The sequence below is a fragment of the Candidatus Enterococcus murrayae genome, assembly GCF_017315985.1.
GTDB classification, from domain to species: Bacteria; Bacillota; Bacilli; order Lactobacillales; family Enterococcaceae; genus Enterococcus_A; species Enterococcus_A murrayae.
In genome coordinates this window covers 115344-173014 of sequence record NZ_JAFLVR010000004.1, presented here as the reverse complement: position 1 = coordinate 173014, position 57671 = coordinate 115344, and the positions used below count along the sequence as shown (strand labels likewise).

The 57671-nt window shown below is 40.3% G+C and carries 58 protein-coding genes (2 of these 58 cut by a window edge); 41 read left to right on the top strand and 17 right to left on the bottom strand.

The genetic code is table 11. From position 1 onward, the window contains the following. From JZO85_RS02505 to JZO85_RS02480, 6 genes are all read left to right on the top strand, one after another. On the top strand, window positions 1–890 hold the 3' portion of the coding sequence (locus tag JZO85_RS02505; RefSeq protein WP_207106925.1) for a pectate lyase-like adhesive domain-containing protein. It extends 1219 nt beyond the left edge of the window; 890 of the gene's 2109 nt are visible here — the last part of the coding sequence; its start codon lies off the left edge, out of view; the stop codon is at window positions 888–890. Between the two features lie 6 nt (window positions 891–896). Further along, complete coding sequence (locus tag JZO85_RS02500; protein WP_207106924.1) at window positions 897–1415, top strand: hypothetical protein; 519 nt, start codon at window positions 897–899, stop codon at window positions 1413–1415. 42 nt (window positions 1416–1457) lie between these two features. Then, complete coding sequence (locus tag JZO85_RS02495; RefSeq protein ID WP_207106923.1) at window positions 1458–2078, top strand: hypothetical protein; 621 nt, start codon at window positions 1458–1460, stop codon at window positions 2076–2078. A 17-nt stretch (window positions 2079–2095) separates the two neighbouring features. Continuing rightward, entirely contained in the window at window positions 2096–2317 is a 222-nt protein-coding gene (locus JZO85_RS02490) for an LPXTG cell wall anchor domain-containing protein (protein WP_207106922.1), read from the top strand. A 103-nt stretch (window positions 2318–2420) separates the two neighbouring features. Then, window positions 2421–3395, top strand: coding sequence for a UDP-glucose 4-epimerase GalE (gene galE, locus JZO85_RS02485; RefSeq protein WP_207106921.1), 975 nt, complete (start codon window positions 2421–2423; stop codon window positions 3393–3395). A gap of 484 nt (window positions 3396–3879) precedes the next feature. Then, a complete protein-coding gene (locus JZO85_RS02480; RefSeq protein ID WP_207106920.1) occupies window positions 3880–5541 on the top strand; it encodes an immunoglobulin-like domain-containing protein in 1662 nt (553 codons plus the stop codon). A gap of 48 nt (window positions 5542–5589) precedes the next feature. On the opposite strand, the gene JZO85_RS02475 is transcribed toward JZO85_RS02480, so the two are convergent. Beyond that, the gene (locus JZO85_RS02475; protein WP_207106919.1) at window positions 5590–6318 is read right to left on the bottom strand and encodes a DNA alkylation repair protein; all 729 of its coding nucleotides are present in this window, start codon (window positions 6316–6318) and stop codon (window positions 5590–5592) included. 130 nt (window positions 6319–6448) lie between these two features. On the opposite strand from JZO85_RS02475, the gene JZO85_RS02470 reads away from it, so the two are divergent. From JZO85_RS02470 to JZO85_RS02450, 5 genes are all read left to right on the top strand, one after another. Continuing rightward, window positions 6449–7252, top strand: coding sequence for a helix-turn-helix domain-containing protein (locus JZO85_RS02470; protein WP_207106918.1), 804 nt, complete (start codon window positions 6449–6451; stop codon window positions 7250–7252). A gap of 1 nt (window position 7253) precedes the next feature. Then, on the top strand, window positions 7254–7676 hold the full coding sequence (locus tag JZO85_RS02465; protein ID WP_207106917.1) for a DUF2000 domain-containing protein: 423 nt from the start codon (window positions 7254–7256) through the stop codon (window positions 7674–7676). 96 nt (window positions 7677–7772) lie between these two features. Further along, complete coding sequence (locus JZO85_RS02460) at window positions 7773–8426, top strand: TerC family protein (protein WP_207106916.1); 654 nt, start codon at window positions 7773–7775, stop codon at window positions 8424–8426. Between the two features lie 466 nt (window positions 8427–8892). Further along, window positions 8893–10071 carry a double-cubane-cluster-containing anaerobic reductase gene (locus tag JZO85_RS02455; protein ID WP_207106915.1) on the top strand — a complete coding sequence of 393 codons (1179 nt, stop codon included), beginning with the start codon at window positions 8893–8895 and terminating at the stop codon, window positions 10069–10071. Further along, window positions 10059–10823, top strand: coding sequence for an acyl-CoA dehydratase activase (locus tag JZO85_RS02450; protein ID WP_207106914.1), 765 nt, complete (start codon window positions 10059–10061; stop codon window positions 10821–10823). The genes JZO85_RS02455 and JZO85_RS02450 overlap by 13 nt, the downstream gene beginning before the upstream one ends. A gap of 203 nt (window positions 10824–11026) precedes the next feature. Here the strand turns inward: JZO85_RS02450 and JZO85_RS02445 are convergent, their stop codons facing one another. Next, window positions 11027–11662 (bottom strand): DUF998 domain-containing protein, encoded by a 636-nt coding sequence (locus JZO85_RS02445; protein WP_207106913.1) that lies wholly within the window; start codon window positions 11660–11662, stop codon window positions 11027–11029. Between the two features lie 137 nt (window positions 11663–11799). After that, window positions 11800–12021 carry a hypothetical protein gene (locus JZO85_RS02440; protein ID WP_207106912.1) on the bottom strand — a complete coding sequence of 74 codons (222 nt, stop codon included), beginning with the start codon at window positions 12019–12021 and terminating at the stop codon, window positions 11800–11802. Window positions 12022–12236: 215 nt separating this feature from the next. Here JZO85_RS02440 and JZO85_RS02435 point away from each other — a divergent pair, with 215 nt between their 5' ends. The 15 genes from JZO85_RS02435 to JZO85_RS02365 all read left to right on the top strand — a co-directional run bounded on the left by JZO85_RS02435 (window position 12237) and on the right by JZO85_RS02365 (window position 25732). Further along, window positions 12237–12974 carry a GntR family transcriptional regulator gene (locus tag JZO85_RS02435; RefSeq protein WP_207106911.1) on the top strand — a complete coding sequence of 246 codons (738 nt, stop codon included), beginning with the start codon at window positions 12237–12239 and terminating at the stop codon, window positions 12972–12974. A gap of 150 nt (window positions 12975–13124) precedes the next feature. Next, window positions 13125–13613, top strand: coding sequence for a PTS sugar transporter subunit IIB (locus JZO85_RS02430; protein WP_207106910.1), 489 nt, complete (start codon window positions 13125–13127; stop codon window positions 13611–13613). Between the two features lie 18 nt (window positions 13614–13631). Beyond that, window positions 13632–14444, top strand: a complete 813-nt coding sequence (locus JZO85_RS02425) for a PTS mannose/fructose/sorbose/N-acetylgalactosamine transporter subunit IIC (protein ID WP_207106909.1) — start codon at window positions 13632–13634, stop codon at window positions 14442–14444. Continuing rightward, window positions 14444–15286: a PTS system mannose/fructose/sorbose family transporter subunit IID gene (locus JZO85_RS02420; RefSeq protein ID WP_207106908.1), complete on the top strand. Its 843-nt coding sequence runs from the start codon at window positions 14444–14446 to the stop codon at window positions 15284–15286. Before JZO85_RS02425 ends, JZO85_RS02420 begins: the two co-directional genes overlap by 1 nt. Before the next feature lie 25 nt (window positions 15287–15311). Next, the gene (locus tag JZO85_RS02415) at window positions 15312–15731 is read left to right on the top strand and encodes a PTS sugar transporter subunit IIA (RefSeq protein ID WP_207106907.1); all 420 of its coding nucleotides are present in this window, start codon (window positions 15312–15314) and stop codon (window positions 15729–15731) included. Window positions 15732–15766: 35 nt separating this feature from the next. Beyond that, window positions 15767–17500, top strand: a complete 1734-nt coding sequence (locus tag JZO85_RS02410) for a class I mannose-6-phosphate isomerase (RefSeq protein WP_207106906.1) — start codon at window positions 15767–15769, stop codon at window positions 17498–17500. A gap of 16 nt (window positions 17501–17516) precedes the next feature. Further along, complete coding sequence (locus tag JZO85_RS02405; protein ID WP_207106905.1) at window positions 17517–18296, top strand: glucose-6-phosphate isomerase family protein; 780 nt, start codon at window positions 17517–17519, stop codon at window positions 18294–18296. 25 nt (window positions 18297–18321) lie between these two features. Then, entirely contained in the window at window positions 18322–18882 is a 561-nt protein-coding gene (locus JZO85_RS02400) for a glucose-6-phosphate isomerase family protein (RefSeq protein WP_207106904.1), read from the top strand. A gap of 151 nt (window positions 18883–19033) precedes the next feature. Further along, on the top strand, window positions 19034–19681 hold the full coding sequence (locus tag JZO85_RS02395) for a hypothetical protein (RefSeq protein WP_207106903.1): 648 nt from the start codon (window positions 19034–19036) through the stop codon (window positions 19679–19681). A 208-nt stretch (window positions 19682–19889) separates the two neighbouring features. Further along, complete coding sequence (locus tag JZO85_RS02390; protein WP_207106902.1) at window positions 19890–20960, top strand: glycosyltransferase family 1 protein; 1071 nt, start codon at window positions 19890–19892, stop codon at window positions 20958–20960. 123 nt (window positions 20961–21083) lie between these two features. Then, the gene (gene dapB, locus JZO85_RS02385) at window positions 21084–21884 is read left to right on the top strand and encodes a 4-hydroxy-tetrahydrodipicolinate reductase (RefSeq protein WP_207106901.1); all 801 of its coding nucleotides are present in this window, start codon (window positions 21084–21086) and stop codon (window positions 21882–21884) included. A 454-nt stretch (window positions 21885–22338) separates the two neighbouring features. Beyond that, entirely contained in the window at window positions 22339–23499 is a 1161-nt protein-coding gene (locus tag JZO85_RS02380; RefSeq protein ID WP_207106900.1) for a cystathionine gamma-synthase, read from the top strand. A gap of 44 nt (window positions 23500–23543) precedes the next feature. Further along, the gene (locus tag JZO85_RS02375) at window positions 23544–24317 is read left to right on the top strand and encodes an amino acid ABC transporter substrate-binding protein (RefSeq protein WP_207106899.1); all 774 of its coding nucleotides are present in this window, start codon (window positions 23544–23546) and stop codon (window positions 24315–24317) included. Window positions 24318–24335: 18 nt separating this feature from the next. Then, entirely contained in the window at window positions 24336–24989 is a 654-nt protein-coding gene (locus JZO85_RS02370) for an amino acid ABC transporter permease (protein ID WP_207106898.1), read from the top strand. Between the two features lie 11 nt (window positions 24990–25000). After that, window positions 25001–25732, top strand: coding sequence for an amino acid ABC transporter ATP-binding protein (locus JZO85_RS02365; RefSeq protein WP_207106897.1), 732 nt, complete (start codon window positions 25001–25003; stop codon window positions 25730–25732). A 44-nt stretch (window positions 25733–25776) separates the two neighbouring features. Here the strand turns inward: JZO85_RS02365 and JZO85_RS02360 are convergent, their stop codons facing one another. The 4 genes from JZO85_RS02360 to JZO85_RS02345 form a co-directional block, all read right to left on the bottom strand. Further along, window positions 25777–28446, bottom strand: a complete 2670-nt coding sequence (locus tag JZO85_RS02360; protein WP_207106896.1) for a cation-translocating P-type ATPase — start codon at window positions 28444–28446, stop codon at window positions 25777–25779. Between the two features lie 397 nt (window positions 28447–28843). Further along, window positions 28844–29917 carry a glutamyl aminopeptidase gene (gene pepA / locus JZO85_RS02355; protein ID WP_207106895.1) on the bottom strand — a complete coding sequence of 358 codons (1074 nt, stop codon included), beginning with the start codon at window positions 29915–29917 and terminating at the stop codon, window positions 28844–28846. Window positions 29918–29936: 19 nt separating this feature from the next. Beyond that, the gene (locus JZO85_RS02350) at window positions 29937–30677 is read right to left on the bottom strand and encodes a methyltransferase domain-containing protein (protein WP_207106894.1); all 741 of its coding nucleotides are present in this window, start codon (window positions 30675–30677) and stop codon (window positions 29937–29939) included. 161 nt (window positions 30678–30838) lie between these two features. After that, the gene (locus JZO85_RS02345) at window positions 30839–32278 is read right to left on the bottom strand and encodes an amino acid permease (protein ID WP_207106893.1); all 1440 of its coding nucleotides are present in this window, start codon (window positions 32276–32278) and stop codon (window positions 30839–30841) included. Between the two features lie 310 nt (window positions 32279–32588). On the opposite strand from JZO85_RS02345, the gene JZO85_RS02340 reads away from it, so the two are divergent. Continuing rightward, complete coding sequence (locus JZO85_RS02340; protein ID WP_430732909.1) at window positions 32589–32981, top strand: GNAT family N-acetyltransferase; 393 nt, start codon at window positions 32589–32591, stop codon at window positions 32979–32981. Window positions 32982–33048: 67 nt separating this feature from the next. On the opposite strand, the gene JZO85_RS02335 is transcribed toward JZO85_RS02340, so the two are convergent. Both JZO85_RS02335 and JZO85_RS02330 read right to left on the bottom strand, forming a co-directional pair. Continuing rightward, the gene (locus JZO85_RS02335) at window positions 33049–33750 is read right to left on the bottom strand and encodes a DUF554 domain-containing protein (protein ID WP_207106891.1); all 702 of its coding nucleotides are present in this window, start codon (window positions 33748–33750) and stop codon (window positions 33049–33051) included. A 173-nt stretch (window positions 33751–33923) separates the two neighbouring features. Further along, window positions 33924–35357 carry an amino acid permease gene (locus JZO85_RS02330; RefSeq protein WP_207106890.1) on the bottom strand — a complete coding sequence of 478 codons (1434 nt, stop codon included), beginning with the start codon at window positions 35355–35357 and terminating at the stop codon, window positions 33924–33926. Between the two features lie 328 nt (window positions 35358–35685). Between JZO85_RS02330 and JZO85_RS02325 the strand changes: the two genes are divergently transcribed. Next, on the top strand, window positions 35686–36282 hold the full coding sequence (locus JZO85_RS02325; RefSeq protein ID WP_207106889.1) for an ATP-dependent Clp protease proteolytic subunit: 597 nt from the start codon (window positions 35686–35688) through the stop codon (window positions 36280–36282). Window positions 36283–36439: 157 nt separating this feature from the next. Continuing rightward, window positions 36440–37999: a PucR family transcriptional regulator gene (locus tag JZO85_RS02320; protein WP_207106888.1), complete on the top strand. Its 1560-nt coding sequence runs from the start codon at window positions 36440–36442 to the stop codon at window positions 37997–37999. Window positions 38000–38047: 48 nt separating this feature from the next. Here JZO85_RS02320 and JZO85_RS02315 read toward each other — a convergent pair whose 3' ends face one another. Both JZO85_RS02315 and JZO85_RS02310 read right to left on the bottom strand, forming a co-directional pair. Continuing rightward, the gene (locus JZO85_RS02315; RefSeq protein WP_207106887.1) at window positions 38048–39073 is read right to left on the bottom strand and encodes a threonine aldolase family protein; all 1026 of its coding nucleotides are present in this window, start codon (window positions 39071–39073) and stop codon (window positions 38048–38050) included. A 202-nt stretch (window positions 39074–39275) separates the two neighbouring features. Then, window positions 39276–39959, bottom strand: coding sequence for a metal-dependent hydrolase (locus JZO85_RS02310; RefSeq protein WP_207106886.1), 684 nt, complete (start codon window positions 39957–39959; stop codon window positions 39276–39278). Window positions 39960–40085: 126 nt separating this feature from the next. Between JZO85_RS02310 and JZO85_RS02305 the strand changes: the two genes are divergently transcribed. After that, on the top strand, window positions 40086–40736 hold the full coding sequence (locus JZO85_RS02305; protein ID WP_207106885.1) for a B3/B4 domain-containing protein: 651 nt from the start codon (window positions 40086–40088) through the stop codon (window positions 40734–40736). Between the two features lie 30 nt (window positions 40737–40766). Here the strand turns inward: JZO85_RS02305 and JZO85_RS02300 are convergent, their stop codons facing one another. Further along, window positions 40767–41243: a YbaK/EbsC family protein gene (locus JZO85_RS02300; protein ID WP_207106884.1), complete on the bottom strand. Its 477-nt coding sequence runs from the start codon at window positions 41241–41243 to the stop codon at window positions 40767–40769. Window positions 41244–41484: 241 nt separating this feature from the next. Between JZO85_RS02300 and JZO85_RS02295 the strand changes: the two genes are divergently transcribed. The 5 genes from JZO85_RS02295 to JZO85_RS02275 all read left to right on the top strand — a co-directional run bounded on the left by JZO85_RS02295 (window position 41485) and on the right by JZO85_RS02275 (window position 45688). Beyond that, the gene (locus tag JZO85_RS02295; RefSeq protein ID WP_207106883.1) at window positions 41485–42441 is read left to right on the top strand and encodes a sugar-binding transcriptional regulator; all 957 of its coding nucleotides are present in this window, start codon (window positions 41485–41487) and stop codon (window positions 42439–42441) included. A gap of 160 nt (window positions 42442–42601) precedes the next feature. Then, a complete protein-coding gene (locus tag JZO85_RS02290) occupies window positions 42602–43282 on the top strand; it encodes a fructose-6-phosphate aldolase (protein ID WP_207106882.1) in 681 nt (226 codons plus the stop codon). Between the two features lie 133 nt (window positions 43283–43415). Then, window positions 43416–43778 (top strand): DUF1722 domain-containing protein, encoded by a 363-nt coding sequence (locus tag JZO85_RS02285; protein ID WP_207106881.1) that lies wholly within the window; start codon window positions 43416–43418, stop codon window positions 43776–43778. Between the two features lie 63 nt (window positions 43779–43841). Then, on the top strand, window positions 43842–44780 hold the full coding sequence (locus JZO85_RS02280) for an NADP-dependent oxidoreductase (RefSeq protein WP_207106880.1): 939 nt from the start codon (window positions 43842–43844) through the stop codon (window positions 44778–44780). 164 nt (window positions 44781–44944) lie between these two features. Then, on the top strand, window positions 44945–45688 hold the full coding sequence (locus JZO85_RS02275) for a cyclase family protein (protein ID WP_207106879.1): 744 nt from the start codon (window positions 44945–44947) through the stop codon (window positions 45686–45688). Window positions 45689–45706: 18 nt separating this feature from the next. Here JZO85_RS02275 and JZO85_RS02270 read toward each other — a convergent pair whose 3' ends face one another. After that, window positions 45707–46438, bottom strand: a complete 732-nt coding sequence (locus tag JZO85_RS02270) for an NADPH-dependent oxidoreductase (RefSeq protein ID WP_207106878.1) — start codon at window positions 46436–46438, stop codon at window positions 45707–45709. A 361-nt stretch (window positions 46439–46799) separates the two neighbouring features. On the opposite strand from JZO85_RS02270, the gene JZO85_RS02265 reads away from it, so the two are divergent. The 6 genes from JZO85_RS02265 (at window position 46800) to JZO85_RS02240 (ending at window position 55926) form a co-directional block, all read left to right on the top strand. Beyond that, the gene (locus tag JZO85_RS02265) at window positions 46800–47069 is read left to right on the top strand and encodes an ACT domain-containing protein (protein WP_207106877.1); all 270 of its coding nucleotides are present in this window, start codon (window positions 46800–46802) and stop codon (window positions 47067–47069) included. A 12-nt stretch (window positions 47070–47081) separates the two neighbouring features. Then, on the top strand, window positions 47082–48425 hold the full coding sequence (locus JZO85_RS02260; protein ID WP_207106876.1) for a PFL family protein: 1344 nt from the start codon (window positions 47082–47084) through the stop codon (window positions 48423–48425). A 140-nt stretch (window positions 48426–48565) separates the two neighbouring features. Next, window positions 48566–51247, top strand: a complete 2682-nt coding sequence (locus tag JZO85_RS02255; RefSeq protein ID WP_207106875.1) for an FtsX-like permease family protein — start codon at window positions 48566–48568, stop codon at window positions 51245–51247. Between the two features lie 378 nt (window positions 51248–51625). Further along, the gene (thrS, locus tag JZO85_RS02250; RefSeq protein ID WP_207106874.1) at window positions 51626–53533 is read left to right on the top strand and encodes a threonine--tRNA ligase; all 1908 of its coding nucleotides are present in this window, start codon (window positions 51626–51628) and stop codon (window positions 53531–53533) included. Window positions 53534–53848: 315 nt separating this feature from the next. Next, window positions 53849–54853 (top strand): nucleoid-associated protein, encoded by a 1005-nt coding sequence (locus JZO85_RS02245; protein WP_207106873.1) that lies wholly within the window; start codon window positions 53849–53851, stop codon window positions 54851–54853. Between the two features lie 122 nt (window positions 54854–54975). Next, window positions 54976–55926 (top strand): P1 family peptidase, encoded by a 951-nt coding sequence (locus tag JZO85_RS02240; RefSeq protein WP_207106872.1) that lies wholly within the window; start codon window positions 54976–54978, stop codon window positions 55924–55926. Window positions 55927–56020: 94 nt separating this feature from the next. On the opposite strand, the gene JZO85_RS02235 is transcribed toward JZO85_RS02240, so the two are convergent. From JZO85_RS02235 to JZO85_RS02220, 4 genes are all read right to left on the bottom strand, one after another. Then, window positions 56021–56557, bottom strand: a complete 537-nt coding sequence (locus JZO85_RS02235; RefSeq protein WP_207106871.1) for an Asp23/Gls24 family envelope stress response protein — start codon at window positions 56555–56557, stop codon at window positions 56021–56023. 58 nt (window positions 56558–56615) lie between these two features. Next, window positions 56616–56804, bottom strand: coding sequence for a DUF2273 domain-containing protein (locus JZO85_RS02230; RefSeq protein ID WP_207106870.1), 189 nt, complete (start codon window positions 56802–56804; stop codon window positions 56616–56618). A gap of 11 nt (window positions 56805–56815) precedes the next feature. Next, window positions 56816–57391, bottom strand: a complete 576-nt coding sequence (gene amaP, locus JZO85_RS02225) for an alkaline shock response membrane anchor protein AmaP (protein WP_207106869.1) — start codon at window positions 57389–57391, stop codon at window positions 56816–56818. A 267-nt stretch (window positions 57392–57658) separates the two neighbouring features. Further along, window positions 57659–57671, bottom strand: partial view of an ABC1 kinase family protein gene (locus JZO85_RS02220; protein WP_207106868.1) — the 3' end only. 1730 nt of this gene lie beyond the right edge of the window; only the last 13 of its 1743 coding nucleotides appear in the window; its start codon lies beyond the right edge, outside the window; it ends in the stop codon at window positions 57659–57661.

The window sequence follows — 57671 nt, the reverse complement described above, 5'->3', positions numbered from 1 at the left end:
ACGGTGTAATGACAGAGGATACTTCGTTGACCTCACAGCTAGATGCTGGAACTTGGCATATTGCTTCTACTGATATCTCTCGATCTGTTCAGACGAATACGCCGGATTTTACAGCTGCTGAAAAAACAGCATTGAAAAATACTAACAGAATAAGTTTGACACGGTTAAATCCACCAGTAGAACTGCTGGATGTGAGTCAGGATATACAGGTCAATGAAGCAAGCTTTCAGCTAAAAGAGTATCAGTTGAACAACAATGATGAAATGGTTAGCGGTATGGAGTTTAAACTGTATTCAAAAAAAGTTGCTGATCCTGCGAATGACGAGACAGGACTGATCGAGCAGCAGTCGTTTTCCAATCTAACTGATAAAGGGACGTTTTCGAATCTTAAGGAAAGAACGGATTATTGGCTTTATGTTCGAATCGTTTGTGATCCGGATAGTCAATCAAGTGATTGGTTGGAGGTGCCGTTTAAAACACAGCAAGAAATGATCAATGTCAGCTTTCCAATTGAAGCAGCCTTTTACACTGAAAAGAAAGCTGGACAGCAGGCAGTCATTCCTGCAAATACGTATTCAATCGATAACCACAGCTCCTTTGCGGTGGCGATCCAAGCTACGGATATTCAAGAGCTGTCAAATCCGGCCGGCATTCGTTTATTACAGGAAGAGGATGAAACAAATCAAAAAGATTTATTTTTGAACCTGACAGAAGGAAACAGAAGTTTAGGGGCATTGACTGAGCAGCTCCATGAGTCTCCGTTGTCATTTGCTGAATTAGCAGGGAATGCTTCAACGACCATGGGCTTTTCGGGCAAGTACTATGGAGAAGTAAAAAAAGCCCAACAGGTTCAATATCGGTTGACATTGACTGCTGCAAGAAAGGAATAAAAATTGATGGAAGAAAAACAAAAAAACAAAAGAAAATGGCTAATAGTTTTATTACTATTATTGGCTTTAGGTGGAATAGGCGCCTATTTTCTTACTCGAGAAGCGCCAAAGCCCGTCTCTATGATCAGCGGTGATTTCTTACCAGATAATAAAGACGCTAAGGAAATCAGTGATGCTGAATTGAAAAAAATGGCTCAGCAAAAGGTCGACCACAGCAAATTCAATATGGTGATTGCACCGGAAGCTACGTTTGAAGCCGGTGATAAAGCAGGCGAACTGATCATTCAAAATCCAGCGCATAATGCCTATCCAGTCAATGTCGAGATCACACGAAACGATACTGGAGATTTAATTTATACTTCTGGAGCGATTCAACCAGGCTATGAAGTCAAAGAAGCAAAATTAGAGGAGAAATTATCGAAGGGAGACTATCCGGCGACGGCTAAGTTTTCTTTATATGATGATAAAACGAAAGAAAAGAAAGGTGAGGTTGCGGCTAAAATTACGATTCATGTCAAAAATTAATTGCAGTAATACAAAAACATACGAAAAGGGAGAAGAGAGAATATGAAGAAAATTTTAAGCGGATTATTGGTAGGAAGTGTTTTATTTGGAGGGGCAGCAAGCATTTATGCGGCTGAAGAGAATGTCAATGGAACGAATTCAGCTTCCATCACCGTTAATGGATCATTAGGACAAGACAACACAGATGAAAATGGACCGAATATTGATGAAGGATCAGAGGACTGGATCAATGTAACTGTAGATACAGCAAATATTTTTTATACTACAAAGGATACAGAGCATAAAACTATCACCTCTCCATATTATGCGATCACCAATAATTCTGGACGCGGGGTGAAAATCTCTGTTGCTGATTTTACTGTAGATTCTGGAAATTTAGATAATGTTGAGGCATTAGAAATCAGCGGAAAAGACTATTCTGCAATGGATAAAACAGTGGATTTGAAATCATTTGCGGCAGGAGAATTTTTAGTTTTAGCCAATAACCAAGGAAAATTGAACGTCGATACAGATCCTTCTGGTGGGTATACTAAAGATACGCTGTACAAATATTCAGGTACGACAAAGGATGAGTATTATAAGGGAAATGCTGAGCAAACATCACATACTTTGACTTTGGCATTTGAAGCATTAGGAAAAGATGGAAATCCAGTAACGCCTTAAATTAAGGAGGCGAATCTATGAAAAGCGAGATTCAAATTGAAGGAATGTTGGGCTCTTATCAGGAAACGACCACTAGTTCTTCAAGCAGTCCATCACCATCTAAGGAGCAAATCGTCAATGTACAGGTAGCCTCAGGGTATCCTAAAACAGGTGAAAGCCAAACCTATTATCTGTTTTTTTCAGGGCTCTGTTTATTGCTTATACTATTAGTTTTGAAAAGAAAGAAGACATCCGATTAGCGATGTCTTCTTTTTCGTATTGGCAGTAGTAAATGATAGTGCATAGCTTTAGACTGACCAAACGAACACTGATAAACTATAGGGAAAATCAAAGGAGGATATTATGACTGTTTTAATACTAGGCGGTGCGGGATATATTGGCTCGAATGCTGTCGATGGTTTAATTATGCGAGGTTATGAGGTAGCAGTTATTGATAATCTTTCTACAGGACACAAACGTGCGATCCATAAAGCAGCTCATTTTTATGAAGGAGATATCCGTGACAAAGAGCTCCTTCGTAAGGTATTTAAAGAAGAAAAAATAGACGCGGTAATGCATTTTGCAGCACTTTCATTAGGTCGAGAGTCCGTCGAGCAGCCGCTCAAATATTTTAGTAATAATGTTTACGGGACAGAGGTAGTTTTGGAGACTATGCAGGAGTTTGAAGTGAAGTCGATTGTCTTTTCGTCATCGGCAACAATTTATGGCAATACGAAACAATCTCTTGTCGATGAGACAACTGAGGCGGCTCCGATCAATCCTTATGGTGAAAGTAAACGAATGATGGAAACGATCATGACTTGGCAAAGCCAGGCATCAGAAATGAATTTCGTCGCTTTGCGCTATTTTAATGTTGCCGGAGCAAAGAAGGATGGAACCTTAGGAGAGGTTCGGCCACGGTTGATTCCTGTCATTTTGCAGGTGGCATCTGGTGAAAAGGATACGATGGTGATTTTTGGTGATGATTATCCGACCATTGATGGAACCTGTGTACGAGATTATATCCATGTATTGGATCTTGTCGAGGCCCATATCTTAGCTTTGGAATATTTACAAAGGGGCGGGGCTAGTCAGATTCTAAATGTAGGATCTGCAAAAGGGTATTCCAACCTTGAGGTCGTTAATGCTTGTAGAGAGGTTACTGGACGAAAGATTCCATTAGAGATCCGACCTGGTGCAAAGGGCGATGCTGCTAGTTTAGTTGCATCGAATGACAAAATAAAAGAGGTCTTGGGCTGGTCAGCAAAACACAGCGATATCAAAGAGATTATTTCTGATTCTTGGCGTTTTCAAAAAGACTATCCCAATGGCTATTGATACTATAAATAATTTTGCAGGAGAAGCGAGGGGCTCTCCTGTTTATTTTTGATTTCATCACTGCCCCTTTTGTAAATCGATCAAAAAAATTAGTTGGTAATAATCGTTATTAGTAAGCTTAACTTTAAAAGGATTCGATTTAATATTTAAATCTATTTTTCGGATTTGTTTATTTTAGCAAAAGAATAGTTAATAAACTGTCGGATAAAATTTATATATTGTTTTTTAAAATAATGGATTAATAAAATAAACATCATTATTTATCGGTTATAATTGCGTTGATTAAGCGATTCTTTTGTGTTATCTTCTAATGAGAAGTTGCTTTTTGTATGTACTTTGTTGTTATTTTTATGCATCTGGTTATTTGCTATGAACAGAGGCGTGGATGGTGTTCCAGACTAAAATGGCTACTAGTACCAATTTTGGTTTAGAAGCAGCTTAATAATGGAAGAGTACTGTATCAAATGTATGAAAAGGAGAAAAGATGAAAAGAAAACAATTAACATGTGCAGCGCTTGCAGGCTTGTTGGTACCTGCATTACTTGCTGCGCCAACAGCACTGGCAACAGAAGGACAGCCAGCAGTAATGAGTGAAACTGTCAAGAAGGCTGAGGAAACAACAAAAACACAACCAAGTGTTTCCGCACCAGTAAAAGATAAACCAACAGTTCCAAGCTCCACACCTAAAGTACCAAGCACTACAACAGGGAGCAGTCAGACAACTGAAAGCAAGGGAACTCAGGCGACAACTGAAAGCAGTACAGTGAAACCAGCTGAAGCACCAAAGACAGAAGTACCAGCAAAAAATGAGGCTGAAAAGACGACTTCTTCAACTGGGGAAAGTGCTAGCAAAGTGGAAGTAAAACCTTTAGATGTAGAAGAGTTTCCAGCAAATGAATCAACCGATACACATCCGGCAATCAATATCCTGCCAACTCAAAGTATTCGTAAAGGCAGCAGCTTTGATCCGATGAAAGGTGTTAGTGCCACAGATAAAAAGGATGGAGACATCACCGCAAAGGTTAAATGTTCAGGTACGGTTGACACGAACAAAGTTGGGGACTACTTATTGACGTATACAGTAGAAAATTCTCAAGGAAACACGGCTACACAAAGAGTGATCATCCGTGTTATTGAGGATGATATTGGCATGTATACGATCGAGATCGGTGATTTTAGCTTACCAAAGGGCAGTGATCATATTCAAGCGATCCGTGAACGTATTGTAATCAGAAAGCCAGATGGAACGATTGTGCCGACAGCGACAGCGAATATTATAGTAGCAGGCAATCATTCAACGGATCAACCAGGGACATTGGCGGTTGAAATTGCAGTTATTTCAGAATACTTCACTATCACGAAAAAAATCGTGAACATTACGATCGTTGATACGAAAGATACGATCAGAATGGATATTCAGCCTTCCCTGAGTCTTGAAGTAGGACAGGCATTTGATCCATATAGCTTTGCGCAAGCGTATGTGTTGAATCCTTCAGGAAAAGAAGAAAAGCTTGCAAAAGCAAGTGCGGCTGGCGGAGTCGGTGTTTGGGCAGAGTCAAATGTTGATACTGCAAAAGTTGGTGATTATAAGGTTACTTATACAGCATTGGCTTCAACAGGTGCAACAATCACCAAAACGATGGACGTAAAAGTAGTCGAAAAAGCTGAAAAACGTGCACCAAAAATTTTAGTCGACAATAAAGTAATGTATGTCGGTGATAAATTGAATGAAGACATGATTATGGCTTGGGCAAAAACAGAAAATCCTGACGATACGATTGATGGATTTAAAGTAACCAATGGCGATATCAAAGTAAAAGTGGCAGACAATACATTAGTGGAGACTGGTGAACACAACATTGAGTTTTACGCGTCTACTCCAGAAGGGGAAACCAGTACTAAGGCGATTACGTTAAGCGTAAAAACTCGAGCAAATGGTGATCCTGCCTCAAGTGGAGATACAAAGAATGTAGGGAATGCTGGCAATGGCACGACGAATAAGAGTATCACCCCAACACGTACAGCAACTCAAGGCAAGCAATTACCGAAAACCGGTGAAGAGTCGAGCAGTCTGTTCGTTACACTAATTGGCGGATTTATGGTTTTATTCGCTTTTGCTCTTAAACGCATGAAAAAAGTAAACTAAAGTTTAAAAGCTTCCTTCATTGAATAAAATGAAGGAAGCTTTTTTGTGCTAATGTTGGTTTCTACGCCCGTGTTTGATGATCCACTCCTGCGCTTTGCTTGAGGGTGTTTTTCGCCACTCTTCGATAAGAAAATCCGCTTTTTCTGGCGCCTCTTTATAAAGATCGTTCAGATTATTACCAACGCTTTTTTGAACGAATTTTTCCGGATCATCCTTTAGATTCGTCAAAATTTCTGCATACCGATCAAACTCCTCTAAGGCGACATCGATTTTTTCTGACCATGGCAAACGAATTCGTACGCCTTCGCAGGCTAGCCGGCGTACATGAACATTTTCATCTTTGCTCCACTGGATCAATTCATCCATAACCTCCTGCGGGTGTTCCCTTAATAAAGGGCGAATTGCATACTCGCCAGTAAAGCGTTTGGTCAATTCCTTTAAGAAGGCTAGTGAAACTTCCCAGTTTTCATTGCCATGACGTTCGACATAGCGGCCAATTGGCCATAACCACCAGCCAAAACTAAACATTCCGGTTGCTTGCTCTAGTTCTGGACCAAGCATTTGATAAAAGGTTTGGATGGTTTCATCATAGTCTCCGCTTAAATTTTTTTCTAACGCATCAACGATAAAATCAAAGCGTGCGAACAATTCCTTCTCTTCTAAGTTGCCGATTAACTCAGTAGAAAAATTTTCACTGTTAAAGTCAGGCTGTACATTAGATAATTTTTCTGACAGTTCTAAAATGTATTGATCATTATAATGGTCTTTGTGTTTCAACTGCATCCGCCTCCATCTGATTCTTTGTTTTGATGATACCATACATTTAAGTGAATTTTTAAATAGTCAATATCTTCCAAGCGGTGGAGAAAGAGCCTTGGTACAATAAGAAAAGAAAGGGGGCGAGACGTTGAATCAGAAAATTATTTGTTATGACAAGGACTTAGGGATCGAGGCGTATTCCTTTACGGGAGTGTCACAGAATTTTCCAAATCACTTCCATGATTATTATGTAATTGGCTTGATTGAAGAGGGAAAAAGAAATTTGGTGGTCAATAGTCAAGAGTACAAGCTTGTTCCTGGAGACTTGTTAACGTTCAACCCTTATGACAATCATAGCTGTGAAGGAATCGAAGGCGAGCGTTTGACGTATCTTTGTATCAATCTAAAAAAAGAAATATTTCAGCCTTTCACAGGAGCTGATTTGCCTAAATTTCTTGCACCGATGCAGGCCCAAACAAAAGTTGCGGAGGATTTTCGTCAGCTGCACCAACTGCTCATGAATGATGGCGATGTGGAAGAAAAGGAAACGCTGTTTATCTTACTTATTGAGGAACTGCTGCAGCAATATACTCAGACAGCACAGTCGATACTAACAGATGAGCAGGGAACGATCGCTGAGGTTTGCAGCTACTTAGAGACACATTATGATCAGAAAATTACTCTGGAGCAGCTTTGCAAGATTGTTCATTTAAATAAGCATTCTTTGGTTCGCCTATTTACGCGAGAAAAAGGAATTACGCCTTATCGCTATCTTGAAACATTTCGAATCGTTAAAGCAAAGGAATTACTGGAGCAAGGCTATAGCTTGACCGAGACGGCTGATCGAACAGGTTTTTATGATCAGAGTCATTTTACAAATTATTTCAGCCGGTTCATTGGCTTGACCCCAAATCAATATCGAACAATTTTTGAAAAAAGAAAAGAGGTATAAAATGTCAGCCGATGAGTTAAAATGTGTGATGGTAGTGGATGAATCCATGCCGTTAGGAATTATTGCAAATAGTACAGCTGTGATGGGGGTAACAATCGGAAAGCTTTTCCCTGAAGTTGTAGGCCAAGATGTCATTGATCAGAGTGGTTATCAACATCAAGGAATCATCGAGTTTCCGATCCCTATTTTAAAAGGCAATCGAGAGTTTCTGCGAAATATGCGGGAACGCCTATATGAACCAAATTTTGAAAAGCTGACGGTCGTCGATTTTTTCGATGTTGCACAAGGCTGTAAAACCTATAACGAATATATCGAAAAGATGAGAGAAGTCCCAGAGTCTGCGATCGATTATTTTGGAGTAACGCTTTTTGGTAATAAAAAACAAGTTAATAAATTAACTGGTAGTCTGCCATTGTTGCGTTGAGGAACATCCCTAACAAAATCATACGGTTATTTTCATGCTATTTTCAGCAAAAAGTGGTATTTTAGATGAGATGATTTTTTAGGGGGGAGTAGTGACATGAGTATTGAAATTATATCGAAGGTTCTTTCGATTATTGTATTAAATTTGGTATTAAGCGGTGATAATGCAGTGGTGATTGCATTGGCAACGCGAAAATTGCCTACAGCTTCACAAAATAAAGCGATCGTGATTGGGACAGCAGGCGCAGTCGTATTACGAATTCTTTTGATGCTGATCGCAGTCGAATTATTAACCGTTCCATATGTGAAAATCGTTGGAGCAGTCCTGCTGTTTTACATTGCCTATGATTTATTGCGATCCAATGGAGAAGAGGCAGCTGTTAAAAGTGAAACCACACTTCTATCTGCGGTTCGTACGATTATTATTGCTGATCTTGTGATGAGCTTGGATAATGTATTGGCGATTGCAGGTGTTGCAGATGGTCATTTCATGTTGGCAGTCTTAGGGCTGATCATCAGTATTCCGATCGTGATTTTCGGGAGTCAGGTCATTCTGAAGCTGATGGATCGTTTCCCTTGGCTGATTTGGATCGGCGCGCTGTTGATTGCTTATACCGCTGGATCGATGTTGGTGGAAGATAACTTTATTCATCATCTTATCCGTGGATTGAGCAACGGACATATTGTTTCTATCGCTTCATGCGTCTTGTTAGTAGGTATGTATTTCCTCTTTAATCGCAAAAAATCTTAGTCTCTTTTTTTAGAACTTGAAGAAAAACTGCCGCAAATCAGTTGCAGCAGTTTTTTTGTTGTCAAAAATTGCTGAAGCGTGTATAGAAGTGAGAACGATTCTCTTTTGGAAGTCTTGCGGGGGAAAAATCCCTTCGTTATACTTAGGGAGTAATTGTAAGTGTTTGCACAAACTTTAGGATGGGGTAAGACAACATCCATTGAAAATGTAAAGAAACACATCTGGAGGTGGAAATAATGTTTAAGCGATGACTATGAATGCCACAAAACTTAGAGGTTCTAAGCGCGTCGATCAATCATTTTTCCTCCTCGGATAAGTTAAAATAAAAATTATCCAGGAGCTGCCTTTTTTTGGTGTGCTCTTTTTCTATTTGAGGAAAAATGCTAATTTACAAGTGGATTATTATGCTTCATGGAAAATAGGCGATAAAAAAAGAAATCCTCAAAATGAGAAAGGAATGGATAGTGTGGAATTAAGAACAAGTTTACCAGAGATTTTTGATGAATTCGGCGAAGCGAGAAGACAAGGGTTTTTAACTGTTAAGGAAATCAAGGAAAAAGGCAAGCCGGTCGTTGGTGTGTATTGCACCTTCATGCCAGAGGAATTGGTGCTTGCTGGCGGTGCGATCCAAATCAGCTTGTGCTCAACTTCGGATGAGACGATTCCAGATGCTGAAGAAGATCTGCCGCGGAACCTTTGTCCATTGATCAAATCAAGTTATGGTTTTGGAAAAACGGATAAATGCCCGTATTTCTATTTTTCTGATTTAGTTGTAGGGGAAACGACCTGTGATGGCAAGAAGAAAATGTATGAATACATGGAAGAATTCAAAGATACTTATTTGATGCAGCTACCGCATATGCGCGATACGGAAGAAAGTAAAAAATTATGGTATAGCGAATTGGTTCGTTTCAAGGAAAAACTAGAGGATTTCTTAGATGTCAAAATTACTGATGAAAAAATTCGAGAAGCGATCGTGTTAAAAAATCGCGAACGCAAAGCGAAACAAGATTTTTACCGACTAGGCCAGTTGAACCCGCCGGCAATCACCGGTCAAGAGATTTTCCAAGTGATGTACGGCTCGCAATACAAATTCGACAAAGAAGAAGTTATCCAGATGCTAGAAGAAACGACTGCCAAAGTCAAAGAAAAATATGAAGCTGGCGAACGTTTGGATAAAAAACCACGGATTTTAGTGACGGGTTCACCGATGGGGGGAGTTACAGAAAAAGTGATTCGCGCGATCGAAGAAAACGGCGGATTAGTAGTAGCTTATGAAAATTGTACGGTCGCAAAAGCAGTGGAACGCTTAGTTGATGAAACAGAAGAAGATGTTTATCAAGCGTTGACGGACAAATATATCAATATCGGCTGTGCCTGCATGTCCAATAACCAACCCCGTAAAGAATTATTGAGTCAAATGATCGATGATTATCAAGTAGATGGCGTGATCGACATGGTGTTGCAGAACTGCATTCCGTTTTCGGTGGAATCATTGAAGATCAAACGTTTCTTGAATGAAGAAAAACAGATTCCCTATATGTATTTGGAGACTGATTATTCGACTTCAGACATCGAACAAATCAACACACGTGTAACCGCGTTTATCGAAATGTTAGAGGAAGAGGCTGTATGTACACAATAGGTTTAGATTCTGGCTCTACCACAACAAAAGGTGTGCTTTTCTCCAATGAGGAATTGATCGACAAGTATTTGATTCCAACTGCTGGGAATCCCAAGAAAGCCATGTCAGATGTGGTAGGCTATTTCAAACGAAAGTATGTATTAAATGATTTGAAATTAGTAACGACTGGCTATGGCAGAAAACTGCTGCCTGCAGATTTAGTCATTACAGAGATCACTTGTCATGGCAAAGGCGCCGATTATCTATCCCCTGGAGTGAAGCAAGTTATTGATATCGGTGGGCAGGACTGTAAAACGATTCAGTTGAACGGCAAAGGCAATGTTGTGGAATTCAGCATGAATGATCGGTGTGCCGCTGGAACCGGGCGTTTTGTGGAAGTGATGATGCGAACATTAGGAGAAGACATTACAGATTTGGATCAGTTTGTGCAGGATGCAGAACCTGTTACGATCAACAGTATGTGCACCGTTTTCGCTGAATCAGAAGTGATCAGCTTGATCTCAAAAGGTGAAGATCGAGAAGATATTGCGCTGGGAGTTCTCCATTCTATCGCGCAGCGGATCAGCAGCCAATATTCAAAGCTTAGACCCGCTCGAGGTGAAAAAGTACTATTCACTGGTGGCCTTTCCAAAAGTGCGACCTTTGCAAAAGTACTAGAACAATATGTTTCAGCACCAGTTAAATGCGACGAACTGTCTCAATATGCAGGAGCGATCGGAGCTGCGCAGATTGGGATTAAAAAATTAGGATAAGCAAAAAGGTAGGGCAGAAGGGTTTAGCTTCAAGGAATAAGGTCCAAACAATAACTGAGAGACAGAAAGTTTTCACTTTGATATTGAAGAGGTCCTACTCAGTTTTAGTGCCAAGACCAAATAGTATGGAACCTAAAAAAGGGCTGGACAAATGAATGTCTCAGTCCTTTTTTCGTTTGCGCCATTACAAAGTTCTCTTTTCTTCATTTACTTCCTAGCTGTCTAAAAGCGATACTAAGTGCTGGCAAGTATAAGAAAAATAGCGAAAGCCGCTGCCAAAATCCGCGAGTGGATGTCAGCAGAGGACCGATTATTGGCAAGTAGTAAGCGGCAAATAATAGCAGTGCTACAATCGATCCGAGTAGACAGACGGAATAGAAAAGCCAAACATTTTTTTGCTGTTTCAGCTTTGCCCGATAGGCTAGCAGCAACGGAACAAACATCATCGCTACCATGGATATTCCTGAGAATGCTGCGTGTAAAAAGTAAGCAGGGCTAAAGAAACTGGCTGAATCATTGATTTTTACTAATCCAGTTAAAATACAGTCGCCAAACCCATATAGTGCGATAGCGCCAGCTAATATCTGAGCCAAACGTTTTGATTTTGATTGAAAAAAGTCATAGACACCTGGAGTTGATAAGATAAACAGGCTGCCGGTAACGATGGAGCCATTATTGAAATAGACTTGTACAGGGCTAGTGGACTCACCCAGTTGACTGATGATCATCGTTATCTGATCGTATCCAGGATAGGAGAGGCCCAAATAATAGGGTAATGAAAAATCCCCAAAAACGGCGAGGGTCAGAAATAGCGGAGAAAGTTTTTTTAAAATAGTCATCGACGACTCCTTGAGAAAGTTTTCTTCATCATACTTTATTTTTTGTTCAAATTCGAGAAATATGAGGTGTCATTATTTCTATATTATAGAATCGTTCACATAATGAAAAACTGCGACCTCAACCAGGTCGCAGTTTTTCAGAGATCGCTTATAATCGTCATTAAGAACATGCCTTCTTCAGCTAGAGCACCAAAAAAGAGGATCAGACTATCGACAAAGAGTACGCTCATATTAGCACCGAACATAACAGCCAATCGTTCTAAGTTATCCACGATCTGCTTTTCTTTGAAATAAACGTAAAAAAGATAAAAATTGACCAGCACAAGTAGTGCAGCTGAGAGAAAAATAGCGATCTTCATGAGCGTACTCCTTCATTTGATTAAACGTAATCGTTTTTCTATTCTTCATTATACTACGCCATAAGTAGAAAAGAAGAAGAAAACACTAAAGATTAAAACCGTTTTTTAAAACTTAACTATTGATAATAGCTAAAAGAAACCGCCTTCTCAAAAGGTTGATATTTTAGTCAAAATAGATTATTGTTATAACAATAGAACTTTTAAGGGGTGATAGCTTGAACGAAAAATTAGCAAAAGGGAAAGGTGCAAGCCCTTTGTATAGTCAAATAGCAGATGATTTGCGTTTTAAGATCGTTTCAGGAGAGTGGGGAGATGGCGAAAAAATTCCACCAGAACTAGATTTGTGTGAGATCTATAATGTTAGCCGAATCACGATCAGAAAGGCGATCGATGAATTGGTTCGTGAAGGACACTTGTATCGTGAACGAGCAAAAGGAACCTTCGTTTTATCAATGGATCATTCAACTGAAAAGGAACACTACACAATGGTGCGAAGTTTTACTCGGGAAATGGAAGAGCTGGGGAAAACGGTTAGAACATTGCAAGCCCAAGTCAGCTTAATCGAGGCTTCTGAACGAATTTCTCAGCAATTAGGAATCGAAAAAGGCTCAAAAGTCCTTCAACTTAGAAGAACCCGAGGGGTGGATGACGGTAAAGCATTTGCCTATTTTGTTACGCATATTCCTTATACTGAAAAATTCTCACTAGACAGTAAAGATTACTACGGCTCATTGTACGATTATCTGAAAACATTTGACATCGTTATGAGTGAGAGCAAAGAATACGTGGAGGCGCTGATTGCGACACCAGAGATTCAAGCAGTATTGGATGTTCCCGAGAATACTCCGATTTTGAAAAGAGTTCGGATGGTCTCAAGATCTGACGGACAGTACAAAGAGATCAGTGATTGCTACTATATTGGCGACCAATATCGTTACTATGTTGAAATTTAGATATGGGTAAAAGTGCAAAATAATTTCGATTATCTTGCACTTTTTTTAAAAACTATAAAGAAAGCGTTGTCTTTTTAATTGAAATGACATATAATCAATTTGTGCTATTGTTATAACAAAATAACATAAAGAGAATAGGAGTGTAAAAAAATGGCAATATCGTTTATTCGAATTGATGACCGGATTATTCATGGACAGGTAGTGACGCGCTGGATGAGTGAAAGAGCATGTGATGGTGTCGTAGCAGTTGATGACCCTTCTGCAAATAATCCAACTCTATCAAAGGTGCTCAAAGGAGCTGTTCCAAAACCTCTGAAAGGCTTTGTTATGACGGTGGATCGTACAGCTTTGAAGTGGGAGGAGATTGTTGGGAGTAAGAAAAATTATTTTCTAATTGCTAAGACACCTGAGACCCTTGTGCGTTTGTATGAAGCCGGAGCCGATTTTATTGCATGCTATCCGATTTTAAATGTCGGACCAATGAGTGCTCGAGAAGGAGCAGAAAAAATCGGACCAAATGTAGCGATCACTGAAGGCGAAAGAGAAGCCTTTGAACGGTTGGATGCATTAGGAATGGATATTCAGTTTAAATTAGTACCGGATTCAAAAGGCTTTACTTGGAAAGATATCAAAAAATAAAGAACGGAGGAACTTATTATGCTCTTTTTCCAAGCTGTATTGATCTCATTACTTTGTTACTTGGGCGCTTTGGGCACTCCCTGGCTAATGGGATTGACTGGCGGATGGTACACTATCAGCCGACCGTTAGTATCGGGATTTTTGATTGGACTTATTTTAGGTGATGTGACACAAGGAATTATTATTGGTGTTGCTATTCAGGCAGTATACATCGCAATGGTGACGCCTGGTGGACAGATGCCAGCTGATTTGAACTTTGTAGCATATCCGGCAATTGCTCTGGCCATTTTATCTAATTCGTCGACCGAAGTCGCAGTGACTTTAGCAACAACGATCGGGGTTATTGGTACGATTGTATTTAACTTTTTCCAAGTGGCTAATTCGTTTTGGAATCATCGCGCACAAAAGGCAATTGAAGAAGGAAACGAAAAAGCATTTCACTTCAATACGATCGTTGGTCCGCAGCTGTTGAGTTTTGTTTTGCGCTTTTTCCCTTCCTTTTTAGTGATTTATTTTGGTTCAAGCTTTGCTAAAGAATTACTAGCGAGTATGCCGCAATACTTGATTGACGTAATGGGCATTTTGGGTGGTGCTTTACCGGCTATCGGGATCGTGATGCTGCTGACGGCAGTTGTTAAAGAAGACATTATGCTGATATTCTTCGTTTTTGGTTTCATCTGTGTTATCTTCTTGAAATTAAATATGATCGCTTTGGCAGTAGTGGCCGGTGTGATCGCGTATATTTACTTCCAAGCAAAGGTTAAACCAGCAGTGAAGATCGCGACAGAGGATGGTTCGTATGACGATTTCGACGAGGAGGAGGAATTTTAATGGAACAAAAAAGATCGTATCAGCTTTTAGATAAAAAGACGCTGAATAAATCCTATATTCGATGGATGATGTACAACTTAGTAGCGACTAGTTTTGAATTTTTAGAAGCTTTCGGGTTCGCTTTATCAATGGAACCGATTGCGAAACGGTTATACAAGGATGATCCTGAAGCACAAAAAGCGATGCTGAAAAGACATTCGGTCTTTTATAATACGGAACCGCAAATAGGATCGCTGATCAACGGTGTGGTAGTCGGGTTAGAGGAGCAGCGGGCGCTAGGGAAAGAAGAAATCGATGATGAGTTTGTTAACGGATTGAAGGTTGGATTGATGGGACCTTTAGCTGGGATCGGGGATTCTATGATTCCTGGGATGCTGATTCCGATTTTGCTTTCGATTGGGATGGGCCTATCCGAAAATGGAAGTATTTTAGGTCCGATTTTCTATATTGTTGCCTATAATACGATTATTATGTTAGGCTCTCGTTTCTTATTCTTCAAAGGCTATGAACTTGGGGCCGAATCAGTCGATACATTCGTTGGAGAAAAAGCACAGCAAATTACACAGGCTTTCTCTGTTTTGGGAATGATTGTCATCGGAGGAGTCGCCGCAAGTTATGTAAGCTTGAAGCTGCCGATCGTATTGAAATTCAGCAGTGCTAAAATCGATATCCAACAAATTTTAGATGGTATTTTCCCGAACCTATTGCCGTTAGTCTTGGTACTTGTCTCATGGTATCTGATGGCGAAAAAGGGTGTCTCCGCCTTAAAATTGATCGGCCTCTATTTTGTGACGGCCTTTGGTGGCGTGGGAATTGCTTATTTGATTCAAACGATGTTCTAAAAATAATGAATAAGGAGCAGCAACTATGATTGGAGTTTTATTGGTAAGCCACTCGAAATTGGCTCATGGCATGAAAAAAGCTGTAGAGTTCGTGGCTGGCGAACAGAAAAGTTTCTTTTCACTAGGACTAGAAGAAGCAGGGATAGCTAGCTATCGAGAAGAACTGGAAAAATTGGCTGACCATTTGCCTACAGAGATTAAGCAACTGCTGATTATTTGCGATATCCCAGCAGGTTCTCCTGGAGCGAATGCGTATGATGTCTTTTCGCAAACAAAGCTTGAAGTTGAAATGTTGTCGGGTATGAACCTAGCCATGCTATTGGATATGATTTTGATGCGCGATGGAAAAAATTTTCAGGATTTGATTACAGATGGGCTTAAGGCCGGTAAAGAAAGTATTGACCGAATGGATTTCTCAGATGGAGATGATGACGAGGAATTCTAATGTCATATCATTATGATTTTTAAAGAGGGGTAGAAATGACGTATAATTTGCGACCAGAAATCAAGATTAAACAGGATTCACAAACATGGACAAGCTATGATCAAATTGCTGAGGAATTAAATCAGCAATTTGTCGCTGGAAAGAAAAAGATTACATTGGAATGTTATCCAGGTGTAGATTTATCTGAACTGGAACAGCAGCTATTCAGTAAACTGACAGATGTACGATTAGTAAAGGCCGATGACTATGCTTATGATGCTGAAACCGTAACGAAAAAAATTGCGGCGAATTTAACTGAAGATCGTGTCTTTGGAATTTTGTCTCATGCGACTTTAGATGAATTTTATCCAGAATATGAAGTAAAGCAAATCCAACAGGAATTAGCAAAAGAGCAGAAGAATATTGTTGTATACGGGACAGGAGCTACAATCTTGCTGCCAAATCCAGATATTTTATGTTATGCCGATCTGACTCGATGGGAAATTCAAAAACGTCATCGAGCTGGGATGCCGAACTGGAAAGCAGCGAATGAGCATGAAGACAACCTTAAAAAAGTAAAACGCGGCTTTTTCTTTGAATGGCGTGTCGCTGATCGATTGAAACAGAAATTAACGGATCAAATGGATTATTTGATTGATACGAATGTTCCGAACCAAGTGAAAATGGTGGATGGCGAAAGTTATCGTACAGCATTGGATCAAATAGTAGCACAGCCATTCCGGCTGGTTCCTTATTTTGATGCCAGTGTTTGGGGTGGACAATGGATGAAGGAAGAGTTCAACTTGGATTCTGAGAAGGAAAACTATGGCTGGGCTTTTGATGGTGTACCAGAAGAAAATAGCTTATGTCTGAACTTCTCAGGAACAAAAATTGAGATTCCTGCTATCAATGTTGTGCACCAGCGTCCAATTTCTTTGCTTGGTAAAAAAGTCCATGCACGCTTTGGAAATGATTTTCCGATTCGATTTGATTATTTGGACACTGTAGGTGGCGGTAATTTAAGTTTGCAAGTGCATCCGCGGGTGGATTATATTCAAGAGAAATTTGGCATGCCCTATACACAAAATGAAAGTTATTATATTTTACAGGCTTCTGAAAAATCAACAATCTATTTAGGGGTAAAAGAAGGGACCGAAAAAGCAGAGTTATTTGACGAATTACACCGAGCAGAAAAAGGCGACTATCGTTTTCCTGATGAAAAATATATCAATTGTTTTCCTGTAAAAAAACATGATCATTATTCGATTCCTGCAGGTACGATTCATTGCGGCGGTCCGGATACCGTGGTATTAGAGATCAGCCAAACACCCTACATTTTTACTTTTAAATTATGGGATTGGGAACGCTTAGGTTTGGACGGAATTCCAAGACCCGTTCACTTAGTACATGGCGAAGCGAACGTAAATACGGACTATGACACGGCTTGGGTCCAAGATAATCTGATAAATCCTTTCGAAACACTTTATGAAGATAACGAAGGTCGTGTTGAAAAGACAGGCTTGCATGAGTTAGAATTTATTGAGACACACCGACATTGGTTTAAGAAGGAAGCGAAGGTAAAGGTTCATCAAAGCGTTAACATGTTGAATTTGGTGGAAGGGGAAGAAATCACGGTGGAAAGCTTGGATAATAGCTTTGCTCCATTTGAGATCCACTATGGTGAGACCTTTATTGTACCAGAAGCGGTTAAAGAATATAAATTGGTCAACCAAGGAGATCCGGCTAAAGAAGTCGCGGTAATACAAGCTTTTGTTAGAAATTTGGCATAATCCAAGGAGGAAGAAAATGTTTGAAACTGGGTTAGGAATAACCTTTGATGAAACCACTCATGAGTTTGTTTATCCTACTACTGTTTTTGGTCCTCCTCGGGCTGAGCAGCGCTATTTAAAGGATATTCTCCACAGTATGGCGGATCATGAGGCAAAAGGTCCTGAAATTGTTTATTCGATTGCGATGGATGTCGGGTTAAAAAAAGATCGTGTAGATTTAATGGCACGCGAGCTGCTTTTTGGAATTGTCGCATATGCCGATGGTTCGATCGGTGAAGAGCCGGTCAAAAGCCAAGGTCATATTCATGCGATTTCTAATTCCTGTCTGATGTCGACACCTGAAGTCTATGAAATCTGGTCAGGCGAAGCAATCATCTATATGCAGGAAAGAGCAACAGATAATCCTGGACGCTGCTATGCCATTCATGCAAAGGCTGGGGAAGTCGTGATCGTTCCGCCAGGATGGGCGCATTGTACGATTAATGCATCAAAGACGGAACGGATGATTTTCGGAGCATGGTGTGTACGAGATTTCGGTTTTGAGTACGCAGACGTTAGAGAACATAACGGTTTAGCCTTTTATCCAAAATTTGATGCTCAAGGCACGATTATTTGGGAACAGAATCCAAGTTATCAAGTAGAGAAGTTGATAGAAAAGAAGCCACGGGAGTATTCAGAGTTCTCAATTGATACAGAACGACCGATTTATCAACAATATGAGCAAGAAACAGCCAAATTTGATTTTGTTGTTCGACCAGATTTATACAAAAGTAAATGGTTGAATTATATTCCGTGATGAAAAATAAGGAGAAGAAGCTGGGATGATTAAAAAGAGTGATGTTATATACAATAACAAAACCTTCAAGTTAGAAGGCAGTGGTATCCAAGAGAAGAAAACACGAGCAAAAGATTTGGCGGGCTACTTTTCAGATTCAGCAGCTTATCAGGCGCTAGATCCGGAAACAGTAATGTATCGAGTAGAGTATCAGGATAATAATCTAACCGAAGGAACGCCTGGAGGACTATATTTTGGAATTACGCACTTGTATCCAGGAGTTGTAGGCAAAGAATATTATTTAACAAAAGGACACTTTCACGCAAAAAGAGAGACCGGTGAGTATTATTTTGGTTTGCAGGGTCGTGGACTATTAATGATGACTCAAAATAGTGAGACTCGTTTAGAAGAAGTCGTTTCTGGATCGGTTCATTATATTCCTGGAAATACAGCACATCGTCTGATCAATACAGGGACCGAAGTGTTATCGGTTTCTGCCTGTTGGCAAACAGAGTCAGGTCACGATTATGCGTCGCCAGAAGAAATGTTCCCGCAACGAGTAATTTGCGATGCAAAAGGGGAGCGTGTTATTACATCTAATGAATAAGGATGAGCTGAATCGATTTTATCGATTCAGCTTTTTTAAAGATAGTTTTAAGGTGAAGCAGCTTTTTTTGCGAATAATTTAAATAGACTGACATCTGTCTTCTGCTCCGCTATACTAAAAACTGAGAAGTTTATGAGGGGAGGACAAGTCGATGAATTTTGCTGCATCCGATTTTGAGTACTATGAACGGACCATCAGAATCATGTATCAGAATTATTATTGGAAACGTATTGTTATCTGCGGAGCTGCGTTAATTATCATCATGGCGTATAGTGGAATTTTTCAAGATAATTTGTTTTTGAATATTTTACTGATGCTGCTGATTGTTGGACTGGGAGTCTATCTTTTTTTAGAAAAGCAAAAATTTTCGGAGGTCTACCAAGCCTTTCTTGAAGAGAACCAGCCTGAGGTGCAAATCCATAAAATTCAAGAAGAAGAGTACAGTTACAATGTGGTAGATGATGACGAGAAGGTTCGGATCAATAAAAAAGGTGTGCGAAACTTGCCTTCTAATAGTAAGCAGTACACACTGATGGTTGGCTTTTCCAAAGCTTTCTTTTCTCGAGAGCCATTGCAGATTGTGTATTATGACATGCTTGATCTCACCTATGAAGAAAGCTTTCGATTGAAACGTAATGGCTATAACTCCATGCCGCGTTTCTTAAGACGCTTTACCTTGAGCAACCTTAAGGCCAGTGCAGGTAATGCATTCAGCTTTATTTTTGGAAATATTTTCCTCTTATTCATTTTGTTTCGCCTATTGCGTTACTTGTGGTCATTCTTAAAAATGTTCTTCTAATAGTCTTTAAAATCACTTGAGAGAAACATCTCAGGTGTTTTTTTATTTAACGATGAGTTGTAATTATTCATTTCGTAAAAAAATATGAATGATTTTGAGTTATTTTTTTAAGTCCGTATAGATAATTTTTACTTTTTTTGGAGTATCTTATTTTTGAAGCTATGAAGAAAGTAAAAAATACAAATTATATACGGAGAGGAAGAAATTAATGCAAACGAAAACATTAGGTCAACGACAAATTTTTGGAATGAAACGAGAATCTTTACAAGGGAAAGTACAGACTTTTTATCAGGATACACAAAATACAGCTGCGGTAGTGGAATATGCCATTGCGGTCATGATAAGAAATGCCTTCGTGATCGGAGATTTCTCACTGATTTTTGCAGAGCTGATACACGAAATATACCTTCATGCAGAGCTGATACACGAAATATACCTTCATGCAGAGCCGACAGATTTACTGCGCCGTTTCTGCCCATTCTTTGAAAATTACTTTGATCGTGGAGAGTGGAAACTGGTCAAAGCACGGATGTTTAAAAACGTCAAAGAATACCATAAGGTGGATACATCTCTTCGTTTATATAAAAATTATTTACAAGAAAAAACGACTCCTGTAGAAGAATTAAACGGTCAACAATATAAACTCATTTCGGTTTTTGAGGACGCAAATGGTAAATTGCACACTTGGAATTTAGGCGACGCTGATCCCAATATAGCGATAGAAAAGGCTGATGCGCTATTAGAGCTTTTGACGACATTGACGATTTTTAAAAAAGCCGGGGTTAGAAGGTTTGTAAAAGTAGAGAAATCGGATATTGTGAATTGCACACGCAAATCGCTTGTACAAAAGAAAAAGGTACAGGAGGAAGCGGCAGTAGATGAACACCCTTCAACAGAAAACAAAATAGTAAACAGCGACTCTCACTCGACAAATACTTCAAGTGAAGTCGAAAATGTTAGTCAAGCATTGGGGAAGAAAGCGAATTGTGAGCGGTTGCCTGAAAAGGTAGCAGAGGTCGGTGCGTTGTCTGAAAAAAATAGTAATTCAACAGCACTTATGACCGAAGAACAAGCAACTTCCAGTCCTAAAAAGCAAGTGACGGCATCTGCACCATCTCAGAAAACTGTTTATAAAAAACCGAAGAGTGAAAAGCAAAAGAAACGGGAATATAAGGATGAATTGATCAAAGAGACGAAGTATGGAAAAAAGAAAAAAAGTGAATCGCGAAAAAAGAAGAAAAATAAAAAGGAAGACAAGAAAAGAAAGAAGCGTAGATAATTTTTGTCCAATCCTGTTTTTTGGAAAGAGGGTTCTTTGTTGCGGTAATTTAATGATTATTTACTTCCTGCCCATGGTAAACTATTTTTGAAATCGTTTTACTAATTTGTAGGAGGAAAAAAATTGATCAAAACAATTATTATTGGACCGCGTGGAAAAATGGGACGCTTGATTACACAGATTGCAGCTGATAGTGAGGAATTAACACTGGTTGCCGGTGTTGGTCCAAAGGGGCGCGACTATATTGGACAAGATCTGGGTCAGGTGACAATGCTTGGGCGTGATCTTGGCGTGTCGGTGGTGGATGATTTAACGGAAGTCATTAAGGACTGTGATGTGATCATCGATTTTTCCACAAAGGAGATGGGTCTGGAAACTTTGCGTGTAGCAAAAGAATACAAGAAAGCTTTGGTCTGCGGGACAACTGGCTTTAGTCCCGAAGAAAAGGAGCTGTTTCGACAAGGCGGCAGGACGATTCCGATGCTATATGCCGCGAACACCTCTAAGTTGGTAAATGTTATGAATCGACTGCTGCAATTGGCAACTTCTGCAATAGGACAAGAAACAGATATCGAAATCATGGAGATGCATGATCGTTGGAAAAAAGATGCTCCTAGTGGTACGGCAAAAGAAATGGGAGAGCTGATCGCTCATGAATTGGACGCGAAACTTCCTGAACTAGCAGTTTATGGTCGGGAAGGAGCGGGAGAACGTAAACCGGGATCGATCGGATATCATTCCGTGCGCATGGGAGACACTCCTAGCAGTCATACTGTTTTTTTTGGCGGCTTTGGAGAGCGGTTGGAAATTAGTCATCATGCGACGGATTGGCGCGGTTTTGCCAAAGGCGCTTGTGATTGTGCGATTTTCTTAGCCAATCAGGAAGCCGGCTACTATTCTGTAGCAGATGTTTTAAAACTATAGAAGATTAACTGGTTTTTTTGAACTGCTTTTCAACTTAAAAAAGTTGATTTTGGAACCAGTCTTTTTGTGCTGTAAAAAAATAGAACTCAGTTATTTTAAAAAAAATTGTGAATGAATTGATTGACATCTTATTTTGTTAATGCTAAATTGAGTGCAATCAATTAAGGAGGTCAGGACTCATGGCAAACAGCATTGCAAAACGTAATCTTCAAACAGTTGAATCAGCATGTTGTTGTATGGTGCAAAAAAGCAGCATACGAATTTGTCATGCCTATTAACTGTTCTGAACTCGTTTGAAAAGAAGAAAAATTCTATTTTTTTGACGAATCTAAGAGGTGCAGCTTTAATAGCTTGCACCTCTTTTTTTATACACAAAATTTGAGATAGGGGGAGTTGTAATGTGTTGTTGCTTAACCGGTGAACGAAAAAAATAGAACTAACAGGAGGAAAAACGATGCAGTTATCAACTAAATTGATTCATGGAGGAATTAGTGAGGATCCGTTGACAGGAGCTGTCAGTGTACCAATCTACCAAACCTCGACTTACCGACAAAAGAAATTAGGTCAGCCAGGAGACTTCGAATATTCTCGATCCGGCAATCCCACACGTTTGGCATTAGAAGAATTGATCGCTGAACTAGAAGGTGGTGTGAAAGGTTTTGCGTTTAGCTCCGGCTTAGCTGCAATTCACGCAACGCTATCATTATTTCAACCAGGAGATCATCTAATTTTAGGCGACGATGTTTATGGTGGAACTTTCCGTTTATTGGAAAAAGTCTTCAAGCCGTTTGGCCTTAGTTACACGATGGTAGACAGTCGTGAGCTATCACAATTGGAGAATGCGTTAACGAACCATACCAAGGCACTTTATTTAGAGACTCCCAGCAATCCCTTATTAAAAATCATTGATTTGGAAAAAAGTGTGGTATGGGCAAGAGAACACGAATTAATAACAATCGTTGATAACACCTTTGCTACACCTTATTTGCAGCAACCATTGATACTAGGGGCGGACATTGTGCTTCACAGCGGTACTAAGTATTTAGGTGGTCATAGTGATTTGGTGGCAGGTTTTGCAACGACTAATAATGAGAGTCTTGCTGAGAAAATAGCATTCTATCAAAATTCGATAGGCGGTGTTTTAGGCCCACAGGATAGTTGGTTGCTGCAACGGGGAATCAAAACTCTAGCAGTTCGAATGGAGGCCCATCAAAGGAATGCTGGAATACTTGCTAGCTATTTAGCGGCTCATTCTGGTGTAGCTAAAGTCTACTATCCAGGTTTAGCTGATCACCCTGGTCATGAAGTCGCTGCAAGGCAAATGCGCGGCTTTGGCGGTATGGTAGCCTTTGAGTTAGTGGATGAAAGCAGGACAGCGGAATTTGTTGAGTCACTAAAAGTAATCACGCTAGCGGAAAGCTTAGGCGGTGTTGAAAGCTTGATCGAAGTTCCTGCAGTCATGACTCATGCTTCGATTCCGCAGGAGAAACGGGAAGCATCTGGAATCAAAGAAGGATTGATCCGCTTATCGGTCGGTATTGAAGACATTACAGATTTACAAACAGATTTGGAACAGGCTTTTGCGGCAGCTCTTCGTGAAGAGACAGCGGAATAAAGCTTTACTAAAAGTAAGAACAATTTTGAAGGGAAATGAAGACAATGAAAAAATCAATTATTGTAGTTGCCAGTATGTTAGTCATTGGGGTGCTATTTTTAGCCGGCTGCCAGTCAAAAAACAACAGTGAAGCTAGTTCAAAAAATATTTTACGTGTTGGCACAGAAGGAACTTATTCACCGTTTTCTTTTCGAGATGAGAATGATAAGTTGACTGGTTACGATGTAGATGTGGCAAAAGCTGTTGCTAAAAAAATCGATTACAAAGTCAAATTTGTAGAGGCTCCATGGGACTCAATGTTAGCAGCCTTTGATGCTAAGAAGACAGATGTAGTGTTTAATCAAGTAGCAATCACACCTGAACGAGAGGAAAAATATTTGTTCAGTACACCGTATTCTGTTTCTCATCCAGCGCTGATCGTAAACAAGGACAATAATGAAATCAAGGATTTCGCCGATTTAAAAGGCAAAACCTCAGCTCAGTCATTGACTAGCAATTATGCGCAAATGGCAGAAGGGCTTGGCGCAAAAATCTCTAGCGTCGATGGTTTTAGTAAAGCTGTGGAATTGGTTGCTGATAATCGTGCAGATGCCACTTTGAATGATGATGTGACGTATTATGATTATCTAAATCAAAAGTCGGATGCACCAATCAAAATCGTTAAGACCTCAGATGAAGCAACCGAGGTAGCGGCAATGTTCCACAAAGGCGACGAAAAGCTAGCCAAAAAGGTCGATAAAGCGATCAAAGAATTAGAAACGGACGGCACATTGACTAAGCTGTCAGAGAAGTATTTCAAAAAAGACATTTCTAAGTAGAGGGAAGGATTAAGTAAAATGGAACGAACGATTGATATCATTCAGAGCTCAGCGCTGCCGCTATTTTGGGCATTGCTAAAAATGACGATTCCTTTGACATTAGTCTCTTTTGCTTTGGGGATGGTCTTGGCATTGATTACGGCTTTAGCTCGGGTCTCAAAAAATCGCCTAGTGAACGGAATATTTTTTCTATATGTTTGGGTATTTCGTGGGACACCGTTGCTGGTCCAGTTATTTATCGTCTTTTTTGGACTTCCTTCAGTAGGAATTCAAATGGATGCATGGACAGCTGCGATTTTGACCTTTTCACTAAATACTGGTGCGTATGCTTCTGAAAACATTCGTTCCGCGTTACTAGCGATCCCACAGGGTCAATATGAATCTGCAGCATCCTTGGGGATGAGTCGTTGGCAAATTTTGTATCGTATTATCGCGCCTCAGGCCTTCAAGATCGCACTGCCGCCCTTATCCAACAATTTTGTCAGTCTTGTCAAAGACACTTCGTTGGCAGCCAGTATTACGATTGTTGAGATTTTTATGACAGCTCAACGGATCGCTGCCCGTACTTACGAACCATTACTGCTGTATAGCATGGTGGCGGTCTACTATTTGATCTTTTGTACCTTCTTGAATTATCTGCAATCCGTGCTTGAAAAACGGATGGTCTATTAGGAGGAAGAGAAATGTTAACAATCGAGAAATTAAATAAAAGTTTTAATGGCAGCAAAGTCTTGAAGGAAATAGATTTGACCTTTCATCCAGGTGAAACTACAGTCATTTTAGGTCCCTCTGGTTCAGGAAAGAGTACTTTATTACGTTCAATCGATTTATTGGAGACGCCCGACAGTGGCAGAATTAGAATTGATCAGGACAATCTTTCTTTTCCCCAGAATTTGTCTTTTCGCCAGTTGAAGGAATATCGCGGACACTTCAGCATCGTTTTTCAAGCATATAACCTTTTTCCCCACTTGACGGTGATTCAAAACGTTATGGAAGGACCAACACAGGTAAAGAAGGTTTCAAAAGAGCAAGCAAGAAAGCAAGCGGAACAGTTGCTGATTAAAGTTGGCTTGTTGGATAAAGCGAAGGAACACCCAAAGCAATTATCAGGAGGTCAAATGCAGCGGGTTGCTATTGCACGAGCATTGGCTATGGAGCCGGAGTTCATGCTTTATGATGAACCAACGAGTGCTTTGGATCCGGAGCTGGCACAAGAGGTGCTTCTGGTAATCAAGGATTTGGCTGAATCAGGTAATGGGCAGATCGTTGTGACTCATCATTTAGAATTTGCCAGAAAGGTTGCTGACCGTATTGTTTTTCTAGAAGAAGGACAGGTTACTTTTGATGGCAGCAGCCAAGCCTTCTTTGAAAGTGATCATCCGCGGATTCAACGATATTTACAACAATTTTTATAGCTCAAAAAGAGGCAGCGCCAACTTGGCGCTGCCTCTTTTGGGGTTTAGCATTTATTCAATTGTGTATTTGGTTTTGGCTCCTGCCCCGTCACTAAAATCAATTTAGTGATCTCCATCAATAAAACAGCAGAAGTTGCTAGAGCCAACGCCAAGCCAATTTCCTTTAAAGCAAAGGCTGTTGGAATAGCAAAGACTTCACGCAGTCCCGGTAGTAAGGTCAGACTGAATAGCCCGGCACAGACTAGAATCGCAAGCAGGACCATCTTATTGGAGAACAACCCAACTTGCAGGGACGTTTGTGTATTTGAACGAGCGGCAAAGGTTTGCAGAGTTCTACTTAGGATCAAGGTAGAGAAGGCCATCGCAACGCCCATTTCAGCTGATTGGTAATTTCCGATCCATTGAGCAATGATCACAGCTAATGCAATCAAGATTCCACGGTAAGTTACAGCTATCAGTGTTTTACCAGTAAAAATTCCGCTGTTTGGATCACGTGGTTGGCGGTTCATAATCGTTGGTTCTGCCTTTTCCATCCCCAATGCAATCGCAGGCAGGGAGTCATTGACTAGGTTGATAAAGAGAAGCTGCAAAGCCGTGAAGGGATTCGACCAGCCAATCGCCAAGGCAAAAACGATAGCGATAATCGCTCCTAGGTTTCCAGCAAAGAGATAGGCAACCGCCTTTTTGATATTATCGAAGACATTTCGTCCGACTTCTACTGCTTTAATGATTGAAGCAAAGTTATCATCTGTTAGTACCATTGCAGCAGCATCTTTTGCTACATCTGTCCCTGTCCCCATTGCGATACCGATATCCGCCTGCTTCAAAGCAGGGGCGTCATTGACACCATCACCAGTCATGGCAGAAATCTTTCCTTTATCCTGCCAAGCGCGTACGATTCGGATCTTGTTTTCTGGTGAAACGCGAGCATAAACGGTAATTTGTTCCAGTTGGTCAGCGAGTTCAGCTTCACTCAATTGATCTAGCTCAGCTCCAGTTAATGCAAGATCTCCTTGCTGGAAGATACCAATCTCTTTAGCAATAGCAACCGCAGTTGTTTTATGATCGCCTGTAATCATCACTGTTTGAATACCTGCAGAGTTTGCATCGGCTACCGCTTGGAAAACCTCCTTCCGCGGGGGATCAATCATTGCTAACAAGCCGACTAACACAAGTTCTTCTTCGTCATTCAATACTAAGGAATCAGTTGAAACTTCTTTGTACGCAAAAGCTAAGACTCGCAGTGCGCGTTCAGAGAAGGCTTCGTTCTGCTTTTGGAAGCGTTCTTTAAGCTCCGAGGTGAACTTAACGACTTGTCCATCAAGTAAAACTTTCGTACTGCGTTCGAAGACAATATCTGGCCCACCTTTAGTAACCATAATTTTTTTCCGATTCATCGTATGGAGTGTTGACATCAGTTTGCGATCTGAATCAAATGGCAGTTCTGCTTCACGTGGATACTTTTTCCGCAGTTCACGATACGATTGATTTTGCTTTTCACTGTAGTCAATCAATGCGATCTCGGTTGGGTCACCTAATTTTGTTCCATCTTCACTGATCGTTGCATCATTAGCCAGTACGCTGATCTCGATCAGTCGTTGTTCATCTGCTTGCCATTGCTTCGGATCATTTGAAAATTCGCCGCTTTGCCCATCCGCTAAGAAATGGTCAACGACTGTTATTTTGTTTTGTGTCAAGGTTCCGGTTTTATCAGTACAAATGATGCTAGTTGAGCCCAAAGTTTCTACCGCGGGCAGCTTACGAATAATCGCATGCTGTTTTGCCATTTTTTTTGTTCCTAATGAAAGAACGATCGTTACGATCGATTGTAGTGCCTCAGGAATCGCAGCGACGGCTACAGCGACAGCAAACATAAAGGCATTTACGATATCTTGTGTCATATCTGTCGAGCCATCTAAGAAGACACGCAGTAATTGAACGCCTAAAATGACTAATGACAAAATCAAAATCGCAAAACTTAGTTTCTTGCTGAAGTGTTCCAGACCACGCTGAAGCGGAGTTTTTTGCTCGGTTGTAGATTCTAATAAACCGGCGACTTGACCAATCTCAGTATTACTGCCGACAGCAGTCACCAAGAATTTTCCGCGTCCATAAGTCACGATCGTTCCGCTAAAAACCATATTGATACGATCACCAATGGGGGCATGATTATTCAAGCTCACAGTTTCTTTTTCAGCTGGCGTCGATTCGCCTGTCAGCATGCCTTCATCAACTTTCAATGAGCCAGCTTCAAGTAAACGACCATCAGCTGGGACATAATCACCAGCTTCTAAAATGACGATATCGCCTGTCACGATTTCTTTGGCTGGAATACTCTGCTCTTGTCCTTCGCGAAGAACACTAGCATCTGGGGCAGAAAGTTTTTTCAAGGCATCCAGCGAGCCTTCTGCTTTTTTCGTTTGAATCACACTTACGATCGAATTCAATAGCAGTACGGCGAAGATGACGATCGATTCAACATGTGCTCCCATGACCATCTGTACGACAGCGACAATCAGCAAAACGATGACCATTGCATCTTTAAAGGTTTCTAAAAATAAAGTCAGTGAGGATTTTTTCTTTGCCTCTTTCAGCAGATTCAGCCCATTTTCTTGTAGACGTTGTTTAGCTTCTGATTGACTTAGACCCTCAGGTGCAGTAAGGAAGTCTTTCATCAATTCATTTGTTTCTTTTTGATACGCTTGTTTTGTCAATTTATATCCTCCAATAATTTTTATTCACTTGATTCGGCAATCTTTATGGCAGCTGATCCACTAACATATTAAGAGTACGAAGTTGAAACTCGCAGCTAGCTCATCACATGATGTGAAAAAACTGACAAAAAAAGACCCAAGGCAAGTATTTAAACTTGTCTTAGGTCTCACCATTTCATACGATACCAGAAAACCATCACTGGTTTACTTACTGTTGATATCACAACAACAATGTTGCCGGTTACTCCCCTAAGGAGTTATTAATATAATTAAATCCTAACGGAAAACAATTCCGATTGCAAGAAAAAAGCTGAACTGACGGAATAAAACCTTCAAGTTAGCTTGAAAAGCCTAGATAGTTCCTTATTTTCATAGTTATTTATTTTTTATTAAGAGCCTATTTTCCAGCAATGATCGTCTTGATGGTGCTTTCGTCCAAGCCTTTTAAAACCTGGATCAGCATTTCTCGTGCGGCGTCAAAATCAGCGATATTGAACATCGTTTGATGGGTGTGGATATAGCGTCCGCAAACTCCGATTACTGTACTTGGAATCCCTTCGTTCGCAGTTTGAGCAGCACCAGCATCTGTTCCGCCTTTAGAAACAAAATATTGGTAAGGAATGTTGTGGGTTTCTGCAGTATCTAATAAATATTCTCTTAAACGAGGAAGTAAGATCATTCCAGGATCTTGGATACGTAGCAGCGTCCCTTCTCCTAAGTGACCAAAGGTTCCATTAGTCGTCACTAAATCGTCTGCGGCTGAACAATCCACTGCGAAGAATAAATCCGGTTGAAATTTTGTTACAGCAGGCTTAGCTCCTCGCAAACCAACTTCCTCTTGCACATTTGCGCCTGCAATCAAGGTATAATCCAAGGTTTCTTTTTGCAATGCTTCTAACGCTTCTAAGACAACGGTACAGCCATAGCGATTATCCCAAGCTTTGCTAATAATATTTTTTCCGTTTGCGGTCTTGACCGTTTCTGTTTGAGGAACGATTGTGTCACCGGGGAGGACCCCATAAGCCAATGCTTCGTCTTTTGACTCAAAGCCGGCATCAAAAAGAATATCTTCGACCTTGATCTGTCCTTGTCCATTCGTTCCTCTTAATAAATGTGGTGGTACGGAAGAGGAGATACAAGGATAGTTTCCTTTGCTGGTTTTTAAAGTAAAACGTTGAGCTGAGACGACATAAGGGTTCCATCCACCTAGAGGCACCACCTTGAATAATCCCCGTTGAGTGATCTCTGTCAACATGAAACCAACTTCATCCATATGCGCTGCGGCCATCACCCGCGGTTTGTTTTTCTCCGCTTGACGAAGTCCGAAGATACCGCCCAAGCCGTCTTGCTGCACCTCATCGACTAGTGGTGTAATCGCGTTGCGCATGTAACTGCGAATATCTTCCTCAAATCCGCTGGTTCCGGCGAGCTCTGTTAATTCTTTGATTCGTTGAAATGTTTGTTCTTTCATCGAAATTCCTCCTTAAATGTTAAAAGCCGTGTTCATTATAAGTCTTTGGTACGCGAAAATAAATCAATTCAAAGACAAGAAGTTGCTGATTGTTCTTTTGCTGTGTCGCGTTAAAGGTGTTTTCTGTGATTTGAGCCAACTCAGCTGGCGAAAAATCAGTTGCAAAGTACTCTTGAAAGAATTCGCGGCTGATTCGTTCATATTTCGTATAAGCAAATCGTTTGGTCCGATAAGGAATCCGCAGTTCCTTTAGAAAAGTTTGATAGCGTTGATTTAATAACAAATAAGGATTTTTTTCTTCATATGGAGAAAAGAGCTGGTCCTCATCTTTTATCACTCGTAAAAGTAAACACCAATCAGTGCTGGCCTGGCAAAGCGCCAATAGATTTTCTTTGGTTTGTAGAGCGGGATTCATTGCTGAAAAAACTAGTTCATAGTGCTGCTTGTTTTGATTTAAAAAAATTTCTTGCGCTTGGTTGATTAACTGGACATGCTCACCCGCTTTTTCAGCAGCGAGCTTCAGCATTTCCTCAGAGATATCTACTAAGTCGTATTTTTTTACGTCGTTCTGCAGTATAGATAAATAACGGCCTGAGCCGCCTGCAAGATCCAAAAAGGTCCGACAGGGGAGAATCTTTTCTTGGATTAAAAAATCCCGCAGTTCTTCAGCAATCGGAAAAGAAGATTCTTGTTGGATCGCTTCATATTCCTGGGCAAAATCATTCCAAAATGTTCTGAGGTCATTCAAATAGTCAGACATAAGAGCCTTCTTTCTATGCATCGATTGTATCTAGTATACACTTCAAAAAAGTGAATTTGAACTATAGTGATTAGTCCACTCTTCCTGCCTACAATCAGTAAAAAAACTATCTTTTTGCCTAATTTGTTTTAGACAAAAAGATAGAGGAGGGAAGAAAGTAGTTAGGTTAATTTTTGCTGTTCGCGTTTTGCGATCATCGGCAAGATCATACCAAGTAGGATCAAGACGATTGGAGTGACGATATTCGAGACCAATTGAAACATCCAAGAGCTAGGGTCGGCCGCATAATCGACTTTTGGCAGCATTCCCAAGATACAAGCGAGAATGGTGAAGGCAAAGCACCAAAAGCCAACGAAGAAGCCGAGCTTTGGATTTTTGATAAATTTATATTCCGAATGGAATTTTTTATATTGTGCATTCAACATCATATAGGCGAAGAATACCCAGATATACCGCATCGGCATGACGATGGAATTTAGATTGGTCAGCCATTGGACCAGAATGCTCATACTCTTGATCCCGAAAATTGGTAAAATAATGATAATACTTACAAGAAGTCCAGTCAGCAAATAGCCATTGACTAAAGTGCCTTTTTGATTTTTCCTGCGCAGCCATTGAGGAACATACTCTGGATCTGCGTCCGATAGTAAAATTTTCAACGGCGCATCGATAGAAAAAGCCAGAGCCGAGGATTGAACCGCTGTTTGAGCCAGCCCATACACGATCATCAAAAGATTGCCCACACCTAAATGATTGCCTAAAATTTGGAAGGCGCTGTAAGCACCATTGGCCATCAGGTCATCGGGAATATTGTTGCTGTCAAACAGCATTCCCATGGCTACGGAGCCTAGGACTGCGCTTAAGCCAATCATTGTTGCCATAAAGATCATAGCTTTTGGGAAGTTCTTTGTCGGATGATCGATCGAGTTAACATAAGGAGAAATCTTTTCAGCACCGCCGACAGCAAATACCAGCATGGAAATGGTAGCGAAATAGTTTAGATTGAAATTAGGGATGTAGGTTTTTACATCACCCATATTTGGTGTAGCTGTCTTAAAAGAAGGATCGATAAATGGAACAGTGACAGCTAAAATGATGAACAGGATCGACATGATCAGCATACCTGAACCAGCCACACTCCCGATGACTTTTAGCGTGGTCAGCCCCTTAGTAGAAAGAAATAGAAAGATCAAAAAAATAATCAATGAGATGATAGCAACAGTTTGAACACTCATGTCGGTGGCGACCTGACCATTTCCTTTAAATACCCAGCCCAGAGCGATCAAAACAGATTGGGGCTTTTGTGCTAAATAGGTGATGTGGACGACCCAATAGGTCCACGCGGCGTAATACGCAATCTTTCTTTTTCCAGTGGTCTCCTTAACCCACGAACTGACCCCGCCGGAACTTGTTTTAAAGGTGGAGCCCAATTGTCCGACGATCAATGCGTAAGGGATAAAATAAAGGAGCATGATCAGTATCCAGGATACCACGACGGAGATTCCCTGCTGGGCATAATTATTAACGACATTACCGAATCCCCAAACCATACTAAAAGCAATCATTGAGACAGTGAACCAGCGAATCTTCTTATCAGCCATTTGTTGTTCTTCCCTTCTGTTTACGTGCAAAATTTCACATGACATTAAAATAGAGCGCTTACATTTCTTCTTATAAGTATAGATAAGATGTTTTGCAAAATATTCCACTTTACAGATTTCTAATGGACTTTTTTTTATTTATCATCTTTACTTCATTATTATTTTTTTGCTTTTACGAAAAGCATGGTAAAATGGCTGTTGAAACGGATATTTTACTTTAATCAAATCATTGGCGAATTTTCATGTTAGAAGATTAAACAGAACTGGAAGTGAGAAGTTGGAAATTAGAAAGAGTGAGAAAGAGGCACTGATGTCTTTTTTAGATAAAGTTTTTGAGCAGCAGCATGCGCATCATTTTGTGGATAATCAGCTAGAAACTTGTGAAAAGACACTAGCCTTCGGTGCTTGGATCGATGAGCAATTAGCGGGCGGTATTGTAGGCAAGCAGCAGTACGATACGCTGCATATTTCATTGCTTGGAGTCAGCGATAAGCATCAGCATTTAGGTATCGGCTCTGAACTGCTGCAAGCGATTGAAGAGCAGGCGCAGCAGGAAAAAGTAAAAACTATTACTTTGACAACGAAGGCTTATCAGGCATTAGGGTTCTATTTAAAACATGGCTATGAAGTTTTCGGTGAGCTGGAGGATGTACCCATGGTCGGTACAACGAAATATTATTTAGTCAAAAGAATAAGCAGATAAAGGAGCGCAGCAAAGCGCCTTTTATCTGCTTATTGTTTCGTTTCCTCTTATGAGCTAGCTCGCCTATTTAAAAATAATAATATTGAACGACCATAATAGTGATCAAGACTAAAATTCCGGGTAAATAATTAGAGACACGAATTTTAGTTAGCTTCATTACGTTCAAGCCGATCGCTAGAATCATCAATCCGCCGATTGCACTGATCTCATTCATGAGACTATCTAATAGTTCCTTTGGTAAATAGCGGACGATCACACTAGCAAAAATCGTAATAGCTCCTTGATAGATCAATACCGGAAAGGCTGAGAAGAGGACGCCGATCCCTAGAGAAGCCGTCAACATGATCGACATGAAGCCATCCATCACCGCTTTAGTGAACAATGTCTGGTGACTACCAGTAACACCGCTTTCGATGGCACCGATGATTCCCATCGATCCGATTACATAAATCAAGGTTGCAGTCACGAAGCCTTCCGCAAAATTACTATTGCCGCGGGCGAAGCGATTTTCCAGAAATAATCCTAAACGAGTCATCGAGTCTTCGATCTTTAAAAATTCTCCAATCATCCCGCCAAGACAAATACTAATGATAATTACGATAAAGGAGCTTGCCTGCATCGACATTTGGATTGCTAAAGCAACAACGCCTAATGAGATTCCTTTTGTTACCGTATCCTTTGTCTGTTCGGTAATATTTCGCAGAACGATACCAGAAAAACTCCCCGCCATGATCGCGAGACAATTCACCAATGACCCCAACAACAACATAACACTCACCCGTTTCTATGATTTCGATTAAAGAATAATTAAACATTGTTTAGACATCATCTTACCACGAGTCGAAATCTTTTTGAATAGCAATAAGAAAAGACTGAGCTCTCAGCCTTGAAAAGGGCTGGATCGTCAGTCTTTGACAGTCTTTGATACGTACAAAATAATGATTATGCCGTTTTTTCTCGTTCACGTTTGGCTAAGCTGGGCATGATAAAGCCTAAACCAATCAAAACGACGATTCCGACAATATTGATAATCAACTCGTGCCAGAATAGGCTGGAACCGTAAGGGGCGTCTTGCGGTAAGATGCCGAATAAGGTAGCAACAATAGTGACGACTAAACACCAGCCGCCGACAAAAACAGCCATTCGATCATTTTTGATAAAAACATAATCTGATTGGAATTTGCGGCTGTTTAAACGAATTCGGATGAAAGCGTAGAAGATCCAGCAGGTAACACCAGGAGAAATAATTCCGTTCAGGTTCAATAACCAGTTGAAGATATCGTTCATTTCAGGCAAAAAGACGCCTAGCAGCAGAATGAAGGCACTTAGAGCGGTCGTTAAAATATACCCATTGATCGGTAAACCATCCTCATTCAATTTGGTCAATTTTTGTGGCATGAATTGTTTCCCGGTATCAGAGATCAGCATGCGTGTCATAGCATCCAGCAAAACAGCAAGAAGAGCACACATATAAATGATTTGAGTAACAGCGAAAATATACATCAAGGCATTGCCTAAATGGAAGAATTCCCCTAAACGTTGGAAGGCGTAATAAGATCCGTTCATTTTCAAATTATTTGGCAAGTGATGCGCATTGAAGAAAACGCCTAATGAAAAAGAGCCAAAGACCGTCAAGAAAATTGTCATGACTGTCAGCATGATCATCGCCTTTGGAAATTCTTTTTGCGGTTTGCGCATCCGAGTTACAAATGGTGCAACTAATTCTGCACCGTTGATGGCATAAATCAATAGCCCAATCGTCGTCAAATAATGGAGATCAAATTTTGGTATGACCGCACCAAGGTTCATCGGCTGTGTTTCTATGTGCCCGTTTGGCATAAACAAGGAAGCAAAGGTCATAAAGACGAATAAGATCGCCATGATGAACATCGCGCTGCCTCCTAAAGTGCTCAACACTTCCAAGGATTTCTTAAAATGACGCTGCAAGAAAATAAAGGCTAGGAAAACACAGAAAGTCAATAAAGCAAACATGGAGTTAGACATTTTGTCCTCCATTGAATCATTTCCGTTGATCAGCCAGCCGAAACCGACAACAACAGCATTAGCTGTATCGACTACGTAAGGGATTGACGCTGCCCAATAGGTCCAAGCAGTAAAATAGCCTAAACGGTCGCCGCTGGTTCCTCGCACCCACGAAGTCAGACCGCCCCCTTCATGATTAAAAACGGAACCTAATTGTCCAACCATTAAAGAGTAGGGGATCACATATAATAGCAATAAAATAATCCAAGAAGTGATGACACCCAGACCCTGGTTGGCAAAGTTATAAATAATATCATCAAAACCGATGACAGTAACAAACGACATCATGGCTAGTACTGGCCATGAGATAAAACTTTTCTTTTCCTCGCTCATGTAGCATGCTCCTATTTCATATGAATGTATTCATTTAATTAAATAGATAAGAGTAATTCCTTCAACAGAACAGCTAATGATGGCGGCTTATTTCGATAAGTCACGAAGATCTCCTTTCTATTCGCAAAATACGATCTATCATCCCATAAAATACAAAATAGTGCCACTAAAAAACGTTTCTAGGAGTGAGTGTACCATAATTTTTCGTAAGTAATAGCGCGTTCCAGCTTAAAACGTACTTATTTAAAGTGCTCTTTCTATCATTTCTGAAGTTTTTTGGCTATACTAGAATCATGTGAAAGCAATAGAAACTGAGGAGGCATTTTAGATGAATGAATTTTTTGCTAAAGAAGAAAAAGAAGAAACAGAAAAAATGGAAGAAAAGAATCCAATGCTGCTAAAATTATTAAACCAGCGGACGATTTTAATCTACGGAGAAATCACTCAAGAATTAGCGAAGACAGTAACAGAGCAATTGCTTTATTTGTCAGCGATCAATGATGATCCAATCACGATGTTTATCAATAGCCAAGGTGGTCATGTGGAATCTGGCGATACGATCCATGATGTTATCCGTTTCATTAAACCGAAAGTAAAAATGATCGGTACAGGCTGGGTAGCCAGTGCAGGGATTACGATTTACTTAGCTGCTGATAAAAAGGACCGCTACAGCTTGCCAAATACTCGCTACATGATCCACCAGCCAGCCGGCGGTGTACAAGGACAATCTACAGAGATCCAAATTGAAGCCAAAGAAATCCTGCGTATGCGCAAACGTGTGAACAAGCTGATTGCTAAAGCGACAGGTCAAACGCTAGAAAAAATCGAACAAGATACCGATCGTAATTTCTGGCTTTCAGCAGAAGAAGCTAAGGATTATGGAATCGTTGGAAAGATCGTTGAATCTGATACGGCAGTAAAATAAAAAATGATTTTTGAGACGGACTTAGGTCGGTCTCTTTTTTATATTAATCAAGACATTTCCCTTTTTTTGAATAAAAATGAATAGACAATAAATCATGAATCTGCTAAGGTTAGAAGAAAAATAAAATTTGATGTGAAAATTTTAAGGAGGGACGGATTTGGGTGCGAAATTGAAAGAGTTGTTAAGCTTACCCTCTCTGCGTGATGCTCAACTGATTAGTGGACAAAATTGTTTGAATCAAACTGTTACTGCTTTATCTTTCCTAGATATTTCCGATATGGATGATTGTGCAGCTTTGTTTGATACAACTGACTATCGTTCGGGAGAGTTGATGCTGACATCTTTTTTTAACATCAAAGACGATATAGCCAAACAGTGTGAAACGATTTGCCGTCTGCATAAAATGGGTGAGTTGGGCATCATTCTTTATTATGTAGGGATCGTACTTCCAAGATTAGACCCGGAAGTGATCAAAACAGCAGAAGAACTGGATTTTGTTATTATTCAAATGCCGAAGCATCAAAGCCAGATTCGTTACAGCGAAGTAATCGTTGAAGTAATGGCAGAACTATTGAAGGATCGCCCGACTGAAAATATTGTGAATGAGGTTTTGGAAAAGGCCTCACTTCTGCCAGAGCATTTAAGGACCGTCGAAGTGACGTTGAAGCTGCTTTCTGATTTTTTAAGGACAAATATCATTTTGACAAATGCTGACAACGAAGTCATCAATCAAATCAAATGGCCTCGTAATTCTTCTGTCGATTTGGAGCGAGTCTTGCGTCGGGTTGCAGTGGATGATGGTCAACAGGTCCACAAAAATGAGTTCGCGATTTTTTACAAAGAGCTTTATCACAAGGAAAATGGCGTACTGCGCTTTTATTTGTTGAAGGAGCATGAGCTGCTAACAGAAGTCGAATGTGCCCAGTCGGTGGAGCTGCTGCAAGTTGCGATGAATCTGTGGGGGAAAAAGCATGGTGAGATCAGCGAGTATGCATTAGTGCAGGCTATTCTAAATGATGAAAGCGAAAAAATGTATCGTTTGGCTAATCAGCTGAAGATCGATGTCAAAGGGATTGGATTAATGTGGCTGCTGCAATTAAATGACCTGAGGGAAGAAAAGAGATTAAAAGAAGATATTCTGGCTTATGCTTCGAAGTATTATAAAACCTGTGTCGCACAATTAATCGACGATCAGCTGATCGTATTATTAGGCAATTATTGCCATAGTGATTCAGAACTAGATTTAGGGGAGGAATACCTGCAAATCAGTCCTTATCAGGAAATGATCGATAGTATCGTCCTATGTCCGCGATTGCGTAACACGACGGATGTGCGAGTGACTTATCAACTAGTCAACAAAGTGGCTTTACAACTGCCTAAGCTATTCCATGGGAAGAAGAGCTTTTCTATCAGCGAGATACGTCAAGTCGTCCATGTGAGTAAGCTGATTCAAACTGGCGAAGCAGAGGTTGAAGAAACCCTGAATGTATTGGCTCCAATTATGGACAGTAAAGAGCAGCTTATGACTTTGTGCAGCTTTCTCTTGGATGCCGGTGCGGATTATCAGATCTGCAGTGAACAGCTGTTTATTCATAAAAACACTGTGAAATATCGGATCAAAAAAATCAGCGAAGTATTGGGCTACAATGTTATGCGTTTTTCTGAGAGCTATGAATGCTATGTGGCTTGTTTAACCTATCGTTTAATTAGTTTGTAAACTTTACCCAAAAAAGAGCGGCTCGAATCTTTCGAGTCGCTCTTTTTTCTATAGAAGTGTCAATAAAGCATCAACATCAGCTTCTTTTGTTGCCCAGCTAGTAGCAAATCGAATCACTGTGTGTTCGTCATCGTATTGCTCCCAAAAGCTAAAAGCAACCTCTTTCTTCAGCTTCTCCATTTGACTATTTTCTAAGATAATAAACTGCTGATTGGTGGGGGAGTCTAAATAAAAGCGGTAATTTTTTTCTGTTAAGCCGGCCTTTAATTTCATCGCCATTGCGAGTGCATGTTCACTGATTTTAAAATAGAGTTGTTCGGTAAATAGGGTATCAAATTGAAGTCCAAGCAGTCGGCCCTTTGCTAATAGAGCCCCTTGCTGTTTCATGTGGGCAACAAAATACTCTGGTAAATTATTTTTCGTAAAGACGATTGCTTCACCTAAAAAAGCGCCAACTTTGGTTCCGCCGATATAAAAAACATCACAATATTCAGCAATCAAAGGCAATGTTAAGTCGGCTTCTGGACTAGCCAAGCCATAACCTAAACGGGCACCATCCATAAATAAAGGGATCTTATACTCGTGACACACCTCTGAAATGCTTTTCAATTCTTCTTTGGAATAAAGTGTCCCGTATTCTGTTGGATGGGATAAATAAACCATTCCTGGAAAGACCATGAACTCTCGGTTATCGTCTGCCCAAAATTGTTCGAGATAGGTGCGAATCTGTTGAGCGGAGATTTTTCCGTTTGTTTGAGGCAGGCTTAACACCTTGTGTCCAGAGAACTCGATTGCTCCAGTCTCATGAGTGGTGATATGCCCAGTCTCGGGAGCGATAACACCTTCAATTTTCTTTAGTAGAGAGGCAATAACTAAGGCATTGGTCATCGTCCCTCCTGCGATGAAGAAGACCTCGGCTTCAGGACATAGACACGCTTGACGGATTTTTTCGATTGCTGAAGTGGAATACTTATCACGACCGTAGCCGCTTAACTTTTCCTCGTTTGTTTCAATCATGCGTTGCAATATTTTCTCATGGGCACCTTCTAAATAGTCGCTTTCGAAATTTAACATAGAAAACTCCTTTCTCAATTTGAGGAAAATGATGAATTAGAGCTGGCTGCTCTTAATGCTAAAAGTCAATAAGCTGAGCATTCTAAAAAGCAGACAGCAGCCCCGCTTCTCTTTCATCTTATTAATTCTCTCTCATTGTAGCAGATTAGAAAGACCAAAAAGAAGCTTATGAACAAAATGTTGCTCATAAGCTGGATTATAATTAAATGACAATTGATTCTCCGACAGCCATGACTTTGCCGACATTTTCGGGCAGCAGCTTAACGAAGGCTTCGGGGTCCTGTTTGATAACCGGGAAGGTGTTGTAATGAATCGGTACGACTTTTTTTGCCTTCAATCGCTTAGCTGCACTAGCAGCTTCGTGGGGGCCCATCGTAAAATTATCGCCAATCGGCAGGAAGGCGATATCGATATCAAAGGCTTCGCCAAACAATGACATGTCGCCGAAGTTCGACGTATCACCGGCATGATAAATGGTTTTTCCTTCCGCTTGCAAAATAAAACCAGCCGGTTCACCCATGTAAAGGGTTTGGCCGTTCACTTCATATCCAGAGCTGTGCTGTGCGTGGACCATTTTTACACGGCCGAAAGGGAAATCAAACTTTCCGCCAATATTCATCCCATGTGTTTTTTTCACACCGTTGTTTTCCGCAAAGGTACAGATTTCTACAATACTGATAATTGTTGCATCATTATTTTTAGCGATGGGAATCATATCTCCAATATGATCGCTGTGTCCGTGAGTGACTAAAAGCCAATCAGTTTCTACTTCATCCGCGTTTAAATCGGTCAAGGAGTTTCCAGTGATAAAGGGATCAAACAATAGTTTTTGCCCGTCTTCCATGACGATCGATAGAACTGAGTGACCATGGTAAGTGATTTTCATAGTAGGCACCTCTTTTCCTATACCTCCATTATAGCGAAGACCTGCGAGAATAAGTAAGCTTTTGCTTTTGGGTAGAATCGTTTAAACTATAGGAAAAGAACTCGAGGAAGACATGGAGGGAAGAGCATGCAGCTTACGATCGATCCGAAAGTAAAAGAACAAGATGTATCATTGGCCTATAGCATGATTGAGTTTAAGAATGAAGCTCATAGTGAGAAAATCTGGCAGGAAGTACTAAATCCGTTGCTTCAAGAAATCGAAGCAGAAGATACGTTGGACAGTATCAAAGAAAACAGTCAAATCATCGCGACGAAAAAAGTTTATCGAGTCTTAGGAAAAGATCCTGCTCGATTTCGACCATCATCTGACAGCCTGTGGCGGCGGATCGTTCAGCAAAAGGGGATGTATCAAATCAATTCACTTGTTGATTTAAACAACTATTTTTCCTTAAAGTGGAAGTTGCCGTTTGGTGCTTACGATCTTGGAAAGGTAACAGAACCCATTCGATTAATTGTTGGACCAGCGGACAGTCGATATGCAGGGATTGGTAATAAATCTGTCAACATCGAAAATCTGTTAGTGTTAGCAGACAAGGCAGGCCCATTTGGCAGTCCAACGGCAGATTCGACACGCGGAATGATCTCAGAAAAAACGACACGAGCACTGATTGTAGGCTATCAATTTGCAGATGATTCAGTGGTTGATCAAGTAGAGGTAAAAAGAATTTTAGAAACCTATTTGACGGATTGTCGAGTTGTTGAACAAGGAATCATTTAAAAAAAACGAGGCAGAAATTCTGTCTCGTTTTTATTCCCAATTTTTACAGACATCGATCCATTGCTTGAACTGAGTATATTTTTCTAATTCTGGTATGGTCAATTCGATCGCGTTGTTTGAACTGCCGCAAGCGGGATAGACACTCTCAAAGCGTTTCAATGATTCATCTAAATAAACAGCGATACCTGGCTTGATTCCGAAAGGACAGACTCCGCCTACTGGATGCCCAATAATCATCTCTACCTCATCTGCCTTCAGCATTAACGCTCGTTCGCCAAAAAAAGTCTTATATTTCGCGTTATCGATTTTGGCATCACCGGCTGCGACAATCAAGAGACTTTTATCTGCCTTCTTGAGTTTGAAAGATAAGGTCTTGGCGATCCGCTCAGGAGCACAATCCAACGCTTGCGCTGCCAGCTCGACCGTTGCACTGGAGACAGGGAACTCTTGGATGCGCTCAGCCATTCCATATTGTGAGAAATACTCTTTTACAGCTTCAACAGACATTTTGCTTCCTCCTTGGTTATGCACTTTTTGAACAAAACATGCGATTCTTTCTTAGATCATATTCAAATGCCGCCTGTTTCTACCGATAGTTTCACTAAGATCTTTTTTAGAGCTTGCTAAAGCAAAACGAGTGAGGCAACATTTGAGTTTGAATAATTATTAATGATACACGCTTTGTTGAACGCCGTAAATGATATTTTGTTAGAATAAAGGAAGAGGGCTCTTACGGGAGGAAATGGACATGAAGGAAGATAAGAAAAAATTATTAGCAAAAGTCGCTTATATGTATTATGAACAAGAATTGACGCAGGCACAGATCGCTAAAGAATTAGCTATCTATCGGACAACAGTCAGCCGAATGCTGAGTCAGGCGAAATCAGAAGGAATTGTGGAAATCAAGATCAACCATTTTGATGCGAGTCTGTTTGAATTAGAAGAGCAGCTGAAGCACGCGTTTGATTTATCAGCTGTTGAATTAGTCCCGACAGAAAGAGATGCCAGTGAGGAAGCAAAGGAGGAGCAGCTAGCAGAGGCGGCTGGTGCCTGGATTCGCCGTCAATTATCTGATGAGATGGTTGTAGGCTTGTCATGGGGAGCCAGTGTCGGCAGAGCAGTCAATAAAATCGATCCCAAACAGCTATCTGACGTGTCTGTTGTGCCAGTAGTTGGCGGTCCGAGCCATATTAATTCACGCTATCATGTGAATACACTGGTTTATGAACTGGCGCGTAAATTAAATGGTCACAGCCTATTTGTGAATGCTACAGTGATTCAAGAAACTAAAGAATTGGCGGAAGGGATTTTTAATTCAAAATATTTTCATGACTTAAAAGAATATTGGAAACGTCTGGATTTAGTCATTGTTGGTATTGGTGGCCCTTTAAGCTATCATAAAAGTCAGTGGCGTGATCTATTGTCGCCGACAGATTATGAAGAATTGAAGCTGCGTGAAGCGGCCGGCGATTGCTGCTGCCGTTTTTATGACAGTTATGGAAAACTATTAAATGGCGCATTGAATCAGCGCACGATCGGTTTGTCTCTGGATGAGCTTGCGGATGTTCCTCAGTCAGTAGGAATTGCCCGTGGGATTTCGAAAGCTCGTTCGATCGCCCCGTTGTTGGAAAAAGGTTACCTTAAAACATTGATTACGGATCAGGAAACTGCACAGGAGGTTTTACGGTTACATCAGCGAAAGTAGTTTCTTTTAAAAAAATGCACATTTGTGCGATTGTTAAAAAATGTGTATTTGCGAAAGGCTTGCTGTAAAGCTTTTCGCTTTTTTTATGAAGAGAAGGCAGAAAAAATTTTTTTAAGGTGCTATGCTTATTCTATAAAAAAAAGTAAGGGAGTTTTCAAAAATGGAATTTATGCTAGATACAGCCAATATTGCTGATATAAAAAAATTTGCCGACCTTTTGCCAATCGCTGGTGTCACCTCAAATCCTTCGATCGTTAAAAAAGAAGGAAAGATTGATTTCTTCAGGCATATGAAAGAAATTCGCAGTATCATCGGTGAGCATCGTTCGTTACACGTACAAGTTGTTGCGACAGATTATGCCGGAATTATCAAGGATGCAGAAACGATTTTAGCAAGCATCGATCAAAAAGTGTTTATCAAAATTCCAGTCAATGAACCTGGTTTGAAGGCAATCAAAGAATTAAAGCGACGTGGCATCAATGTTACTGCTACTGCTATCTATACAAAGTTTCAAGCATATTTGGCTATAGCAGCTGGAGCTGATTATATTGCCCCGTACTTCAATCGAATGGAGAATCTGAACATCGATCCTCGTGAGGCGATTTTTGAAATGGCGGAAGAGATTGCCCGCACAAAGAGCGATACGAAAATCTTAGCGGCCAGCTTCAAGAATGTGGGCCAAGTCAATGCCGCTTTAGAAAATGGCAGTCAAGCAGCAACGATGGGTGTTGAGATCATTCAACAGGCTTTGGCAATGCCGTCAATCGCACAAGCGGTGTCAGATTTTACTGACGATTGGGAAGCAATCTTTGGTGAAGGCTCAACGATTGCTGATTTATAGTATATTCGAAAAATATTTTCAGACTGTAGACAATAAGTTTGCAGTCTTTTTTCTGTCACAACTAGGGAACTGTGAGCCTCTTACTTTAATAATTGTATTACCAGATGTTAAGCTTATCGGTGAGGTGAACGCGATGCATGTGCTTCAAAAAGAATGGGCCCAGTGGAAATATTTTGTCATGGCACGTTCGCAAAAGGAATACTTAGCTATACGTCAGCTTTTTTCCGGCAATCACTGGTCAGAAGAGAAAAGAGAACAATTTTACCTGCATTTGAATATAGTGAAAAAAATGCCGATCGATTTAAAAGCACAGAGAAATGCCTATGAACATGTTTGGGGGTATTTCAAAAAAGTTGCAGCACCAGAAGAGAAACAGCAGTTTTTCATTTTTCTGAATCAGATGACGGAAATAGAGGATAATGCCCTTCCGTATCTAAAAGCATTGGCCAAAAAATATCAAGTGGACTATCTATTAACGTCCCATCTATTTGATTAAAGCAAATCATTTCCGATTTTCAGATAAGACTTTTATAATGGATCGATATGGAGGGATGCACGAATGGAAACACGCGCAGTTGTAATAGAAGAATATGGTCATACGGACCAATTAAAAGAAAGTAAAGTAACATTACCAGAGCTAGGAGAGCATCAAGTTTTAGTGAAGGTAAAAGCTGCTTCCGTTAATCCAATTGATTGGAAGTTGCGTGAAGGATACTTAGCTCAAATGATGCCTTGGGATTTTCCGATCATTTTAGGTTGGGATGTTGCCGGTGAAATTGTAGAAGTTGGGTCAGAAGTGAGCAAGTGGCAAGTAGGACAAGAAATTTTTGCTCGTCCAGAGACGACTCGTTTCGGTACATATGCAGACTATACGATTGTTGATGATCATTTATTAGCAAACAAACCTGATTCTGTTTCCTTTGAGGATGCGGCAGCCGTACCGTTAGCAGGTTTAACTGCTTATCAAGCATTAATCACTCATGGAAAACTTAAAGCAGGTGAAAAAGTCTTGATTCATGCAGGTGCCGGCGGTGTAGGTATTTATGCTATCCAGTTAGCAAAAAATGCTGGAGCAACCGTGATTACTACGGCGAGTGAAAAGAATCATGCGTTGTTGAAAGAACTAGGTGCCGATCAAGTGATCGATTATCATACCACTGATTTTTCTGAAGTGTTAAAAGATATCGATCTAGTCTTTGACACGATGGGCGGCGATGTTCAAAAGGACAGCTTTAAAGTGTTGAACGAAAACGGCCGATTGATCTCGATAGTTAGCCAACCAGATGAAGAATTAGCTAAGAATATTGCTGTTGCAGAGAGTATTTGGCTTAAACCGGATGGTGGACAATTACAAGAGATTGCTGACCTAATGACTGAAGGAAAAGTAAAAAGTGTCGTTGGACATACGTATCCTCTTACAGCAGCTGGGGTGAAAGAAGCACATGAATTAAGTGCGACCCATCATGCAAAAGGAAAGATTGTTTTAAAAAACGACTAATCACTAAACTGTGCCAAACTTTCGGCACAGTTTTTTTTTGACTTATTAGGTCGGAAAAGCGATCTCGTCAGCTTTGAGTTAGCCGTGATTTGACAGAGGAAATGTTTCTAGGTATCGTTAAGTAAAAATGAAAGCGTTATAGTAAGAGCGCGAGGAGGAATAGTATGAGTGAGATTACGAACAGTATCGCCTTTTTAAAGAAGCAAAAATGGGTAGATTTGAGTCATAATATTTATGGCGGGATTCCCTACTTTCAATCGTTTCGACCGATGCAGGAAAAAACGTTAGTGACCGTTAAGAACGACGGTTTTTTTGCAAAGGAGTATCAGCTGGTCACGCAATATGGCACCCATATTGATGCTCCAGTGCATTTTGTGGAAGATCGAGTGTCTGTGGATCAATTGCCGATCAAAGATTTTTTGCTGCCCCTAATCGTCATCAATAAAGAGAAAGAAGTTGAAGAGAATCCAGATTATTCTGTAACGGTGGCAGACATCAAGGATTTTGAAGCTGAACATGGGGAAATCCCCGCGAACAGTTTTGTAGCATTTGCCAGCGGCTGGTCAAAACGTTGGGATGACCCTGAGGCTTTTTATAACGTGGATCAAAATGGACAAGCTCATACGCCTGGCTGGTCACTGGAAGCTTTAAAATATTTACATGAGGAGCGAGATGTGACGGCGATCGGTCATGAAACCTTGGACACAGATTCGGCAATCGATTGTACAAAAAATTCAGGATTGATCGGAGAATTATATTGGCTGCAGCAAGATAAATTTCAAGTGGAAGTATTGAATCGGTTGACGGAGCTTCCAGCTGTTGGCGGAGCGATCTCGATCGGGGTACCAAAAGTCAAAGACGCTCCTGGATTTAATGTCCGAGCGGTTGCGATTGTCCCAGAAAAATAAAAGAAAACAAGGCCTCGGTTAAAAAACGAAGCCTTGTTTTTTTAGAAATTCAATAGTGTCTGAGCGTCGCGGATATTCAAAATGCTGACGAACTTTTTCCGACCAGTTGGTTTCTTGGGTGTTACTGCTGCGTTGTTGATAATAAGCAGTCGTCTTTTTGTTATAGCTGTCGATCATATCGGGTGTCAGTGTTCGATAAGTGTTTGTTCCAAGTACGGCATTGATTGGCAGCCGTGGCTTCACTTCATTTTTTTCAGCGGGATAGCCTACGAATAATCCAAAAACTGGATAGGTCAATTCCGGCAGATCAAGCAGCTCCTTGATTTGGAACAAATTATTACGTATACCACCGACATAACAGATACCTAGACCAACGGATTCGGCGTAAACAGCCATTGATTGCGCAGCTAAAGTTGCATCAACAACTGAAACTACCAATGATTCCATTGTTCGCAGGTGATCGATAGAATCATTGTTTAAAGTTAAGACCTGTGCGTGTTTATTCAAATCTGCGACAAAAATATAGAGCTCGCCCTTATCGCCATTATCAATGGGAAAATTAGCAATTTCTTCAATCTGTTTTCTTTTTTTTATATCAGTGATTTCAATTATCGAGAAGGCTTGCAAAAAATTAGAGCTGCTGGCGCTTTGAGCAGCTAAGGTCAGTTGTTCCTTCAAATCTTGAGAGAGCTGTTGCTGAGTAAATGAGCGGACCGATGAGTGTTGAAGCATTGTTTCAAAAAGTTCCATAAAAAAGCCTCCTATTTCTATTTTACTGATTAGTCATCCTAGTGAGAGATGGTAATTGAATCAATCATAGAAAAAAAGAGCTAAGAAGTAAAGAAATATAGGGTGAGCGGCAATTATCGGGTGGGGGAGGTTGATTATGAAGCCTATTTTTGGTCGTCTGTGATTTTGTCAAAAGGGTTACTCTTCCATTTTTATAAAAGTATAACTAACGCTTAAATTTAGGAAACAGCGAGAAGCTAAATAATCAGAGTGTAAAACACGAACGTTTAGTGAAAAATATTCGATTTAATTCATAATTTTCTAATCGTTTTGCCATCACTGTGCTATAATGGGAAACAATTATCTGAAGGGAGTTATGCAAATGCGTGGCGTAGTAACGGTTATCGGAAAAGACAAGGTTGGCATCGTAGCTGGTGTCAGTCAGAAATTAGCGGAACAAAAAATTAATATTCTCGATGTTTCTCAAACAATTATGGGGGACTATTTTACAATGATGATGTTAGTGGAACTAACCAATGCTACAGTAGATTTTGAAGGAGCACGGGAGCAGCTTCATGAACTGGGAGAAACTCTGGGTGTAAAGATCAGTATTCAAAATCAAGAAATTTTTGACACGATGCATAAATTATAAGGAGGGCTCTTTTTGGAAACCAATCAAATACTGGAAACGATTCGAATGATCGAAGAAGAAAATCTGGATATTCGGACGATTACCATGGGGATATCTTTACTAGATTGTATTGATAGTGATAGTGATCGCGCCTGTGAAAAAATTTATCAAAAAATCACAACAAAAGCAAAGGACCTTGTAAAAGTAGGAGAGGCGATCGAAGCAGAATATGGGATTCCTATCATTAATAAACGTATCTCTGTCACACCAATCGGTATCATTGCCGCTGCTACTCCAGACACGGACTATGTAAAATATGCGAAAACATTAGATAAGGCTGCAAAGACTGTTGGTGTAAACTTCTTGGGCGGCTTCTCCGCACTAGTTGAAAAAGGATACCAGCACGGCGATAGGATTTTGATTGACTCCATTCCTCAAGCTTTAGCTGAAACAGATTTTGTCTGTGCTTCTGTCAACATTGGTTCGACAAAAGCTGGAATCAACATGGATGCTGTCGCACATACAGGTCGGATTGTTAAGCAAACAGCAGAGGCTTCTGATCTAGGCTGTGCGAAATTAGTAATTTTTGCTAATGCAGTGGAAGATAATCCTTTCATGGCTGGAGCTTTCCATGGTGTAGGCGAAGCGGATTGCGTCATTAATGTCGGAGTCAGCGGGCCTGGTGTGGTGAAACGTGCTTTAGAAAAAGTGAAGGGGGAGTCCTTCGATGTTGTAGCAGAGGTTGTGAAGCAGACAGCATTTAAAATTACACGGATGGGTCAAATGGTAGGGAAGATCGCTTCTGAGCGTTTGGATGTGCCCTTTGGTATCGTTGATCTGTCATTAGCTCCAACGCCAGCGGTCGGGGATTCGGTTGCTCACGTATTGGAGGAAATGGGCTTAGAAACAGTTGGGACCCATGGAACAACCGCCGCTTTAGCATTGCTAAATGATGCAGTGAAAAAAGGCGGGGTAATGGCATGTAACCATGTTGGTGGATTATCTGGAGCATTTATTCCAGTGTCAGAAGATGCGGGAATGATTGATGCAGTCAATAATGGGTCATTATCGCTTGAAAAATTAGAAGCGATGACGGCGATCTGCTCGGTGGGATTGGATATGATTGCAATCCCTGGTTCTACACCAGCAAGCAGTATTTCGGCGATGATTGCCGATGAAGCTGCTATAGGAGTAATCAACCATAAAACAACCGCTGTTCGAATCATTCCTGCTAAGGGCAAGGAAATTGGCGAAATGGTAGAGTTCGGCGGACTATTAGGACGAGCACCAGTGATGGCTGTCAATGCGGCAGGTTCAGCTGACTTTATTGCTCGCGGCGGTCGTATCCCCGCTCCAATCCATTCATTTAAGAACTAAAAAAGTAAGTAAAGTCGAGTTTAATAAGAACAATGCGAAGGTTTCTGCTTTGGCATTGTTCTTTTTTTCCGAATTTCTCCTACCAGTCATTAAATTGATTTATGTTAAAATGATAAGGACGAAAAAACAGGAGCAGGCAAATGAAAAATAAAACCTATTTTAAGGCAAGTTTACGTGAAATTATCTATTCTAAAGGACGCTTTATCGCAATCGTTCTGATTATTCTATTAGGGACATTATTATATGTTGGAATCAAAGCCACAGGACCGATCTTAAATCATTCGGCTAGTCAATTTGTTGATAAGCAGGAATTATCAAATTTGCAAATTGTTTCTACTGGCGGACTGACAGAAGAGGATGAACGATTAGCAGCCAAGATTCCTAATGCTGAGGTTGAAAGTGGTCATCAACTTTTTTATGCGGATAGTAAAAAGAACCAAGTGGCCAAGCTTTATTCATATGATAAAAAAAATCAACAAAATAAATTGATCGTAAAATCAGGACATTTACCTCAAAAAGAAAATGAGCTTGTGTTAGATGAAAAGGCCAAGGAGGAAGGTTATCGCCTAAATCAGACTTATCGAATCGATCAGCCGGATCAACTAAAGCGGAAAAATTTTAAGATCGTTGGCTTTGTCCAGTCTCCAATCTATATAAGCACGGAAGAACGAGGGCTTTCTAATGTTGGAAATGGGAATGTTGATTTTTTTGCCTACCTGCCGGAAAATAATTTCTCCAGTAAAATTAAATCGATCATCTACGTGCGTTTTGCAAATGTTAAAGGAAAAGAAACCTATGGCAAAGCTTACGAAAAAGCCATGGATAAAAACATTGAGAAGACCGAAGCGCTTTTCACCGATCGGCCAAAAGAACGAGCAGCAGAAATAAAGAGCGCTGCGCTAAAGAAAGTACAGCCTAAAAAAGCAGAGGTGGCTGATAGTCTAGCAAAATTAGAGACTGGTCAAAAGGAGTTAAATCAGGCTAAAGTACAGTTAGAGCAGCAGGCAGCATTGACATCAAACGAAAATCCTCAGCTGGAACAAGCCAAAAATGACCTTGAAGAGCGTCAAAAAGAACTGAACAGCAATCGTGAGAAATTATTGACCGCTCAACAAAAACTCAGTGATAGTGAAAAAGAGATCAACGATGTGAAGACACCTAGCTATTCTTATGATCAGCGAGCGGATAATCCAGGTTTTCAAGAATATGGCGATCTTTCTGAACGAATCGCCGCGATCGCCAATGTTTTTCCGGTCTTCTTCTTTTTCATTGCTGCGTTGATTACCTTTACGACAATGACACGAATGGTAGAAGAAAATCGTCGAGAAATTGGTACGTTAAAAGCTTTAGGCTATTCACGTTATGAAATATCGATCAAATATATCATTTACGCTGTATCTGCAGCAGCAGCTGGGATTATTTTAGGTTCTGTGATCGGAACCCATACACTGCCGCGCTTGATTTTTGAGCTTTCAAGTGACCGCTATAATTTTCCTGGAGTGAAAGCTTTCTATTTATCACGACCAATCATTCAAGCGACAATTGCCTTTTTGTTTGCCAGTCTAGGTGCGGCTTTGCTTGTCTTGCTGAAAGAACTGCATGAAAAACCAGCTGAACTTTTGCAGCCTAAAGCACCCAAGCCGGGACAGCGAATTTTTCTAGAGAGAATCACACCGATTTGGTCTCGCATGAGTTTTAACTCAAAAGTCAGCTATCGAAATCTATTCCGCTACAAATCGCGAATGATTATGGCGGTAATTGGTATCGCCGGTTGTGCAGCTTTGATGGTTGCAGGCGTTGGGCTGAAGGATTCATTAAGTTCAGTCGGACAGAAGCAGTTTGGTCCGATCATTGATTATGATGCGATCGTTACTTTGAAAGATCAGGCGGATAATTCAGCAGTTGAAAAGCTTTTTTCTAAGAATAAAAAGCTTACTGCTAATTTAGCTGTGATGAATCAAACAGTTGAACTAAAGCAAAAAGGGCAAGCTAACCAGAAATTGACAATGATGGTGCCGGAGGATCGGGAGGTGTTTAAACAGTATCTTCATTTGAAGAACAAGGGAGCGGGCTTCACGCTGCCCAATGATGGTGCTGTAATTACACAGAAAATGGCTGAGCTCTTTAATCTGAAAAAAGGCGACAGCTTGACGGTCTATGATGACGATCAGCAGACTTTCAAAGTTAAGATTGCGAATATCAGTGATAATTATTTGGGGAATTTCTTGTATTTATCAAAGGAATATTATCAGAAAGCCCGCGGAAACAATTTTGAAGCGAACAGCTATTTACTGAAAAGTAAAAAAATGACTAAATCAGAAGAAGAGAATTTATCGAAAAAGCTCTTGAGCTCAGATCAGGTGATAAATACTTCATTCATGTCTACCCAAATCGAGACCCAAGAAAATTCAATGGATAATTTGGATGGAATTGTTTGGATCTTTGTGGTGTTGTCAGGTTTACTGGCTTTTATCGTGTTATACAATTTGACGAATATTAATGTATCTGAACGTTTACGAGAATTATCGACGATCAAAGTGTTAGGTTTTTACGATCGAGAAGTGACTTCTTATGTGTTCCGCGAGAACTTCGTTTTTACGATTTTGGGAATTCTTTTTGGCTATGGTCTAGGGGTCATTCTAACGAAATTTATTTTGGATCAAGCATCGATGGAGACCATTACTTTTCCGCTAGTTATTCGTTCAGGGTCGTACCTTTTATCTGGCGGACTAACGATCCTGTTCTCAGTTATCGTGATGCTTGCGACTCATTTTCGTTTGCGGCATATCAATATGATCGATGCACTAAAATCAAATGAATAAACTCATAAGAAAAAAGCGTTGACAAAAATTTTGTGCAAGTCTATGCTTTAATCAATAGTAAAATGCAGTGAGAAGGACAACATTTGTTTTATTGCTCATCACAAGAGAAAGAAGCCGTGGCTGGAAGCTTCTGATTGAGAAAAGCAGATGACTCCCTTTGAGTGGCCGAAAACGGTCCGGATGATACCCGTTATGTGTCTCACGAGCCAAGAAGTGTAAGCTTTTTGGGAACTTGGGTGGTAACACGTTTATTCACGTCCCTATTTTTATAGGGACGTTTTTTTAATTGAAAAGCCTTCAGCCCTTTTGTTAAAATTAAAAGGAGAAGGCATGCAATAACAAATTTTTTATTGAAAATGCGGATCGGAGTTGAGTTGGATGTCAAAGGAAATCGAAATTGTTTTACCAGATGGAAGTAAACAAAAGGTGGCAAAAGACACCACATTGTTCGAGATAAAAAATCAACTGATGGAAGAAGCGGTCGTCGGCAGTATCGACGGCGAGCTTGTCGACTTATCAACTCCAGTTACGGAAAATGCAGAACTTGCATTTTATGATTGCGCATCGAAAGAAGGAACGACGGCGATTTGTCAGTTAGTCAGTCTGTTATTGCAAGAAGCAATCAAAGCTTATTATCCAGAAGCCCTTTTTGCAAAGGCTCAGCGAGCGGATCAATCGATCTGGGTGGATCTACGTGTGAAGCAGCCGTTGAGTGCTTTAGTTTTAAAGGATTTAGAGCATCATATTAAGAGACAAATCAAAGCAAATGGAGCAATTGCAAGCACTACGATGATTGTTTCAGAGGCTAGAGAAGTATTCAAGGACAATGAGTTGAAGCTGTCTGCACTGTCAGAGTTGTCTGCTGATCAAACTGTTTTCATTTATACCTTTGGCGATGTGACGGAATTTTTCTTAGAGCCGACTGCTTTGGAGCTGACAACTGCCAAGTATTTCTCTTTGTTAAAGGTTTCAGGTGCCTACTGGCAGGGAAATCCTGAAAATGAAATGCTTCAGCGTGTAACAGGAGTAGTCTTTGCGGAGAAAGCACAGCTTTTGGCTCACTTAGATTATTTAGAAGAGTCAGAAAAACGCAGCCATCAAAAATTAGGCAAAGAACTAGACTTATTTATGTTTTCCGAAGAAGCTCCAGGGATGCCGTTTTATTTGGAAAATGGCCTGATCATACGAAATGAATTACAGAAGTTTCTGCGAGAATTGCAGGCTAAATATGACTACAAAGAGGTTAAAACACCGTTGATCTTAAATCAGCGATTATGGGAGCGTTCAGGACACTGGGAACATTATAAAAACAATATGTATTTTACGAAAGTCGCCGATGAAGACTACGCATTGAAGCCGATGAATTGTCCGGGACATTGCTTGATTTACAAGGACCGCAAGCGATCTTACCGTGATCTGCCAATGCGAATGGCGGAGTTTGGACAGGTGCATCGACATGAATTTAGCGGGGCTTTGAATGGTCTTTTGAGAGTACGAACCTTCTGTCAGGATGATGCGCATATTTTTGTACGACGGAATCAGATTGAGCAAGAGATCGCATTGGCACTAAAAATTATTGATGAGGTCTATAAGATTTTTGGATTTGAATATGCTGTAGAATTATCTACCCGTCCAGATGATTTTATGGGCGAGATCGAGCTGTGGGATGAAGCAGAGGCTTCGTTAGGAAAAGTTTTGACCGATCTGGGTTATAAGTACAATATCAATGAAGGCGATGGTGCCTTTTATGGTCCGAAGATCGATATCCATATCAAGGATGCTTTAAATCGCAGTCATCAGTGTGCGACCGTTCAATTGGATTTTCAAATGCCAGAAAAATTTGATTTGAGTTATGTGGATGAAAATAATCAGGAAGCACAGCCAGTGATGATCCATCGAGCAGTCTTTGGTTCATTGGATCGTTTCTTGGGTATCTTGATCGAGCACTATGCGGGAGCATTTCCGTTTTGGTTAGCGCCGAAACAGGTAGCGCTGATCAATGTCGCACAGCCTCATGAAGCGGGGGTAGAGGAATTATTCCAAGAATTTCATGCCGCCGGTATTCGGGTAGAAAAGGACCTGCGAAATGAAAAACTAGGTAAGAAAATTCGTGAAGCCGAGCTGCGGAAGATTCCGTATATTTTAGTCGTTGGCGATAAGGAATTGTCTGAAGATACTTTTGCAGTCCGCAAACATGGCAGTGACAACGTTAAGCAAATGTCAAAGGCCGATTTCATGAATCTGCTCAAACAGCAGGCACTAGAAAAAAATCATCAATATTATTAAGCAGAAACGCTGAAATAAACTTCAGCGTTTTTTTCATGACTTTAAGCAATTGCTAAAAGCTCAAAAACAATTAAAACCAACAGAAAAGCAAAAATAAAGCCGCCGTTGAAACTTTTAGTGTCTATGATTTTGGGGATACTATCTTAAAGTGCTATTTAGTAGTGAGCAGCAGCGAGTGAGGTACGCGCCCGAGAAACTTTTAGTAAAACAATAGTTGCTATTTTCCTTGTTTCCTGTGTATGATAATCAAGTTGCCAGTTCTACTTTTCGCCGTATACTAAATTTTAGAAATTTATTTTAGAAAGCAGGGAAACCATGGATATTTATTTAAAGAAAGCCGCTCTCCATATTGTCGATCGGGAATCAGGCGATCCGATTTATAGTCAGAGTGAATTAGATTTGACGAAAGAGTATATTCGGGAATATTTGACAAAAAAAATTCAAAAATTATCTTCAGCACAAACCAAGACAGGGACGTTAGCGGAGGATTCTACGTTTGCCTTATTAAGTCAACAGGCAGAACATGATTTTCTGCCAGCTAGTGAAAAAATTGTGACTCGCTGGTATGAAGCATATAAGGAAAGTGAAGAGGCACCAAGTGCGGATGTTTTTATCGCTTTATATGAAGAAGACACACAAATGTATCTAGCTTTTTTAAAAGTGAATTACCATGAAGGCTATACCCATATTGTTGATTCAGATGAAGCAGGTTTGAAGAATGAATTAATCGTGCATCGTGCATTGCTTTCGAGTAAATCACAAAAAGCAGATGAGGGAATTGTAGTTAATTTAGGGAATTTGAGCTATGAAATGATCGAGAAAAAATACCCGTTTTCTGGTGAAAAGCGCTTATATTTTTCAACACAAGTAATCGAAAGTCGACCAGCTCCTTCACTGGAAGAAAATGTTCGTGTCATTAAAAAGGTGGCGGAAAAAATTGGCGCTAAATTTGAAAATCAGAAGCATGATGTGATCGCTGATGTAAAGGAAGCCGTTTATGACGTGGTAGAAGAGAATGGTCAGATCGATGCGAAAATCGTCGCACAAAAGGTCTTTAGGGACAATGTTTCCGCTCAAGTGGCGTTTCAGGAGGAAGTCGTTGAAAAGGGCTATGTGGATCAAGCACCTTTATTGAGAGAAGTTCGTGAAATTACGGAAAAGAAATATGGCAAACAGAAATTAAAACTATCGAACGGCATCGAATTGATTGTTCCATTGGATGTTTACCGCAATCCTGAACTGATCGAATTTACGAATAATCCTGATGGGACTATCTCAGTGACGATCAAGAATGTTGATGAAGTAATCAACCGCCTATAAAAGGTGGTTGATTTTTAGTATAAGCATTAACGATGTTCAGGCTTAGGTAAAGGCACGCTTAATTTGAAATTGAGCTGATTAAAAGAATAGGCTAGAATGGAGAAAATGAGCGGAGGAACAAGATGGAAAACTATCAGGATTTTTTTCGTATAGGTCAATATACCGATACCGAAGCGATGACCGGCTGTACAGTCATTCTTTGTGAGGATGGTGTAACAGGCGGTGTTTCTGTTCGCGGCGGTTCGCCCAATACAAGAGACACGGATGCATTAAAATCAGAGAATAATCGAAAATTTGTCCACGGAGTAACTTTATCCGGCGGCAGTGCTTTTGGATTGGCAGCAAATGCTGGCGTCGTTGATTTTTTGGAAGAAAATAAAATTGGAAGGGATATGGGAATCACGTTTGTTCCGAATGTTGTTGGAGCGAGTCTTTTTGATTTGCGGATCGGCCGCTCAGACGTTCGTCCAAATTATCAGGCTGGTCGTAAAGCTTGTGAAGAGGCCTTTAGTGGACAGAAATTCCAAGCGGGGAATTATGGTGCTGGAACCGGCTGCAGTGTTGGCACAATTAATGGCGCAAAGAATGCCATGAAGGGCGGGATTGGCCTTCACACAATGCGTCATGAAAACTTGTGGGTTTCGGCTGTCATTGCAGTCAATGCCGTAGGAGACGTCTTTGACGAAGAAACAGGAAAAATTATCGCTGGCGCTCGCAAAGCTGGCGAAACAAAAATCGGTTTTTCCGAAGCGCTTTTCCTGGAATATTATCAAAATGAAGAAGCGTTATTTGATGGAAATACAGTGATCGGCTGTGTAATGACTAACGCTACGTTCCCAAAAGCCAAAATGAACAAGCTGGCTGATATTGGTCACAATGGCATTGCACGAGCGATTCGTCCATCGCATACAACTTATGATGGTGATACATTATTTGTTTTAGGAGCCAACCAGATTAAAGCCAGTTTTGAAGCAGTCTCAATCTTAGCAGTTGAAGCTGTTCGACAGGCAATTGTAAAAGGAACTCAAGCCGCAGAGACATATCAGGATTATTTAGGATACAAAGAAATATAGTTAAAAAACAGCCCGGACAGAATATGTCTGGGCTGTTCATTATCTTTTATGAAAAGACTAGTCAAAGTTCGGCTAGTCAATGGGGAAGATTGGTTTATTGTACGCGTGGTTCAGATTCTAAGTTGTCGCCGATTTTATCAGCTTGATTGCTCATAGCGTTTTTCGCGCGATTTGTTTGTTTTGATGCGAATTTTCCAGTAGTTTGAGCAGCGCTAGTTACTTTATCCTGAACCGTTTCGCTGTCTTCTTCGTACTCCTCGCGTGTTTTGATATCAACAACATTCACGTTGACTTCAATGACATCTAAATGAGTCATTTTATCCACTTGTTCAGAAATCAATGCTTTCATTTCATCATAAATGTTTTCGATATCTTTGCCGTACTCAACGACTACATCCATATCAACAGCTACTTGTTTTTTACCAACTTCAGTGCTGATACCGGAAGTTACATCGTCACTGTTAACTAACTTGTCTTTGATGTTAGAGAAAAAACCGCCGTCTACTGTCAATAGTCCGTCTACGTTTTCCAGAGCAATTCCGATAATCTTTTGAATTACTTTGTCCTCATAGGTTAATTCACCTTTAACATCTTTTTTTGGTTCTGTAGGTTTGATTGTTGTGTTTTCCATAATTTTTTTCTCCTCCTGAGTGTATTAATATATGATTTTTTACATTTGATTGAGGTGACTATTTTTTCAAATAGTCATCTAAAATATGATTGTTCTTTAGGTAAATACCAAGAACTACTCCGATAATTGTGATCAAGATCAGTAAAATCGTTTTAAAAAAGCCGATGGTAAAGAATAGTACAGCTAGGATAAAACCAAGGATACCGAAGATCACAGGGAGCTTGTCTCGTGTTAAAAATTCTTGCATCGCTGTTCCTCCTATTCTACTCGCGGCCGCGTACGTGTTACAGTTGTGTCTGTTGGTGCTGGTTCAAGTGCTTGAAGTTTTACTTTAATAGAAACTTTTTCATCTGGGCCTAGTAATTCCCGAATTTTTGTTTCTACATTTTTGGCCCAGCGATCCGTTTGACCAACTAAACCAGATGTTTTCTTCAATTGCCCGCGAACATTCACTCTAATTTTATTTTTCGTCGCCGTCACATTGACCTTGGGGTTATCCATGAAGTCTTCCTGTTTGATACTTGTCCGGACATACCCTTCAATCGCTCGCTTATCCAAAGCTAATTTTCCACGTTCTTCCTGTAAGACGAACTTGGTCACCCTCTTTGGATAGAATAGGATTATGAAAATCCCGATTACCGTTAAGATGGCTAAAGCTGCTGCTACCCAGAATAAATATACTTGAGCGTAATTATTTGTTAAGACAAACTGTTGCAAAGAGCTTAAATCTAACGGATTTGAAGCGATAAAGTAGTAAATTGCTACGACGGATAGGAAAATTGAAAGTAAAACCAGCGAAAAAATAGTTAAGATGGTTTTAAGAACTTTATTCATATCGCACCTCCTCACTTCAATATTTTTAAATTGTTTACAGTAAAATAATAAAATGTTACCCCTTTTTTGTAAAAAAAATTGCTTATCTCTTTGCCAAAAAAACTTTTTTTATATAGGTTAAGCGAGGATAAGCCAAAGAATAATAATTTTTTCAACGATTTTTCGTTTTTTTTATTACTGAAGAAAAAAAAGAGTGAGCAGGAATTTTGTATAAAAAAATGAAGTGTGCTAAATGATGAGCACACTTCTCAGTCTGAAATAGGTTGTTTAGCGTTCTTTC

Bases quoted from the DNA above. Each gene is read 5' to 3' on its own strand.
- JZO85_RS02500 (WP_207106924.1), top strand. From the start codon at position 897: ATGGAAGAAAAACAAAAAAACAAAAGAAAATGGCTAATAGTTTTATTA.
- JZO85_RS02495 (WP_207106923.1), top strand. From the start codon at position 1,458: ATGAAGAAAATTTTAAGCGGATTATTGGTAGGAAGTGTTTTATTTGGA.
- JZO85_RS02490 (WP_207106922.1), top strand. From the start codon at position 2,096: ATGAAAAGCGAGATTCAAATTGAAGGAATGTTGGGCTCTTATCAGGAA.
- galE (WP_207106921.1), top strand. From the start codon at position 2,421: ATGACTGTTTTAATACTAGGCGGTGCGGGATATATTGGCTCGAATGCT.
- JZO85_RS02480 (WP_207106920.1), top strand. From the start codon at position 3,880: ATGAAAAGAAAACAATTAACATGTGCAGCGCTTGCAGGCTTGTTGGTA.
- JZO85_RS02465 (WP_207106917.1), top strand. From the start codon at position 7,254: ATGTCAGCCGATGAGTTAAAATGTGTGATGGTAGTGGATGAATCCATG.
- JZO85_RS02460 (WP_207106916.1), top strand. From the start codon at position 7,773: ATGAGTATTGAAATTATATCGAAGGTTCTTTCGATTATTGTATTAAAT.
- JZO85_RS02450 (WP_207106914.1), top strand. From the start codon at position 10,059: ATGTACACAATAGGTTTAGATTCTGGCTCTACCACAACAAAAGGTGTG.
- JZO85_RS02445 (WP_207106913.1), bottom strand. From the start codon at position 11,662: ATGACTATTTTAAAAAAACTTTCTCCGCTATTTCTGACCCTCGCCGTT.
- JZO85_RS02440 (WP_207106912.1), bottom strand. From the start codon at position 12,021: ATGAAGATCGCTATTTTTCTCTCAGCTGCACTACTTGTGCTGGTCAAT.
- JZO85_RS02430 (WP_207106910.1), top strand. From the start codon at position 13,125: ATGGCAATATCGTTTATTCGAATTGATGACCGGATTATTCATGGACAG.
- JZO85_RS02425 (WP_207106909.1), top strand. From the start codon at position 13,632: ATGCTCTTTTTCCAAGCTGTATTGATCTCATTACTTTGTTACTTGGGC.
- JZO85_RS02420 (WP_207106908.1), top strand. From the start codon at position 14,444: ATGGAACAAAAAAGATCGTATCAGCTTTTAGATAAAAAGACGCTGAAT.
- JZO85_RS02415 (WP_207106907.1), top strand. From the start codon at position 15,312: ATGATTGGAGTTTTATTGGTAAGCCACTCGAAATTGGCTCATGGCATG.
- JZO85_RS02410 (WP_207106906.1), top strand. From the start codon at position 15,767: ATGACGTATAATTTGCGACCAGAAATCAAGATTAAACAGGATTCACAA.
- JZO85_RS02405 (WP_207106905.1), top strand. From the start codon at position 17,517: ATGTTTGAAACTGGGTTAGGAATAACCTTTGATGAAACCACTCATGAG.
- JZO85_RS02400 (WP_207106904.1), top strand. From the start codon at position 18,322: ATGATTAAAAAGAGTGATGTTATATACAATAACAAAACCTTCAAGTTA.
- JZO85_RS02395 (WP_207106903.1), top strand. From the start codon at position 19,034: ATGAATTTTGCTGCATCCGATTTTGAGTACTATGAACGGACCATCAGA.
- JZO85_RS02390 (WP_207106902.1), top strand. From the start codon at position 19,890: ATGCAAACGAAAACATTAGGTCAACGACAAATTTTTGGAATGAAACGA.
- JZO85_RS02380 (WP_207106900.1), top strand. From the start codon at position 22,339: ATGCAGTTATCAACTAAATTGATTCATGGAGGAATTAGTGAGGATCCG.
- JZO85_RS02375 (WP_207106899.1), top strand. From the start codon at position 23,544: ATGAAAAAATCAATTATTGTAGTTGCCAGTATGTTAGTCATTGGGGTG.
- JZO85_RS02370 (WP_207106898.1), top strand. From the start codon at position 24,336: ATGGAACGAACGATTGATATCATTCAGAGCTCAGCGCTGCCGCTATTT.
- JZO85_RS02365 (WP_207106897.1), top strand. From the start codon at position 25,001: ATGTTAACAATCGAGAAATTAAATAAAAGTTTTAATGGCAGCAAAGTC.
- pepA (WP_207106895.1), bottom strand. From the start codon at position 29,917: ATGAAAGAACAAACATTTCAACGAATCAAAGAATTAACAGAGCTCGCC.
- JZO85_RS02350 (WP_207106894.1), bottom strand. From the start codon at position 30,677: ATGTCTGACTATTTGAATGACCTCAGAACATTTTGGAATGATTTTGCC.
- JZO85_RS02345 (WP_207106893.1), bottom strand. From the start codon at position 32,278: ATGGCTGATAAGAAGATTCGCTGGTTCACTGTCTCAATGATTGCTTTT.
- JZO85_RS02340 (WP_430732909.1), top strand. From the start codon at position 32,589: ATGTCTTTTTTAGATAAAGTTTTTGAGCAGCAGCATGCGCATCATTTT.
- JZO85_RS02335 (WP_207106891.1), bottom strand. From the start codon at position 33,750: ATGTTGTTGTTGGGGTCATTGGTGAATTGTCTCGCGATCATGGCGGGG.
- JZO85_RS02330 (WP_207106890.1), bottom strand. From the start codon at position 35,357: ATGAGCGAGGAAAAGAAAAGTTTTATCTCATGGCCAGTACTAGCCATG.
- JZO85_RS02325 (WP_207106889.1), top strand. From the start codon at position 35,686: ATGAATGAATTTTTTGCTAAAGAAGAAAAAGAAGAAACAGAAAAAATG.
- JZO85_RS02315 (WP_207106887.1), bottom strand. From the start codon at position 39,073: ATGTTAAATTTCGAAAGCGACTATTTAGAAGGTGCCCATGAGAAAATA.
- JZO85_RS02310 (WP_207106886.1), bottom strand. From the start codon at position 39,959: ATGAAAATCACTTACCATGGTCACTCAGTTCTATCGATCGTCATGGAA.
- JZO85_RS02305 (WP_207106885.1), top strand. From the start codon at position 40,086: ATGCAGCTTACGATCGATCCGAAAGTAAAAGAACAAGATGTATCATTG.
- JZO85_RS02300 (WP_207106884.1), bottom strand. From the start codon at position 41,243: ATGTCTGTTGAAGCTGTAAAAGAGTATTTCTCACAATATGGAATGGCT.
- JZO85_RS02295 (WP_207106883.1), top strand. From the start codon at position 41,485: ATGAAGGAAGATAAGAAAAAATTATTAGCAAAAGTCGCTTATATGTAT.
- JZO85_RS02290 (WP_207106882.1), top strand. From the start codon at position 42,602: ATGGAATTTATGCTAGATACAGCCAATATTGCTGATATAAAAAAATTT.
- JZO85_RS02285 (WP_207106881.1), top strand. From the start codon at position 43,416: ATGCATGTGCTTCAAAAAGAATGGGCCCAGTGGAAATATTTTGTCATG.
- JZO85_RS02280 (WP_207106880.1), top strand. From the start codon at position 43,842: ATGGAAACACGCGCAGTTGTAATAGAAGAATATGGTCATACGGACCAA.
- JZO85_RS02275 (WP_207106879.1), top strand. From the start codon at position 44,945: ATGAGTGAGATTACGAACAGTATCGCCTTTTTAAAGAAGCAAAAATGG.
- JZO85_RS02270 (WP_207106878.1), bottom strand. From the start codon at position 46,438: ATGGAACTTTTTGAAACAATGCTTCAACACTCATCGGTCCGCTCATTT.
- JZO85_RS02265 (WP_207106877.1), top strand. From the start codon at position 46,800: ATGCGTGGCGTAGTAACGGTTATCGGAAAAGACAAGGTTGGCATCGTA.
- JZO85_RS02255 (WP_207106875.1), top strand. From the start codon at position 48,566: ATGAAAAATAAAACCTATTTTAAGGCAAGTTTACGTGAAATTATCTAT.
- thrS (WP_207106874.1), top strand. From the start codon at position 51,626: ATGTCAAAGGAAATCGAAATTGTTTTACCAGATGGAAGTAAACAAAAG.
- JZO85_RS02245 (WP_207106873.1), top strand. From the start codon at position 53,849: ATGGATATTTATTTAAAGAAAGCCGCTCTCCATATTGTCGATCGGGAA.
- JZO85_RS02240 (WP_207106872.1), top strand. From the start codon at position 54,976: ATGGAAAACTATCAGGATTTTTTTCGTATAGGTCAATATACCGATACC.
- JZO85_RS02235 (WP_207106871.1), bottom strand. From the start codon at position 56,557: ATGGAAAACACAACAATCAAACCTACAGAACCAAAAAAAGATGTTAAA.
- JZO85_RS02230 (WP_207106870.1), bottom strand. From the start codon at position 56,804: ATGCAAGAATTTTTAACACGAGACAAGCTCCCTGTGATCTTCGGTATC.
- amaP (WP_207106869.1), bottom strand. From the start codon at position 57,391: ATGAATAAAGTTCTTAAAACCATCTTAACTATTTTTTCGCTGGTTTTA.